Source organism: Hungatella sp. L36 (assembly GCF_014288035.1).
Genome location: NZ_JACOPC010000011.1, coordinates 115,344 through 173,014, shown reverse-complemented (window position 1 = coordinate 173,014; position 57,671 = coordinate 115,344). Strand labels below are relative to the sequence as shown.

General features: G+C 47.9%; 47 protein-coding genes (2 of these 47 cut by a window edge). 34 read left to right on the top strand and 13 right to left on the bottom strand.

Going from position 1 to position 57,671, the window contains the following annotated elements:
- The 5 genes from modA to H8S80_RS23110 all read left to right on the top strand — a co-directional run.
- Nucleotides 1-658: the 3' portion of a molybdate ABC transporter substrate-binding protein gene (gene modA / locus H8S80_RS23130; RefSeq protein ID WP_025529674.1), read on the top strand. It extends 221 nt beyond the left edge of the window; the window shows 658 of its 879 coding nt (coding positions 222-879); the start codon falls outside the window, past its left edge; it ends in the stop codon at nt 656-658.
- A gap of 39 nt (nt 659-697) precedes the next feature.
- Nucleotides 698-1,366 (top strand): molybdate ABC transporter permease subunit, encoded by a 669-nt coding sequence (modB, locus tag H8S80_RS23125; protein ID WP_025529675.1) that lies wholly within the window; start codon nt 698-700, stop codon nt 1,364-1,366.
- Between the two features lie 9 nt (nt 1,367-1,375).
- On the top strand, nt 1,376-2,422 hold the full coding sequence (locus H8S80_RS23120) for a sulfate/molybdate ABC transporter ATP-binding protein (RefSeq protein WP_117632281.1): 1,047 nt from the start codon (nt 1,376-1,378) through the stop codon (nt 2,420-2,422).
- Between the two features lie 17 nt (nt 2,423-2,439).
- On the top strand, nt 2,440-3,012 hold the full coding sequence (locus H8S80_RS23115; protein ID WP_117632282.1) for a nucleotidyltransferase family protein: 573 nt from the start codon (nt 2,440-2,442) through the stop codon (nt 3,010-3,012).
- Nucleotides 3,013-3,272: 260 nt separating this feature from the next.
- Complete coding sequence (locus tag H8S80_RS23110; protein WP_025529679.1) at nt 3,273-3,923, top strand: hypothetical protein; 651 nt, start codon at nt 3,273-3,275, stop codon at nt 3,921-3,923.
- Here H8S80_RS23110 and H8S80_RS23105 read toward each other — a convergent pair.
- Nucleotides 3,909-5,717, bottom strand: a complete 1,809-nt coding sequence (locus tag H8S80_RS23105; RefSeq protein WP_117632283.1) for a bifunctional 3'-5' exonuclease/DNA polymerase — start codon at nt 5,715-5,717, stop codon at nt 3,909-3,911. The genes H8S80_RS23110 and H8S80_RS23105 overlap by 15 nt on opposite strands.
- A gap of 352 nt (nt 5,718-6,069) precedes the next feature.
- Between H8S80_RS23105 and H8S80_RS23100 the strand changes: the two genes are divergently transcribed.
- The 9 genes from H8S80_RS23100 to H8S80_RS23060 all read left to right on the top strand — a co-directional run bounded on the left by H8S80_RS23100 (nt 6,070) and on the right by H8S80_RS23060 (nt 17,249).
- Nucleotides 6,070-6,372 carry an HPr family phosphocarrier protein gene (locus tag H8S80_RS23100; RefSeq protein WP_002602729.1) on the top strand — a complete coding sequence of 101 codons (303 nt, stop codon included), beginning with the start codon at nt 6,070-6,072 and terminating at the stop codon, nt 6,370-6,372.
- A 375-nt stretch (nt 6,373-6,747) separates the two neighbouring features.
- A complete protein-coding gene (locus tag H8S80_RS23095; RefSeq protein ID WP_002602730.1) occupies nt 6,748-8,013 on the top strand; it encodes an HlyC/CorC family transporter in 1,266 nt (421 codons plus the stop codon).
- Nucleotides 8,014-8,142: 129 nt separating this feature from the next.
- On the top strand, nt 8,143-10,389 hold the full coding sequence (locus H8S80_RS23090) for an extracellular solute-binding protein (RefSeq protein WP_117632285.1): 2,247 nt from the start codon (nt 8,143-8,145) through the stop codon (nt 10,387-10,389).
- Between the two features lie 499 nt (nt 10,390-10,888).
- On the top strand, nt 10,889-11,728 hold the full coding sequence (locus tag H8S80_RS23085; RefSeq protein ID WP_002602732.1) for a glycerophosphodiester phosphodiesterase family protein: 840 nt from the start codon (nt 10,889-10,891) through the stop codon (nt 11,726-11,728).
- A gap of 10 nt (nt 11,729-11,738) precedes the next feature.
- A complete protein-coding gene (locus H8S80_RS23080; protein ID WP_117632286.1) occupies nt 11,739-12,878 on the top strand; it encodes an extracellular solute-binding protein in 1,140 nt (379 codons plus the stop codon).
- Between the two features lie 65 nt (nt 12,879-12,943).
- Nucleotides 12,944-13,948: an ABC transporter ATP-binding protein gene (locus tag H8S80_RS23075; protein ID WP_002602734.1), complete on the top strand. Its 1,005-nt coding sequence runs from the start codon at nt 12,944-12,946 to the stop codon at nt 13,946-13,948.
- Nucleotides 13,949-13,963: 15 nt separating this feature from the next.
- Entirely contained in the window at nt 13,964-15,712 is a 1,749-nt protein-coding gene (locus tag H8S80_RS23070; protein ID WP_117502381.1) for an ABC transporter permease, read from the top strand.
- A gap of 131 nt (nt 15,713-15,843) precedes the next feature.
- Entirely contained in the window at nt 15,844-16,521 is a 678-nt protein-coding gene (locus H8S80_RS23065) for an MgtC/SapB family protein (protein ID WP_002602736.1), read from the top strand.
- A gap of 35 nt (nt 16,522-16,556) precedes the next feature.
- A complete protein-coding gene (locus H8S80_RS23060) occupies nt 16,557-17,249 on the top strand; it encodes an MgtC/SapB family protein (RefSeq protein WP_002602737.1) in 693 nt (230 codons plus the stop codon).
- Between the two features lie 139 nt (nt 17,250-17,388).
- On the opposite strand, the gene H8S80_RS23055 is transcribed toward H8S80_RS23060, so the two are convergent.
- Complete coding sequence (locus H8S80_RS23055) at nt 17,389-17,979, bottom strand: hypothetical protein (protein WP_025530695.1); 591 nt, start codon at nt 17,977-17,979, stop codon at nt 17,389-17,391.
- 32 nt (nt 17,980-18,011) lie between these two features.
- On the bottom strand, nt 18,012-20,666 hold the full coding sequence (gene mgtA, locus H8S80_RS23050; protein ID WP_117632287.1) for a magnesium-translocating P-type ATPase: 2,655 nt from the start codon (nt 20,664-20,666) through the stop codon (nt 18,012-18,014).
- A 485-nt stretch (nt 20,667-21,151) separates the two neighbouring features.
- On the opposite strand from mgtA, the gene H8S80_RS23045 reads away from it, so the two are divergent.
- From H8S80_RS23045 to H8S80_RS23035, 3 genes are read left to right on the top strand one after another with little or no spacing between them, the layout of a single operon-like run.
- Nucleotides 21,152-23,878 carry a DEAD/DEAH box helicase gene (locus tag H8S80_RS23045; protein WP_117632288.1) on the top strand — a complete coding sequence of 909 codons (2,727 nt, stop codon included), beginning with the start codon at nt 21,152-21,154 and terminating at the stop codon, nt 23,876-23,878.
- The gene (locus H8S80_RS23040) at nt 23,879-26,065 is read left to right on the top strand and encodes an ATP-dependent helicase (protein WP_117632289.1); all 2,187 of its coding nucleotides are present in this window, start codon (nt 23,879-23,881) and stop codon (nt 26,063-26,065) included.
- 13 nt (nt 26,066-26,078) lie between these two features.
- The gene (locus H8S80_RS23035; RefSeq protein ID WP_117632371.1) at nt 26,079-27,023 is read left to right on the top strand and encodes an N-acetylglucosamine kinase; all 945 of its coding nucleotides are present in this window, start codon (nt 26,079-26,081) and stop codon (nt 27,021-27,023) included.
- 427 nt (nt 27,024-27,450) lie between these two features.
- Here the strand turns inward: H8S80_RS23035 and H8S80_RS23030 are convergent, their stop codons facing one another.
- From H8S80_RS23030 to H8S80_RS23010, 5 genes are all read right to left on the bottom strand, one after another.
- The gene (locus H8S80_RS23030) at nt 27,451-28,194 is read right to left on the bottom strand and encodes a hypothetical protein (RefSeq protein WP_117632290.1); all 744 of its coding nucleotides are present in this window, start codon (nt 28,192-28,194) and stop codon (nt 27,451-27,453) included.
- Between the two features lie 61 nt (nt 28,195-28,255).
- Nucleotides 28,256-28,774 carry a hypothetical protein gene (locus H8S80_RS23025; RefSeq protein WP_147338548.1) on the bottom strand — a complete coding sequence of 173 codons (519 nt, stop codon included), beginning with the start codon at nt 28,772-28,774 and terminating at the stop codon, nt 28,256-28,258.
- Nucleotides 28,775-28,902: 128 nt separating this feature from the next.
- Nucleotides 28,903-30,315, bottom strand: a complete 1,413-nt coding sequence (locus tag H8S80_RS23020) for a M56 family metallopeptidase (protein ID WP_117632292.1) — start codon at nt 30,313-30,315, stop codon at nt 28,903-28,905.
- On the bottom strand, nt 30,302-30,715 hold the full coding sequence (locus tag H8S80_RS23015) for a BlaI/MecI/CopY family transcriptional regulator (protein WP_117623210.1): 414 nt from the start codon (nt 30,713-30,715) through the stop codon (nt 30,302-30,304). Before H8S80_RS23015 ends, H8S80_RS23020 begins: the two co-directional genes overlap by 14 nt.
- A 346-nt stretch (nt 30,716-31,061) precedes the next feature.
- The gene (locus tag H8S80_RS23010) at nt 31,062-33,425 is read right to left on the bottom strand and encodes a glycoside hydrolase (RefSeq protein WP_117632293.1); all 2,364 of its coding nucleotides are present in this window, start codon (nt 33,423-33,425) and stop codon (nt 31,062-31,064) included.
- A 328-nt stretch (nt 33,426-33,753) separates the two neighbouring features.
- On the opposite strand from H8S80_RS23010, the gene H8S80_RS23005 reads away from it, so the two are divergent.
- On the top strand, nt 33,754-34,389 hold the full coding sequence (locus tag H8S80_RS23005) for a helix-turn-helix domain-containing protein (RefSeq protein ID WP_117632294.1): 636 nt from the start codon (nt 33,754-33,756) through the stop codon (nt 34,387-34,389).
- A gap of 151 nt (nt 34,390-34,540) precedes the next feature.
- A complete protein-coding gene (locus H8S80_RS23000; RefSeq protein ID WP_002602746.1) occupies nt 34,541-35,239 on the top strand; it encodes a phosphatase PAP2 family protein in 699 nt (232 codons plus the stop codon).
- Here the strand turns inward: H8S80_RS23000 and H8S80_RS22995 are convergent.
- The 5 genes from H8S80_RS22995 to H8S80_RS22975 all read right to left on the bottom strand — a co-directional run bounded on the left by H8S80_RS22995 (nt 35,229) and on the right by H8S80_RS22975 (nt 39,743).
- A complete protein-coding gene (locus tag H8S80_RS22995) occupies nt 35,229-36,617 on the bottom strand; it encodes a sensor histidine kinase (RefSeq protein WP_117632295.1) in 1,389 nt (462 codons plus the stop codon). The genes H8S80_RS23000 and H8S80_RS22995 overlap by 11 nt on opposite strands.
- Nucleotides 36,610-37,260 (bottom strand): response regulator transcription factor, encoded by a 651-nt coding sequence (locus tag H8S80_RS22990; protein WP_055659265.1) that lies wholly within the window; start codon nt 37,258-37,260, stop codon nt 36,610-36,612. The genes H8S80_RS22995 and H8S80_RS22990 overlap by 8 nt, the downstream gene beginning before the upstream one ends.
- Nucleotides 37,261-37,333: 73 nt before the next feature.
- The gene (locus H8S80_RS22985) at nt 37,334-38,164 is read right to left on the bottom strand and encodes a class I SAM-dependent methyltransferase (protein WP_117632296.1); all 831 of its coding nucleotides are present in this window, start codon (nt 38,162-38,164) and stop codon (nt 37,334-37,336) included.
- A 12-nt stretch (nt 38,165-38,176) separates the two neighbouring features.
- The gene (locus H8S80_RS22980; RefSeq protein ID WP_117632297.1) at nt 38,177-38,761 is read right to left on the bottom strand and encodes a TetR/AcrR family transcriptional regulator; all 585 of its coding nucleotides are present in this window, start codon (nt 38,759-38,761) and stop codon (nt 38,177-38,179) included.
- 142 nt (nt 38,762-38,903) lie between these two features.
- On the bottom strand, nt 38,904-39,743 hold the full coding sequence (locus H8S80_RS22975; RefSeq protein WP_117632298.1) for an AraC family transcriptional regulator: 840 nt from the start codon (nt 39,741-39,743) through the stop codon (nt 38,904-38,906).
- A gap of 308 nt (nt 39,744-40,051) precedes the next feature.
- Between H8S80_RS22975 and H8S80_RS22970 the strand changes: the two genes are divergently transcribed.
- From H8S80_RS22970 to H8S80_RS22900, 15 genes are all read left to right on the top strand, one after another.
- Nucleotides 40,052-41,392: an ABC transporter substrate-binding protein gene (locus H8S80_RS22970; protein WP_117632299.1), complete on the top strand. Its 1,341-nt coding sequence runs from the start codon at nt 40,052-40,054 to the stop codon at nt 41,390-41,392.
- Nucleotides 41,393-41,461: 69 nt separating this feature from the next.
- Nucleotides 41,462-42,349, top strand: a complete 888-nt coding sequence (locus H8S80_RS22965; protein WP_002602754.1) for a carbohydrate ABC transporter permease — start codon at nt 41,462-41,464, stop codon at nt 42,347-42,349.
- 12 nt (nt 42,350-42,361) lie between these two features.
- Nucleotides 42,362-43,192: a carbohydrate ABC transporter permease gene (locus H8S80_RS22960; RefSeq protein WP_002602755.1), complete on the top strand. Its 831-nt coding sequence runs from the start codon at nt 42,362-42,364 to the stop codon at nt 43,190-43,192.
- Between the two features lie 15 nt (nt 43,193-43,207).
- Entirely contained in the window at nt 43,208-45,292 is a 2,085-nt protein-coding gene (locus H8S80_RS22955) for a glycoside hydrolase family 36 protein (protein ID WP_117632300.1), read from the top strand.
- A 53-nt stretch (nt 45,293-45,345) separates the two neighbouring features.
- A complete protein-coding gene (locus H8S80_RS22950; RefSeq protein ID WP_002602757.1) occupies nt 45,346-46,635 on the top strand; it encodes an MFS transporter in 1,290 nt (429 codons plus the stop codon).
- 381 nt (nt 46,636-47,016) lie between these two features.
- Nucleotides 47,017-47,898, top strand: a complete 882-nt coding sequence (locus tag H8S80_RS22945) for an RpnC/YadD family protein (protein ID WP_117632301.1) — start codon at nt 47,017-47,019, stop codon at nt 47,896-47,898.
- Nucleotides 47,899-48,203: 305 nt separating this feature from the next.
- Complete coding sequence (locus tag H8S80_RS22940) at nt 48,204-48,752, top strand: AAA family ATPase (protein ID WP_181987961.1); 549 nt, start codon at nt 48,204-48,206, stop codon at nt 48,750-48,752.
- 234 nt (nt 48,753-48,986) lie between these two features.
- Nucleotides 48,987-49,994 (top strand): LacI family DNA-binding transcriptional regulator, encoded by a 1,008-nt coding sequence (locus H8S80_RS22935; protein ID WP_117632303.1) that lies wholly within the window; start codon nt 48,987-48,989, stop codon nt 49,992-49,994.
- A 165-nt stretch (nt 49,995-50,159) separates the two neighbouring features.
- Nucleotides 50,160-51,329 (top strand): ABC transporter substrate-binding protein, encoded by a 1,170-nt coding sequence (locus H8S80_RS22930; protein WP_117632304.1) that lies wholly within the window; start codon nt 50,160-50,162, stop codon nt 51,327-51,329.
- Between the two features lie 353 nt (nt 51,330-51,682).
- Nucleotides 51,683-52,471 carry an ABC transporter permease gene (locus H8S80_RS22925; RefSeq protein ID WP_002602762.1) on the top strand — a complete coding sequence of 263 codons (789 nt, stop codon included), beginning with the start codon at nt 51,683-51,685 and terminating at the stop codon, nt 52,469-52,471.
- Nucleotides 52,468-53,253 carry an ABC transporter permease gene (locus tag H8S80_RS22920; protein ID WP_117632305.1) on the top strand — a complete coding sequence of 262 codons (786 nt, stop codon included), beginning with the start codon at nt 52,468-52,470 and terminating at the stop codon, nt 53,251-53,253. The genes H8S80_RS22925 and H8S80_RS22920 overlap by 4 nt, the downstream gene beginning before the upstream one ends.
- Nucleotides 53,232-54,005, top strand: coding sequence for an ABC transporter ATP-binding protein (locus H8S80_RS22915; protein WP_002602764.1), 774 nt, complete (start codon nt 53,232-53,234; stop codon nt 54,003-54,005). The genes H8S80_RS22920 and H8S80_RS22915 overlap by 22 nt, the downstream gene beginning before the upstream one ends.
- 2 nt (nt 54,006-54,007) lie before the next feature.
- Nucleotides 54,008-54,751, top strand: coding sequence for an ABC transporter ATP-binding protein (locus tag H8S80_RS22910; protein ID WP_055659243.1), 744 nt, complete (start codon nt 54,008-54,010; stop codon nt 54,749-54,751).
- A gap of 2 nt (nt 54,752-54,753) precedes the next feature.
- Complete coding sequence (locus H8S80_RS22905; protein ID WP_117632306.1) at nt 54,754-56,235, top strand: sulfatase family protein; 1,482 nt, start codon at nt 54,754-54,756, stop codon at nt 56,233-56,235.
- A 16-nt stretch (nt 56,236-56,251) separates the two neighbouring features.
- Nucleotides 56,252-57,671 carry the 5' portion of a sulfatase family protein gene (locus H8S80_RS22900; protein ID WP_117632307.1) on the top strand. 62 nt of this gene lie beyond the right edge of the window, so the window shows 1,420 of its 1,482 coding nt (coding positions 1-1,420); its start codon is at nt 56,252-56,254; its stop codon lies beyond the right edge, outside the window.

Here is a 57,671-nt window from a genome sequence, read left to right as displayed (position 1 = left end):
GGAAACCTGTTTGAGAGATGAACTGATTCCATTATTTGAAAAGCAGAACCCTGGTTTTACAATCGAGGGAACGTATGACAGTTCAGGAAAACTCCAGACCCAGATCGAAGAGGGGGCCGGTATCGACGTATTCTTTTCGGCGGCGACGAAACAGATGGATGCTTTAAACGACGAAGGCATGATTCAGGACGGAAGCGTCAGGAATCTTCTGGAAAACAAGATTGTTTTCATCGTACCGACCGGTGACGAAGGAAACTACTCCTCTTTCGAGGATATCGCAAAGGCCGAAAACGTAGCGCTCGGAGATCCGGACAGCGTGCCGGTAGGCCAGTATTCGAAGGAAGCGCTGACCAACCTGGGACTCTGGGATGAGGTGCTTGCAAAGGCCAGTCTGGGAACGAACGTAACCGAGGTTTTAAACTGGGTTGCAGAGGGAAGTGCAAAGGCCGGAATCGTATATGCAACAGACGCAGCGCAGACCGATAAAGTAACGATCGTGGCAGAAGCACCGGAAGGAAGCGTTAAGAAGGCGATTTATCCGGCAGGCATCATCAAAGACTGTGAAAATCCGGATGGCGCACAGAAATTTATCGATTTCCTGGCCAGCAGCGAAGCTATGGATATCTTTGTAAAGAACGGATTCGCAGCGGCAGAATAAAACGCCGGGTAATGTGCCAGAGATAAGGAGGAGAAGTAAGTGGATTTGTCACCGGTTCTCATTTCACTAAAAACATCAGTCATATCGATTATTTTCACATTTTTTCTGGGGATATGGGCGGCCAGAGCGGTGATTGCCCTGAAATCAGAACGGGCAAAGGCTATACTGGACGGAGTACTCACACTTCCTCTCGTTCTGCCTCCGACGGTGGCCGGGTTCTTTCTGCTTTACATATTTGGAGTGAAGCGCCCGATCGGAAAGCTGCTTCTTGCTGTATTCAGCTATAAAATCGTGTTTACCTGGCAGGCAACGGTGCTTGCGGCGGTGGTGATATCATTTCCGCTTATGTACCGTTCTGCAAGGGGCGCGTTCGAACTGGTCGATGAGAATGTCTTAAACGCGGCGAGAACCCTGGGGATACCGGAGCGGAAGGTTTTCTGGAAGATTCTTATGCCTATGGCCATGCCGGGAGTTCTCTCGGGCGGTGTTCTGGCCTTTGCCAGAGGACTGGGAGAATTTGGAGCGACGGCCATGATCGCCGGAAATATCGCGGGAAAGACGCGGACGCTGCCCCTTGCCATCTATTCAGAAGTGGCGGCGGGAGACATGGAGGGAGCGGGGAAATACGTGATCATTATCGTTGCCATATCCCTTCTCATCGTGGCAGGCATGAATGTGGCCGCCACAGGCAAAAAGAAATTTTCGTAGGAGTGAGCCATGAGCCTGAAGGTAGAGATCAAGAAAAAATTGAGGGATATGACTTTAAATGTCGCCTTCGACACGGAGAGAGATTCCGGAATCACAGGGATCTTAGGCGCCTCGGGATGCGGCAAGAGCATGACCTTAAAGTGCATCGCGGGAATCTTCACACCGGACGAGGGAAGAATCGAGTTAAATGGCCGTGTGCTGTTTGATTCGGCAAAAGGGATCAACGTAAAAATTCAGGACAGGGGAGTCGGTTATCTGTTTCAGAACTATGCATTGTTCCCCCACATGACCATACGGGAAAATGTGGAGATGGCCCTGTCCTGCCCCAAGTCAGAGCGGCATGAAGCCGCCATGCGGTATCTGGATATGTATCATATCGGCGAACTGGCGGACCGGTATCCTTCCAGACTATCGGGCGGCCAGCAGCAGAGAGCCGCCCTGGCCAGGATTATGGCATCAAAGCCGGAGGTGCTGATGCTGGACGAACCATTTTCCGCTCTGGATTACTATCTGAAAGAGAAGCTTCAGCTGGAACAGCTGGAGGAACTGAGAAACTATGACGGTGACGTGCTCCTTGTCACGCACAGCAGAGATGAGATCTATCGTTTCTGCAGTACAATCCACGTGATCAACGAGGGTGAAATTGTGGTGTCGGGGGCCGTAAAGGATGTCTTTAAAGAGCCTGAGACCGTGTCGGCGGCCAAGCTGACCGGATGTAAGAACATTCTGGATATTAAATATGTGGATGCCCACACATTTTACGTGCCAAATTGGGATATTCAGGTTATAATAAGAGACAGGGAAGTCCCAAAGGATACGCCGTTTATCGGAATACGCGCCCATTACTTTACCGCCGCCCATGAGTCGGAAAAGGAAAATGTGATGGAGTGCCGCCTGAAGCAGATTCTGGATGACCCCTTTGAGGTTACACTTATTCTGGAAAATGATCTCTGGTGGAAGATACCGAAAGAGCGCTGGAAGGATGATATGAAGGAGCAGGTGCCGGAGCGCCTGGTAGTTCCGGAGGAGAGCATTTTCTTTTTAAAGGACAGGTAGAATGGAGGATTTGGCAGATGAAACTGACTCTTATACTGCTGGCAGCAGGAAACAGCAGGCGGTTTGATGGAAACAAGCTGCTTACCCCGTTTCACGGGAAGCCAATGTATCAGTATATCGTGGAGGAGGTGGAAAAACTGCCGGATGGCCTTTTCGATGATAAAATCGTAGTAACACAGTATCCGGAGATCATGGAAGACCTGGAAAAAAGAGGGTATGTGGTGGTAGAGAACGTACAGAGCAGTCTGGGAATCTCTCATTCGATCCACCTGGCCCTGGAAGCCGCGGCATCACCGGACGGTGAAGAAGCCTCGTACTGCTTCGCGGTCTGTGACCAGCCGTATCTGAAGGCGGCCACCATAGAGGGCCTGATCGAAGGCTGGAGAAACAGCAAAAGAGGAATCGGCTGTCTGTGCAATATGGGTGAGTTCGGAAACCCCGCGATTTTTTCAGAAGCATACAGGAATGAGCTTCTGGCGCTGGAAGGCGATGTGGGAGGAAAACGGGTTCTGCGCAGGCATATAGACGACCTCTATCTGCATGAAGTGGATGATGGCCTGGAGCTTGTGGATATCGATGTGAGAGGCTGAGCCGTCTGTAATAAAATGGAATATGATGAAAGAGTGAGGCGTGGGATTTCAGAACTGGAAATTCCACGCCTGTTATTTTTTTGGGGGTCCGGTTCGGGCAGTACCAGCGTGCCCGGGGGGACGCGGTTACATAGATCTTCGTTCATGCGCAAGCAATTCTGCCGGCTTCCGGAACCAGAATGGTATTGACAAATGACACCTCTGTCCCTAAACTGAAATTAGAAAACAAGTGGCAGGTATAAGTAAGGGGGGCATGATTGATGGAACGGGAACAGCTTATGACGGAACTGAGAAAAAAAGAAGATTCGAAGGTGTATGCGGAGCTGGGATACCGTGACGACTCGGTGATTCCGCTTCTTATTGAGATTATGGAAACGGAGAAAACGGCCGTTAAGTATCAGGCGGAGAAGGCGGTGCGGAAAATCAGCGAAGAGCGCCCGGCCATGCTTCTTCCATATGGGGACCGCTTAATCGGGCTATTGGACAGCGAGAATAATTTTATAAAGTGGGGAATGCTTCTTACGCTTCCGGGGCTTTTGGAAGCCGGAGGCAGGGACATCTGGGGGAAAATGAGAGAGAAGTATCTCCTCTCGTTCCGGTCGCAGCAGGTTGCGGAATTCGGCAATGCGGTCTCGTGTGTCGGGAAGCTTCTGAAGGTCTGTCCGGAAGAGGAAACGACGATCATTCCCCTTCTTTTGAATATAGACGGTCATACGTTTCTCCATCACGGTGTGCCGTCTCCGGAATGCCGGAATGTTGCAAAGGGACATATTCTGGAATGCTTTCTGGAACAATTCCCAGGTTCTGCATATAGAGAGGAAATGGCAGCCTTCGCAGAATGTAACCTGGAAAATGACAGAAAACAGGTGTGTGCCAGGGCGCGGCGTCTTATGAAGCTACGGGGTTTTTGACTTGCCTGCCCAGGAATCAGCGGCCTTTGCATCTGCTTCGCAGGGAACATCAGAGAGTATCGCACGCGCGGCTTCTTCCATCGTATTTTTTAACAGAACAACCGCATCGTCCACTTCCTCCTCCGGGACTTCCATCAGGATTTCGTCGTGGACGATGCCTACGATTTTCTTGTCACTTTCCCGGATCCGGGAGGCCAGAAGGCCGAGGGCATGCTTCAGAATATCGGCGGCCGTGCCCTGAACCGGAGTGTTGGCCAGATCGGCCAGACCTGTGTCCGGGGAAAACAGGAACTTGCGTCCTGTGAGCGTTCGGCCTTCCAGGGGATGGCTCTCTCTTAAGTCATGGTGCCACCAGTTGATCCCATGGTAATTCTGAAAGAAGGCACTGCGAAACTGTTCTGCTTCTTCTAAAGTCATGTCTACGCCATAGGACTGACTCGAGTACAGTCTGAGTCCTTCCGCGCCCATACCGAATATCAGACCGAAATTCACAGCCTTTGCGGCCTGACGCTGCGCTTTTGTTACCTGACTGATCGGAACATTGGAAATCAGGGAGGCGGTGAGGGCATGGAGATCCTCGCCTTTCTGACAGGCACTTTTCATTCTGGAGTCACCGGAAATCTGTGCCGCTACGCGCAGCTCGATCTGGGAGTAATCGGCAAGAACCAGTTTTCTTCCATGGGGTGCTGTAAAGCAGCCGCGAAAATCGGCTTCCCGCGGAATCTGCTGAATATTGGGATTGTAACAGCTCATTCTTCCGCTCCAGGCGCCGATCTGCATGTATTTCGGATGGAGCCGGCCAGTCACGGGATGAATCTGGGCCGGAATGGGATGGAGGAAGGAAGAGAGGGATTTGGAGTGCCTTCTGTATTCGGTCAGCGCCTGTACCAAAGGCTGGTTATGGTAGGGAGCCAGGCTTCTTCGCGATGTGGAGTTGACCGGGATTCCGTACCGGTTCAGTAGTTTGAGCACATAGGGATTGCTCTCAAAGTTTACGTCCAGGGCTTCCTCACCGCCCCACAGGGTCAGCTGGTACGTGGGAGTGCCGCTGTAGGTGTAGAGGGTCTCCAGAGCATCGTTATACTGTTTCTCGGTCTTCCTGCGCAGCGAATCCCACTGTTCCAGATCGAGATTGATTCCGTCATATTCTGTATGGGCGATGGCGGAAGCGCAGGCAAACTCAATGGAGGCAATCCGGTCGAGACCGTGATGAGCCAGGAGCGGCTTCATCACACCGTACAGCTTCAGCAGAATCCCTGCATCCAACGCGGCATAGGCCAGCTGGGATCCGGTCAGAGAGGTGCTGTCCCAGGGCCCTGTCTGCTCTGTCTTATCCATCCTGATGCCGAGATAGTGGTCCGCCACCGCCGCCAGGCCCGCCCGCAAAGGACCGCCGCATGGCCGGAGCAATTGAGCGGCCAGCATGGTATCGAAGACTGGAAAGCATTCGATTCCAATCCCCATGAGAAACTGTAAGTCAAACTTAGCGTTGTGGAACAGCTTTTCCGAAGGGGTGTCCAGAAGCTCTCTTAAGCAGGAAATTCCATCAGGGAGAAATACCGCACAGTCAAAGACAAGCACAGGAATACCAGGAGCACTTATCTGGATCAGACGGAGCCGGTCGCGGTGCGGGTCGAGCCCGGTTGTCTCTGTGTCTATGGCGAGGAGCGGCGCTTCTTTTATTGCATTCTGGTAGGGAAGCGTGTCGGAGGGGGAAGAAATAACCAGGTAGTCAATGGATAATCCGGAATTGTCTGTCGGCGTGGCCTGGGGTGGTATGATTTTATTTTCCATTGACGGCTCCTCTCTGTTTTGTTAAAATAGAACGTACGTTCTTGCTTCTTCCAGTATACTATATTGTGGGCGGAAATGCAATTGATAATGCGGTATTTTACTATATTAGGACTGTGAACGGTAACCGATGGAAAAAAATACAAATGCAGAAAGCCTGGATATAAGGTAAAATAGACAAAGTTTAAAAAGGCAGATCAAATTCGCTTACAAAAATATAATTTTAAAGATAAAATGGAAGAAGAAAGGCAGTATTGAACGAAACAGATTTGGAGAAAATGATCAGACGTAAAAGAATCAGACAGAGTAGGACATTATATAAAATGATCATAGGGAAAGGACCGGATACAGATTAATGAAGAGCAGAGAGTACAATCTGGCGCCAGAAGAGAAAATGGCCAGGGAACAGATGATGGAACTGATTTTGATATCCAGCCGTTTTACAAGCAGCATTACGGTTGAAAATGAAGAGAAACATTTTAATGGAAAGAGCATACTGAAGGCGGGAGAGCTGAAAAAGGGAGAGCGTTTTTATGTGGTGGCAGACGGCAGTGACGCTAAGGAGGCGATCGAGGCGCTTGACCGGTTATTTCCGTGTGCAGTGAACCAGCCGGACGTGCAGTCCTGTCCATCGAAAAAGATGCAGAAACGAAGGTGATAAGAAAGCGTTAAGGAATGCGGACGCTTCTTGACAATGACGCTGGGGTTCTTTATAATTTCTTTCATATTACCGCTTTATGCAGAAAGGAATTTACTGATTTCATGGACGACGCCGACAGTGACGCTGAATCTGACACACACCGGGCAAACTCAAATACGACAGTTACATACCGGTTGATAAAAAAGAAAATGATAATTAAAATGAAATGTTGACATAGGAGCATAACCTGCGTTTCCCTCGGGAAAGGCGGGCTATGCTTTTTTGCGTAGTAGAAAAGCATTCTTTGGCTGCAAAAGCAGCCGCGCCCTGGTGTGTGAGTCCGTCAAGGCGGACTCTATGTGTCAAAAAAGAAGAAAGAGGAAGGAAAAATTTATGGAAGAACAGAGTATCTCATTGATTATTATTATTGGATGTATCATTATGTCCGCGTATTTCTCGGCGACGGAGACGGCATTTTCCTCGCTGAACCGGATTCGGATCAAGAATATGGCGGAAAAGGGAAATAAGAGGGCAGGGCTGGTGTTAAAGCTGTCCGAAAACTATGACGGGCTGCTGTCCACGATCCTGATCGGGAATAACATCGTCAACATTGCAAGTGCGTCGCTGGCTACGGTCATATTTGTGAAGCTCCTGGGCGATGAGGCAGGCGCCAGTATATCAACCGTGGTGACGACGATCGTGGTGCTGATCTTCGGTGAGGTTTCCCCGAAGAGTATTGCCAAGGAGTCCCCGGAGCAGTTTGCCATGTTCTCCGCCCCGTTTTTAAATGCGTTTATGGTGCTGCTGACACCCGCTAATTACTTATTCAAACAGTGGAAAAAGCTGCTGTCAGTCCTGATCCGGACTTCGGGAGATTCCGGCATTACGGAGGAGGAGCTGCTTGCCATCGTGGAGGAGGCGAAACAGGATGGCGGGATTGATGAACAGGAAGGAAGCCTGATCAAGAGCGCCATTGAATTTACAGAGCTGGAAGCCATGGATATCGCAACCCCGCGTGTCGATGTGACAGGAATTCCCGTCGATGCGGATAAAGAGGAGATAGCAGCGGTGTTTGGCGAGACCGGATACTCCCGTCTCCCCGTCTATAAGGATAAGATCGACGACATTATCGGGATCATTTACCAGAAGGACTTTTATAATCAGGTGTATCGCGGTGTATGTAGCGTTGAGGCCATTGTCCGACCGGCGCTGTATGTGGCGAAGAGTAAGAAAATCAACGTCCTCCTGAAGGAACTTCAGAAAAATAAGATGCATATTGCGGTGGTAATCGATGAGTTTGGAGGAACCATGGGCATTGTAACTCTGGAAGATATTCTGGAGGAGCTGGTGGGGGAAATCTGGGATGAACACGATGTGGTGGTTCAGGAAATTGAGAAGATATCTGATCAGGAATACCTGGTTTTAGGCAATACCAGCGTGGAAAAGCTGTTTGAGGAGCTGGGCGGTGAGGAAGAGTTTGAATCGTTTACCGTAAGCGGATGGGTGATGGAGCTGGCGGAGCGGATACCGGAAGAAGGGGATGTGCTCTATTATGAAAATATGACCATAACTGTCATGAAGATGAAAGACAGGAGGGTGGAGCAGGTGAGGATCGTACTGGAGGCGGAAGTCATGGAACCGTGCGCAGCCTCGTTTTAAAACCGCGTACGAAAGTCCCGCTCCAGTGTCCTGCACAAAGTCCTCGCAAAAAACAGATAGAAAACTCTCTGCCCTCGTGCTATAATGAAAATAATAAAATTTGAACGAACCAAAAACGAGGTGCAGCCTATGCCAACGATCAAAGATATTGCCGCCAAAGCAGGGGTATCCCACGGCACAGTTTCCAATGTGTTGAACAAGAGGGGAAACGTCAGCGCCGAAAAAATCCAGCTGGTGGAGCGGATTGCCAAAGAGATGGGATATAAAATGAATGTCCAGGCCCAGCAGCTGCGGGCCGGTACGGCACGGAGAGTCTGCGTCATTGTGCCTAAGATCAGCTTAAAATGCTACAACGATTTATATAACGGGCTGGAACAGTACCTGCGGGAGTACGAGATCAGCATAGAACTCATATCCACCAATAACCTGGAGTGCGACGAGGAAAAAGCGGTAAAGAAGGCTCTCTCCTTAAATCCCATGGCGGTGGTGGTGGTCAGCTCGCTTCTTAAGAACAGGGGATTATACACTTCAGATACCAGGTTTTTCTTTGCCGAAAGAAAGGTAAAGGGAATGCCGGACGCGTCTGTCTACGTATCCTTTGGATTTGAACAGGCGGGACGGGATATCGCGGTTAAGTGTATCGAGGATGGCCATCAGAATGTGGCTTTGCTCTGTGAGAACAGCATCTATTCCAATAATAAAAGCTTTATTAACGGTGTGGTGGATGTACTGGAGGACGATAATTGCTCCTGCAAAATATTTCCCAGCGACGACAGCATGTGGTTTAACAAGGCCTTTGATATCCTGGGATCGAAAGAGGATTTTGACGCGGTGATTGCCATGAGCCAGGAGGACGCCGATTATTTGAGGGTGGCCCATCAGTATAATCCGGATAAGAAAATGCCGGTTATATATGCGCTGACCAGCAAGAGCATCGGAATCGATCCGGCCGTGTGCAGATATGAGCTGAATTATAAGCTGATGGGAAGGAACATAGCGGAGCAGATCGTGAATGCCGGCGGGGAAGAGGCGGAGACGGCGCCTGCGCAGAAACAGCAGATCATCATGGAAAATGACGGATTCTACGATAATCCCCTTCCGGCCGCAGGGAAGAAAGACAGCATCTGTTTTTTGACCATTCAGAATCTGACCAGCAAGGCTATCGGCATGCTGCTTCCTTCCTTTACCAGGGAGACCGGTATCAAGGTCAATATGATCGAGGTTTCCTACGATGAGCATTACAAGATGGCGCAGGCCTGCGTGCAGAACAGCCCCTATGATCTGGTCCGCATCGATATGGCGTGGATGACGGAGCTGGGCGATAAGATTTATCAGCCCTTCGACAGCTCCAGCTCTTCGGTCAGGTGGCTGCGGCAGCAGATTCTTCCCTCACTCTCGGAAAACTATTCCATGGTTCATGGTGTCCAGTACGCGTTTCCGTTGGATGCCTGCGTGCAGATGCTGTTCTATAGGAAGGATTTATTTGAGGATGAGCTGATCAAGAGGGAATTTTTCGAAAAATACAAACGGCGTCTGGAGATTCCTAAGACGTTTGAAGAATACAATGAAGTGGCCAGATTTTTTACGAGAAAAGAGAATCCCGATTCCAGGACGAGGTATGGAGCCGTTACCGCTTATGGAAGAACATTCCTGGCGGCGTGCGATTTTCTGCCGCGTTTTAGGGAACTGAAGAAGGATATCTTCGATGCACGGGGAAATGTAAATATCCTGATCCCCGAGATGAAACAGGCGATCCGCAATTATCTGGATACCTGCAAGTATGCGGGCAGTGATATCTATCAGTGGTGGGGGGAACCCACCCGCCAGTTCTCGGAGGGGAATACGGCGATGCATATCGTGTTTTCCAACTATGCCTCCGAGATGATACACAATCCGGAATCGAAGGTGCTGGGGCGAATCGCCTGCGACACCGTTCCGGGCGGGCAGCCATTGTCGGGCGGAGGCTCGGTGGGAATCTCCAGATTCAGCAAAAAGTATGACGCGTGCATGAGCTTCTTAAAGTGGCTGTACCGGAAGGATATCGCGGAGACCATCACGTATCTTGGCGGATACGTCTGCAACCGCCAGATCAGCAGGAATATGGATATCCTGGAACGCTATCCGTGGCTCGAGAACATGGAAAAATCCTTCGAACCCGGCTGGAGGCTTTATAAACATGACAGAAATCCTGATTTCAATGAGTTCCTGTTTGAGGATATTCTGGGTAAGGCGATCCGGTCCATCGCATCGGGAATCGAAGAGATGGATGACGCGCTGGAGAAGGCGCAGGAGGAATGTGATCGGGCATTTAACGAAACAAGCGGGAATTCTCCCATCTCAATAGGCGGAGGGATGAATCGCCAAAAACAAGTTTAGCGGTAGTGGCGGGCGGAGAGAAATCGGTATCCCACATTGACATGAAGTCAAAATGCGCATCGATATAAGAGGTAGCCGCACTCTGCGAAATTACGGAGCATGGATAAAAAGAAATAACCGGCAGCAATGGAAATAAAAAGTATGGAAGGCGCCGCGCAATAAGTTTTAGGTAAGCAATAAGACACCTGAAATTTGTTGCGCGACGTTTTTTTATGCTTTTATGAGGCAAGGATAGACTTTCGTTAAAAGGTGAAAGCTAAGCAGAAATAAAAACTTTTAAAGTCGAATGTAACACAGAAAACAGATGTATTAATTTGAACGTGCCAAATAAAATGGGGTTTTTAACTGCGAAAAACAAAAGGTAACATAATAAAATGCACAAAAAAATGTAAAATCTATGTTATAACTATGTAAAATAAACAAAATAATTTGGAAATAATATTGACACGTTCCAATAAATAGTGTATAAAATAGATATAGAGACAAGGAGGTACGGAAAATGTACACAAAGAATCAGTCAATCAGAGAACTCGTCGATAAGAACCGGATTTTGATTGCGGCTCATCGCGGTACGTGCGGCGGGAACGTGGTGCAGAATACCTGTCTGGCATATAAGAACGCACTGCTTCATGGAGCGGATATGATCGAGGTGGATGCGTCCATGACTACGGACAAAGTATTTTACGCATTCCATAATGGGGAAGAGCCTCTTGAGCTGGGAATTGACCGTGATATCCGAACCATGTCATCGGAGGAAGTGGAGAAGCTCTTTACGCTGAATTCCTTACGGCAGGTATGCGGACAGAAGCTGGAACATTTAGAAGACGTGCTGGAGCATTTTCGCGGAAAGTGCCTGATCAACATTGACAGGTCCTGGTTTTACTGGAAGGAGATCATCGACCTTTTAGACCGCATGGATATGAAGGACCAGATTCTTTTAAAGTCCGGTGTGGAGGAGGAACTCTTAAAGGAACTGGAAGAGAGCGGCACCGGCATCATGTATATGCCGATCATGAAGAGCCCGGAGGAATGGGATATCATTCAGAAGTACGATATCAATGTGGCCGCGGCGGAGCTTATCTTTACCGATCTGGACAGTGAATTCTTAAGCCCGGAATTCATGGGTCGTTTGAAAAAAGCGGGGATCGCTCCCTGGGTGAATGCGATTACCTTAAATGATGAGATCATTCTCTCCGGGCTGTTAGATGATAATAATGCCATTAAGATTGGTTTTGATGAGACATGGGGAAAGCTGATAGACTTGGGATTCGAGATTATCCAAACTGATTGGCCGGCGTTGTTAAAGGGATACATATCAAATAAATCAAATGAAAAGTAGGAGGAGAATTATGAAGAACTTAAAGAAATTTGCGGCACTCGGATTATCTGCAGCTATGGTACTGTCACTGGCAGCCTGCGGATCAGGAACAAAGAATACGACGACGGACACGACAGCCGCCAAGACGGAGGAAGCTGCGAAAACAGAAGCGGCAGGAGATACTGAGGCTGCGGGAGATAAGGCAGCGGCCGGCGGAGACGTGGACAAGAGCCAGAAGCTGATTATTTACACAAACTCCGGTTCCAACGGCAGAGATGCATGGCTGAAGGAACAGGCGGGAACAGCCGGATATAATGTAGAGGTGGTACAGATTCAGGGCGGCGATCTGGCGAACAGAATTATCGCGGAGAAGAACAATCCGCAGGCAGATATGGTATTTGGACTGAACTCCATTGAGTACGAGAAACTGAAAGCGGAGAGCGTACTGGATCAATGGGAGCCTTCCTGGGCCGGCGATGTGGATATGACACTGGGCGACAAGGACGGATACTATTATCCGATCGTGATCCAGCCGCTTGTCAATATGATGAACGCCGATCTCCAGAATCCGCCAAAGGACTACACCGACCTGGTAAATCCGGAGTGGAAGGATAAATACACCATCTTAAACTTCGGCGGCGGCACCGGTAAGACCATTCTTGCCAGCCTGCTTGTTCGGTACAGAGATGATAATGGGGAGTACGGCATTTCCGATGAAGGATGGGATTTCGTGAAAAGCTGGATTCAGAACGGCCACATGGAAGTACAGGGAGAGGACTACGTAGGAAATGCGATCTCCGGTACAGTTCCGATCACAGAGATGTGGGGAAGCGGCGTTCTTCAGAATCAGACAGAGAGAGATTATAAGTTCCAGATCATGGTTCCGGAAGTTGGCGTTCCATACGTAACCGAGCAGGTGGCCATGATTACAGGTTCCAAGAAGCGCGATCTTGCCGTAGATTTCGCCAACTGGTTCGGTTCCGCTGATGTTCAGGCAGAGTGGATGAAACAGTTCGGCACCATTCCGTGCCAGCCTAAGGCAGTGGAGGAAGCACCGGCCGATATCAAGGAATTTATGGATCAGGTACATCCGCAGGATATGGATTGGGGATTTGTAGCAGCAAACATAGATCAGTGGGTTGAAAAATGTGAGCTTGAGTTCTTACAGTAGGTTACGGACGGCGGTATGGTTTATGAATATAAATGATACCGCCTCTTTGTAAGGAGAGGAAAAGGATGATTGAGTTTAAAAATATTGAGATTAAATACGGGGATTTTGTAGCCATCAAGGATTTGAATTTAACGGTTGGCGATGGGGAGTTCTTTACATTTCTGGGGCCGTCGGGCTGTGGCAAGACAACGACACTGAGGGCTCTCGTGGGCTTCCTCGAACCCAGTGCCGGACAGATCCTGATCGATGGAAAGGATGTTACCCACACTCCGGTAGAGAAAAGAAATATCGGGATGGTATTTCAGAGCTACGCCCTGTTTCCGACGATGACCGTCTATGAGAACCTGGCTTTTGGCCTGAAGGTGAAGAAGCTTTCAGCGGCGGAAATCGACCGGAAGGTCAAGGATGTGGCGAAGGTCATCGAGATCAAGTCAGAGCAGCTGGTGAGAAATGTATCCGAATTATCCGGCGGGCAGCAGCAGAGAGTGGCGTTAGCCAGGGCGATCGTTCTGGAACCGAAGATTCTGTGCCTCGACGAGCCGCTTTCCAACCTGGATGCCAAGCTGAGAGTGGGCCTTCGGAGCGAACTTAAAAAGCTGCAGAAGAACCTGGGGATCACTACCCTATACGTTACCCACGATCAGGAGGAGGCCCTTACCCTGTCCGACCGGATTGCCGTGTTTAACAATGGATTTGTGGAGCAGGTGGATAAGCCTTACAACATCTATAACCATTCCGGGTCGGAATTTGTCTGCGATTTTATCGGTGAAATTAACCGGCTGAACGCTGCCGTCTTAAGCGAGGTCGAGACCCAGACCGGCCATGCGCTGGATGGGAATAAGAGCGGCTATGTGCGTTTGGAGAGAATCAGTTTAAAGGAAATTCCAGGCTATGCGAAGATGCATGGAGTGATCCGGGATTACGATTATAACGGAGTCATGACAAAATACCGCGTTGAAGTCATGGGATGTGAGATCCGCGTGATCCACGTTAATGACGGACAGCCGTTCATGGAAATCGGCCAGGAACTGGATATCTATATGAATCCCAGGGATATCATGCAATTTTAAAAGGAGGGAGTTTGTATGAAACAGAGAAGCAAGAGTAAGTCTTTCAGTATACAGACCCTGATTTTAAAGATTGTCATTGTATGGGCCATTGTTGCATTTGTCATCTACCCGAACTTAAACCTGCTGGTCAGTGTCTTCTATAAAAATGGACAGTTTTCCACGGAAGTGTTCGGAAAGGTCTTCGGCTCCGCCAGAGCCATGAAGAGTCTTGTGAACAGCTTCATTCTGGCGTTCACCCTGGTGGTTACGGTCAACATCGTGGGGACGCTCAGCGTTCTTCTGACGGAATACTGGGATATCAAGGGCGCCAGGGTATTAAAACTTGCATATATGAGCTCGCTGATCTACGGCGGAGTCGTGCTGGTATCCGGCTATAAATACGTCTACGGGGCCAACGGACTGCTGACAAAGCTTTTGGTGTCAGTATTTCCGGGCATGAATCCGAACTGGTTTGTGGGATATGGGGCAGTCGTGTTCGTTATGACATTTTCCTGTACACAGAATCATATGATGTTTTTAAAGAATGCAATTCACGGACTGGATTACCATACCATTGAGGCGGCGAAAAATATGGGGGCGTCCGGAAGCAGAATCTTCTTCCAGATCGTCATGCCGGTGTTAAAGCCTACGTTTTTTGCCATCACCATCCTGACGTTCCTTACCGGTCTGGGAGCCATGTCGGCACCTCTGATTGTCGGCGGAGAGAATTTCCAGACCATCAACCCCATGATTATCACATTTGCAAAATCCAGCTTTTCCAGGGAGGTTGCGGCATTTCTTGCGGTTCTTTTAGGAATTGCCACGATGATTCTGCTGGCAGTGTTCAGCAGGATTGAAAAGGGCGGAAACTACATATCCGTGTCGAAGACGAAGGCAAAGCTAAAGAAGCAGAAGATCAGCAATCCGGTATTCAACGTGGCAGCCCATGTGGTCGCTTACGCCATGTTTGCCATCTATGTGATACCGATTATCCTGGTTATCGTATATTCGTTCTGTGATTCACTGACTATTAAGACGGGCAATCTGACTCTGAATTCGTTCACTCTGGCGAATTACCAGAAGCTGTTTACGAGCGCAGAGGCGATCAAGCCGTACATCGTCAGTATTGTATACTCCCTGCTGGCTGCGGTTCTGGCTGTACTGATGGCCGTGATCTGCGCCCGGTTTGTGCGCACGGCAAAGCATAAATACGACGTATTTTTCGAGTGGGGCATGCTGATTCCGTGGCTTCTTCCGGCAACCCTGATCGCGCTGGGACTGACCACGACCTACGGGGAGCGGCAGCCGATCCTGTTTAACTATGTTATGGTAGGAACGCTGGTTCTGATGCTTGTGGGCTATACGGTCGTCAAACTGCCGTTCTCTTACCGGATGGTGAAGGCGGCGTTCTTCAGCATCGACAATGATCTGGAAGAAGCGGCGAAATGTATGGGTGCGGGTACGCTCTATACGATGATAAAAGTAATTCTTCCGGTTATTTTCCCGGCGATTATGTCCATCATCATCCTGAATTTCAACGGGATGTTATCGGACTACGATCTGTCTGTATTCCTTTACCATCCGCTGTTCCAGCCTCTCGGCATCGTCGTGAAGGCCGCTTCGGATGAGTCGGCATCCATCGATGCCAGGGCCATGGGCTTTGTATACACGGTCGTTCTGATGATTCTCTCTTCTGTCGCACTGTATTTTGGCCAGGGAGATGGAATGGAACGCATCAGAAGATGGAAGCAGAGACGGTTTGAGAAGAGAGTGGCGAAGGGATGAGGAAGAGATCAATAGGGTAAGAATAAGAGCAGAAGGTAAAAAAAGAAATCAACAGGCAAAAAAAGAGATCATTACAGGGCGCCGCATGAAAGATATCATGCGGTATTCCTGTTTTTCAGGAGGCGGATTAGTTGAATGAATTTATAATGGAACAATGGATTTTTGTAGCCCGGCTCCTCGGAGCGGCTGTCTGCGGCGGGCTGATCGGTTATGAACGGCAGAGCCGGAAGAAGACGGCGGGCGTCAGAACACACGTCATCATTTCGGTTGCGGCCGCGACCATGATGATCATCTCCAAGTATGGCTTCAATGATGTTCTCGGCGAATACGTCCGCCTTGACCCGTCCCGGGTGGCGGCCGGTATCGTGACAGCCGTCGGATTTATCGGCTCGGGAATAATCTTTTTCCGCAATAACAATGTGAGCGGAATCACCACCTCCGCCGGTATCTGGGCCACGGTGGGAGTGGGTATGGCCATGGGCTGCGGCATGTATGTGCTGGGCGCTGTGTCCACGATTATTGTGATGGTTTCCGAGGTGTTTTTAGGGAGACGGGGATATTTTTCCAGAAAGGCAGGAGAAGAGCGGGAGCTGGAGATCGAGTATAAGGACAGCGACAAAGAAGATATCTTTTCCTATATTAATAAGACCATAGAGGACGCAGGCTGCAAAATGGAGAATATAAAGCTGGCCGACGAGGATTCCCTCTGCGTACTGAGTGCGGTTTTAAAAGCGCCTGATGAGCTGGATGCTGCCCTCCTGGTGGGGGAACTCAAAAAGAAAAAATCAGTGAAACGGGTATCTGTCTGAACAGGTTGTAAAGCACAGGGATGAGAGGGGAATACATGGAGACAGTGACAGCGGCAGTGGAGTATCTGGAAGGCATCAATCTGGCTTCCATCACCATGCGGATCGTGATGTCCATGGTCTGCGGCGGTGTAATCGGAATTGAGAGGGGCAAAGCACATCAGCCGGCCGGAATGCGGACGTACATGCTGGTCTGCATGGGCGCGGCCATGGTCATGCTGACCGGACAGTATATGTACTATCATTTCCAGACCGGTGATCCTGCGCGGCTGGGCGCACAGGTGGTCAGCGGAATCGGTTTCCTGGGCGCCGGGAGCATCATTATCTCGGGCAAGACAAAGATTAAGGGGCTGACAACGGCAGCAGGCCTGTGGACTGCTGCGTGTATTGGTCTGAGCATTGGGATTGGTTTCTATGAGGCCGGGATCATTGCCACCCTGGCCGTGTCGCTCATTATGACACAACTGAAGAAACTGGAGTACCATCTGATATTTGATGACGTTTGGCTCAGCGTGTATGTGGAACTGGACGACACGGTTAAAATGACGGATCTGGTCCGGGAATTTTCACCTGCCGGCCTGGTGATCGGCGAGGTGCAGATTGAAAAGAAGAGAAAAGGCTTCCAGAAGGCGGTGATCAGCTTAAAGAATACGGAACATAAGAGCCGGGAGGCAGTGCTTCAGTTTCTGGAAGAGGTGGAAGGGATTCAGTTTGTGAAGTATACGGCTTAATACGGTGCAGGAGCTTCATATGAATAAACGAAGGAAGGAGGGCGTAAGCGGTTTACCAGCTTGCCCTCCTTCTTTATTTTTGATTATATAGTTTTGATGCTGCCATTAGCCGATAGAGTTCCCGGCCGTGAATTCCGCTTTAAAATACGAATTCCTTATCAAATACCAGATTCCCAATATCTTCGCATTTCCACTTTGTAATAGAGCCAAAACATTGTTCCGCATAGTCCAGAGGCGCCTGTTTATTCGGATAGAGAGAGTTGATCAGGACGTATTTCTCCTTTGTTTCTATCAGCAGCAAATACCCTGGCGCCAATTCTACAAGATGAACTTTTACCGGATCGGGATATAGGGGCTCTTTTTCATAAAACTGCTGGTGCTTTATATCCAGCACGGCATACATGTAACGGACTATTTTTAAGGATTTGAACTGTTCATACATGACAAAAAACGCATCCAGCCCCTGGCTCTCATCGTGGTTGGTTTGGTCCAATATCATATTTCTCCAGCCGGAGGTCGATTCATAATAGCCGTATTGGCGTGCGGCGTACTCATGAAAAAACCAAAACGGCAGCGGCAGCAAGGTGTCGGTATGATCCTCGATAGACAGCCGGTTAAGAGCCATGGAATACCCGTTTAGGAAGCTGTACAGGGCTGTAATGCTGTGATCCCCGATATACATTGCAGGCCTTATTTTGATTAGATCCAGAATTTCGTAAATTTCATTCATTTGGATATCCTTTCGTGGCGGGAGGGGCCATCTTACAGCCACTCCCCAAACCTCCGAATATAAATTGCTTTAAAAAACTGCGTTGACAGACAGTAGCCTGCAAGAAGAAGTACCAGCCATGGCAGGAATCCAAGCGGCAGGGGAGCCATATCCAGGCCGGAGGCCAGAGCGGAGAATCCAACCAGAACGGCTGCCAGGGCGACGATCGTGGTTGAAAGGAGCAGCGGCTTTGCGGCCATGCTCTGTACAAATGGTACTTTCCCGCTGCGGATCATGTGAATGACCAGGACCTGGGATACGGTGCCGAAAACGAACCAGCCGCACTGAAACAGCGGGGCCATAGCCGGCGTATTTGCTTTGATGATCCACCACATGACCGCAAAACAGAGGATGTCGAAGACAGAGCTCAGCGGCCCCATAAAGGCCATGAAGGATTTGATGGACCGGGTTTCCCATTTCCGCGGCTTTTGTAAGTATTCCGGATCTACGTTGTCAAACGGAATCCCCATCTGTGAAAAATCACAAAGCAGGTTTTGGGTCAGTATTTGAACTGGCAGCATGGGAAGGAAGGGGAGGAACAGGGAGGCGACAATCACCGATATCATATTTCCGAAATTGCCGGAAGCCGCCATTTTAATGTATTTGACGATATTCCCAAAGGTCCGCCGGCCGGCCACCACGCCTTTCTCCAATACCATCAGGTCTTTCTTCAACAGGATAATATCCGCGGTTTCCTTCGCAATATCTACAGCGGTGTCCACGGAAATACCTACGTCCGCCTGGTGAAGCGGCGGGGCATCATTAATTCCGTCACCCATATAACCGACCGTGTGTCCATTGGTCTGAAGTGCTTTCACTACCCGCTCTTTTTGGGAAGGGGACAGCTTCGCAAAAATACTGCAGCGTTCCACAGACTCTGACAGTGCGGCATCATCCATGGCCTCCACTTCTTTTCCCGTGAGATAGCAGGAAGTCTCCACGCCCACCTTACTGCATACTTTGACCGCAACTCCTTCACTGTCGCCTGTCAGAACAACAGTCCTCACGCCGTGGCTATCCAGGGCGGTGACTGCCGCCTTTGCACTTTCCTTGGGCGGGTCCAGAAAACCTACGAAACCAATCAGTACCAGGTCCCGCTCATCGTCCACGCTTAATTCCCCGCCTGCCACATCATTTTTCTGCGCCACCGCAATCATCCGGAGTCCGTCCCTGTTGTGCTGTTCGTAAACAGCCCGAACCTTCTGTAAAAGTGTTTCATCCAGCTTAAGGATTTTGCCGTTCCATTCTGCGTAGGTGCAGATTGCCAGCATCTCCTCCACGGCTCCCTTGGTTACCAGCTGCTGCTTGCCGTTCTGGTCTTCCAGGAGTACGCTCATCCTGCGCCGGGAGAAATCAAAGGGGATCTCATCCAACCGGGTGTAGCTGTTTAAGATGGCTTCAATGCCGTTTTCATGAGCCCGGTTTATGATGGCCAGATCAAGCAGATTTTTAAGGCCCGTCTGGAAATAGCTGTTGAGAAATGCGTGACGCAGGGTCCGGTTATCGTCATCCCCCACTACGTTCATGTATTTTTCCAGAATAATTCTGTCTTCCGTTAAGGTGCCGGTTTTGTCGGTGCAGAGTACATCCATTTCGCCAAAGGTCTGTATAGCTCCCAGGGTTTTGACGATAACCTGATGCTTTGACATGAGAACAGCCCCTTTTGCCAGCGTGGAGGTCATGATGACCGGCAGCATCTCCGGGGTCAGGCCTACGGCGATCGTGATGGAGAACAGAAGCGCGTCGCCCCAATCCCCCTTTGTAAAGCCGTTAATGAGCAGTACGACTGGCACCATGACCAGCATGAGCCGGATTAAAAGGCTGCTGACAGAATCAACGCCCCGTTCAAAACTGTTTTTTGCCCGGTCTCCGGACAGGGATTTCGCCATGGAGCCAAAATAGGTTTCGTTGTTTGTGGCCAGGACGATGCCGGTTGCACTGCCGCTTACCATGTTGGTACCCATAAAACCGATGTTTTGAAGGTCGGTCAGCGCGTCTTCCCTGTCTGAACGGATATCCGCATATTTTTCTACCGGATTCGATTCCCCGGTAAGGGAGCCTTGAGCGACAAATGCATCTTTCGTGAAAACAAAGCGAATATCGGCCGGAATCATATCGCCGGCGGAAAGCCGTACCATATCTCCGGGAACGACGTCTTCGATGGGAATTTCCGTCTGCACGCCATCACGCAGGACGTCGGCCTTGTTGGAAATCATCTTCGAAAGCTTTTCCGCCGCCGAGTTGGAGCGTTCTCCCTGGATAAATGCGACCAGGCTGGAGACGATTACCAAAAACAGGATAATGCATACCGTAACGTAATCCGGGTGCTGGGAGTAAATGACATCTGTAAACAGTGTGATAACGGCGATGATAAGCAGCACAATATTGAAGGGATTGACAACCGCGTTTACCAGACGGTGAAGCGTGGTATTGCTCTGACCGGTTGTAATGATATTTTTTCCATACTCCTCCTGAAGCTGCTCCGCCTGCTTTGCAGTCAGCCCTGAGCCGGAGACGGAAAAATGGTCAAACAAGTCTTTTAAATCAAGAAATGCAAAGTTACGAAGAAGTTTTTCGCTTTCATTTTGTTTCTGCTGAATCTGAGAGTTTCTTTTTCTGAATCTGAAAATGTTCTGATTGAGTTTCATTGGGAATTACTCCTTTCCATAATAGAGTTCCCATAAAACAACATAGAATCCGGCCAGCCGGATTCCCGCGCCGGAACGCGGCAGTGCCAGCGGCCATATTTCCCTAACGTGGAGCGCGCACCCTGCCCGGAAGGCTTTTCCTGTTACACAAAAAAAACCACCCCGAAAGGCGGCGCAAAAGAAACGACAGTTCCATCTATTCCTATAAAAGCACAATAGACGGCCGGTCGTATCCCATGGTACCTACGCGGTTCATGTTGTAATATGAGATTTTGAAGACGTTTTTACGACTTCGAGGGTTGCCGTCCATTGTTTCACCTCCTTGTAACATAGACTGGACATTTTGAAGTGACTACGCCCATCATAGCATTCCTGGCGTGATGTGTCAACCGAGTGTCAGGATAAAATATCCGATAAGAAAAATGATGCCAAACATCCGTTCTTGCGTTATAATGGTCTTTAGGTAATGCAGGAGGAAGATAACTATGGATATCAATGATCTGATTATTTACAGAAGAACCATGCCGGAGCGGAGTGCCCGTTATGCCGGCTTCCCGGCGGAGCTTCCGGAGGAACTGCGGGAATATCTGCAGAAAAACGGGGTGAGAGGGCTTTATATCCATCAGGCGGAGATGTTTTTAAGGTCGTTGAAACGGGAGAACGTGGTGATTACCACATCTACGGCCAGCGGAAAGACGCTGGGCTTTCTGCTTCCTGTTATCGAGGAGATTTTAAGGAATCCGCTGGCGCGTGCGGTCTTCATCTATCCGACGAAGGCGCTGGCCAGTGATCAGTACCGCGCGATCCAGCCATTCATTGAATATTTCGGAAAGAGCCGGATTTCGGCGGGAGTTTACGACGGCGACACACCCGCGGGCGAGAGGAGCCGGATCCGGAAAGAGGCGAATATTATTCTGACCAACCCGGAGATGGTGAATGGGGCATTTTTGCCGAATCACAGTAAATTCGGATTCGATTTTATTTTTACAAATCTGAAGTTTGTCGTCATTGATGAGCTTCACACCTACAGAGGCGTGTTTGGGTCCCATCTGGCCAATGTATTCCGCCGGCTTCACCGGGTGTGCCGCTATTACGGTTCATCACCGGTCTTTCTGTGCAGTTCGGCCACCATTGCCAATCCCGTCGAACTGGCGGAGGAGATCTGCGGAAGAAAATTCGTGCGGATCGAGCGGGATGGCTCTCCTGCGGCAGAGCGGACCTACCTTCTGATAAAGCCTCCGAAGATTCTGGGGCACGATAAAAAGTACTATGGACAGGTGCAGGCCACGGCGGTGGCGGCGGAGCTGATCCCGGAGCTGGTGGAACAGAGAAAGAATTTTATCGCATTTGCCCGCTCCCGAAGAAATGTGGAGGTAATTCTAAAAGAGGCGAGGGACCGTCTCGAAGCGGAAAGTCCGGCCAGTGCGTCCCAGGCAGATAAAATATCCGGTTACCGGGGCGGTTACACGCCTGCGGAGCGTAAGGAGATCGAGCACAAGATGGTGACAGGAGCGCTGTGCGGGCTGGTGTCAACCAATGCGCTGGAGCTTGGTATCGATATTGGTAAGATTGATGCTACCGTGCTGGCCGGATATCCGGGAACGAGGGCTTCCTTTTGGCAGCAGACGGGCCGGGCCGGAAGAAGCGGCCGGGCGTGCACCAATTATCTGATTCTTGACAGCCAGCCTTTCGATCAGTACATCGGAACGAACCCGGGATGGCTGTTCGAAAACAGCAGTGAGAGCGCCGTCGTAGACAAGAACAACCTTTTAATCGAACTTTCCCACATCAGGGCGGCTGCGGCGGAGATTCCCCTGACGTTGGATGATGCCTCTGTCTTTCCGGATCTGGGCGAGACGATTCCGGTCCTGATGCGGGCAAAGGAGCTGACCGGACAGAACGGCAAATTCGTGTGGTCGGGCGGTTCCTTCCCGGCCGGAGATTACAGCCTGCGCAATATTGACCCCAACCGGTACAAGCTGCTCTTAAAGGACAGCGGAAAAGAGATCACGGAGATGGACGAGATGCAGGCGTTCCGCGAGATTCACCCCGGAGCCGTCTATTTACACGGCGGCGTTCAGTACCAGGTGGTGACGCTGGATCTGGAGACAAGGACAGCCCGTGCCGTGCCGTTTAATGGAAATTACTATACGACGCCCATGGGAAATACGGATATCACGATCATTCACGGCAGGAAAGAGAAGCCATGGAAACGAATAGATGCGGTGTTCGGTGATGTAAATGTCAACGCGCAGGTTTCCCTGTACCGCAAGCTGCAGTTTCATAATCATCAGAATCTGGGGTATGAACAGATTAACCCTTCGTTATCCAGAGAATTTGAAACGGAGAGCGTCTGGCTGAAGCTCCCGGGTAATGTGGTAACGGCCTACCGCCGTCTGCTGCAGGAGAGTCCAAACGGGCAGATGATCCGAAACAATCATTTTGAGGGGCTGTGCTGCGCCATTCGAAACGCAGCGCGCCTGGTAACGATGACGGAGCAGGAGGACATCGGCACGACTGTCAGCACTAACGCCGTTTATGCAGAAAAAAGCGTTGAGGAGTCCGTATATCTCTTTCTCTACGATCAGTATACGGGCGGTCTTGGATATGCTGAGAAAGCGTACGAGCTGATTCCGGAGATTATAGAAAATGGTATCGCCATGGTGAGCGGCTGTCCCTGCGAGGACGGCTGCGCCGCCTGTGTCGGTGACTACCATCTCGATAAAAGTATGGTTCTGTGGGGGCTTAGGAATATGCTGGAGGAGTCTGAAGTGCCGAAACATGTGAAAATGGCGCCGTACGGCCCATCGACATTTATACAGAAGCCATTTCGGTTTGACGAGCTGGAAGCGCAGTGGAAGGCATTTACCGCCATGCTGCTGAAAAACGGGGAACCGTTTGCGTCCTTCTTAAATACGGTGAATGCGGTCAGGACGGAGGGGAGGAGACTCGCTCTGATTACGGATCAGCCATTTTACCGGGAGTGGATCATGGAGGAGACAAACCGAAAGGCCCTTAATAATCTGATTTCCTATTATACGGACGCACCGAAAGGATTTGAACTGGAGGTGGAGGTTCGGAAAAAAGAGGAAAACAGAGAGAACAGGGACGATGGCTGTGGTGAAAACGGCGGGGACAGAAGCGGAGATAACAGCGATATGCGGAAAAAGCTTGAGCAGAGGTTTAATAAGCTTAAGAAAAAGGAGAATTAGGTGGACTGGGAAAGAGAATGGGAGAGGCTGAACCCCTATCAGAGGGAAGCGGTCACCGATGAAAATAAAGCCTGCCTCGTGAGTGCGAATGTGGGGAGCGGAAAAACGACGGTGCTGACTGCGAAGATTCTCTATCTCCATGAGGTGAAGCATGTGAGTTACCGGGATATGGTGGTGCTTACATTCACAAACAAGGCGGCTTCTGAAATACGGGAGCGGCTTGTGCGTGCGGACCCGTCAGTGACGCCGGAGGAGACGGAAAACTTTGGGACGTTTCATGGCGTGGCTCTGGGACTCCTGAAAAAAAGGCTCCCGGTGGAGACCCTGGGATATACGAAGGACTTCATGGTGATGGAGCCGGATGAGGAACTGGAGCTGGCCCATGCGCTGATAGCGGAGAAGAAGCTGAAGATAAAGTACAAGAACCGGCTGAGAAAGCGGCTGGCGGAAGCGGAGCGCGTATCGGCAGCGGGCGATGCCGGAGTGGCCGGCAGCCAGGACGATCTGGAAATCCTGGCAGGGCTTCTCACGGAGGAAAAACTCAGGCGAAATAAGATGACATTTTCGGATCTGATGAAAAATGCCTGTCTCCTGATGGCGAAAGAGGAAGGCGAGGAAGAGAGATCTGCGGATATTCAATGGGTGATTGTTGACGAAGTACAGGACTGCGATGGAAAACAGCTGGAATTTATCGATTGCTTTATGGCAGAGGGAGCGAAGCTGTTTGCGGTTGGAGATCCCAATCAGGTGATCTACAGCTGGCGCGGGAGCGCGTTTCATTTGTTTTATACTTTGAAGACGCGGTATCAGGCGGCAGAGCTTTCACTCCCGGTCAATTACCGGTCCTGCAACGAGATTCTGGAGGCAGCCCGGTGTTTTCAGCAGAATGGCGGGGCTCTGGAAGGGATAAGAGGAAGCGGGGAAAAGATTGTGGTGAAGAACCACTACGACTCCTTTCAGGAAGCGTGTTATCTGACTGACCGGATCCGTGAACTGCAGAAACAGGGGATTCCTTTTGACGAGATCGCCATATTTTACCGCTTGCAGAGCCAGTCTAAGGTGCTGGAGGATGTATTTTCAAAGAATGGAATTCCATATGAGGTGGCCGTAAAGACGGGGATCCATGAAATTCCGGTGCTGGAATGGCTCCTGCGGCTTCTGCGGTTCCTGGCGGACCCGGCCGACCGCGCTGCTGCGGTTTTCGTTCTGAGCAGCCGGGAATACGGCGTGGGAATTTCTGCGAAGAAGGCGGAAAAACTGGTAGAGGAAGGCTGTGCGGGAGTATGCGGCCGAAAGGAAGCTTCTGAGAGTGGATCAGAAAAAGCTGCGGTGCCCGGGCTTTTTGAAAGAATGGTTTCGTTTGACCGAAATGGCGCTGAGATAAAGGATACGAATGCATTTTATGAGTATTTTGATCTGGATTGTTCACTGAAACCCAATGCAGCGTCTTATGGGGACGATAAGGCAAATGTCCGGCATTTTCTGGACCGCATGTTTGCATTTATGAATGCAAAAGACCTTAAGCTTTCGGAAGGGCTTCGGGAATTCTTGAATTCAGCGGCGCTTTATGGAACTTCTCGGGAACTGCTTCCTGAGGCGGACGGCGCCGGGGAGGCCCGCGTGAAAATGATGACACTCCATGCCTCAAAGGGACTGGAGTTTTCCCATGTCTTTATCATTGGTATGAATTATGGCCTGATTCCGCTGCGGACGAAAGGGATAGACGGGGAAGATGAGGAGAGACGGCTGTTTTTCGTGGGAATTACACGGGCCAGAAATTATCTGGAGCTTTCCTGGTATACAAATCCCGACATCTTCGGTGTGATGGCCGGGGAAAGCCGTTATATCCGGATGATTCCGTCAGAACTGGTGCAGGGACAGGAGCCGGAGAGGCAGACGGGAACTGCCAACTTACAGGAGCTGCGGAGACAGGTACAGATGGCGAAGGAAAACGGGGAGAAGATGGAAGAAAAGGATGTGGAGAAAGCAGATGAGATGAAGGAAATGGAGGAGAAAACGCCAAACATTGAATCTGTATCTGCCGAAATACTGGTTCGCCACGAAACATACGGATGCGGCAAAGTTGTTGAAGAAGATGACACGATGATTACCGTAGAATTTGAAGGATACGGAAGAAAAGAATTTATCAAGGCATTTAGCTGCCTGGAAATATTGAATGGACAATAAGGGAGGAATTATTATGAACTATTATGCTGGAATGGACATAGGCGGGACGAATGGAAGATTAAAACTGAAAGACGGAGACGGGAATATCCTCGGGGAATTCACCGGGCCAGGCTGCAGTATCAATACGGATGGATACGATAAGAGCCGGAGCCGCTGCCGGGAACTGGTGCTTCCGGCACTGAAGGAGCTGGAACTGAATCCATCGGACTGTATGGGGATTTGTGTGGCGGCAAGCGGAATTGATTCACCGGGATATGAGAAGATGTGCCGGGATATCTTCGAGGAAATGGGATTTAAGTCCGACTGTATCCGGGCAGTCAATGACTGTGAGGTCTTTCTGTATTTAAAGGAGGGGCCGTCGATGGTAGTGGTATCCGGTACCGGTTCCATCTGCTATGGAATCGATGCGAAGGGCACTATATACAGGACCGGGGGCTGGAATCATATCTTAAGCGATGAGGGCAGCGCATTTTATCTGGGTATGCAGACTATGAGACTTGCAGCAGAGGATCTGGACGAGAGGACCAAATGCCCGTATCTTACCCGGATGTTTATGGAAAAGAGCGGCCTGGATACGCTGGAAAAGATTGATTTGTTCGTAAATGAGCATTTGTTTGATAAGTCGGAAATCGCCCGCTTTTCCATGATTGCCTGTGAGGCTGCCAAACAGGGAGATCCACAGGCGGAAGGAATCCTTAAGGACTGTGCGGAGAAAATATGGAAACTCATTGAAGATACTGCCCGTAAGGCCGGCTGGACCAGACAGAGCCAGGTGTCCCTTGCGAGCGGGAAGGAAAAACCTCATCTGTGGCTGTGGGGCAGTGTTCTGGTTAAAAACGAGATAATCAGAGATGAAGTGGTAAAAAGGGTGAGACAGGTCATGCCGGAAATCGATGTCGCTGTTCCGGAGACGAGTGCGCTTGATCTGGCTTTGATGCTTGCGGGAAAGATCAGATAAAAGAGCTTATCTGCTTATTTAACAAAATCAACGAGAATTCTCCCAGCCTCTACAGGTGGGAGATGAATCGTAAAAACAAACTTAGCGTCAGTGGCGGGCAGATATCCCCCACTGACATGAGGTCAAAACAATCCGGGCAACCGGATAAAATGGTAGCATAGCTACTATGTCATTCTGAGTTTTGTATTCTGGACTCAGAATGTGGATTGAAATAACAAATTAACTTGGAAAGAGATTTACATATACGGCAGACAAAATGGTTCCTGGTGCGATGACCACGAACCATTCCGTCTACTGTATGTGTTCTGACTTTCATTTGCCTGAACTATTAATAATATATAATTATGTGTAATATAATCATATTGATTATATGTTATATATTTTATTATGTATCAGCATAAAAAGTCGACAAATATAGATTGTGAATCTAATATTCTTGAATATCTGGAATTTGAAAGTCATCAGGATCACCATATTTTGTAATATTCAATATATTAATTTCTTTTATTTCATTATCTAAAGCCACTTTTTTCTGCGCCTCTTCTAAGGAATACCCGTTAACAGATATATAATTAATAGTATCGCGCATTCGATTAAGATCTGTTAGATCTGTTTCAATTTTAGTAAGAACTTTGTTATCTTTGTCCACATAATATTTTTGTGTTACTGTGGCTGATAATTTTTGAAAGGAACTATTTTTGGAAGAAAGCAAAACGGTGTATTCTCCTATATAAACATCTACATGATCCGTAGAAAAAGTTTCGTCCGGAATTTTTGAAAAAGAAATAGACTCTGCGTAACCATAAGGATAATTGCGTGTTGTAAGCTGTTTTGTCCAGCCGTCATCCGTTGAAATATACGTAGTTACTGCTTTATCAGATCCTTGAAAATAAATTTCATTAAGCTGTTTATTTGCTGTACGATTAAAGTTATCGCAAGAAATGACTTTTTTGTGCTCTTTATATGGTTTTTGGAATACTTCACCCTCGTATACCAGGCGCAGAATAAGTGAACCATCATCTGCATACTTTTCTGTGGTTTCTTCATAAGAATAGTCTGTTATATAAAAATCTGATACTATTTTTTCTATTTCACTTTTATCCCTCTTATAATTGCAGCCACAAAAAACGACGGATATCAGTAATATTACAATGATTAATTTTTTATTCATAATATAATCCGTTCTTTGCGCGGGGAAACTGTCTTAAGACAGTTCCCCCGCTATTAGTGGTTTAAACGAAAGCATTAATTAAATACCACAAAAAGGAGTCCCATCCCTTGGCGGGCTGATATATTCCTTTTGCGCGATCGTGACCAACGGCTACCCCAATATCATATAAAATACCGCTGCCATCTAAATTTATAGAATTATTTTCATAAGCTATATAAGCATTGCCTGAATCATCTTCTTTGGCTTTAAAATGCTTACAAGCGGTATTAATGTAAAAATCGCCGGTGCCAATCTCATAACTTTCAATAGCATCATATCCCAGTAGGTTGATACCATAGGTTACAGTTATATTTTGAAACCATTGACCAATTCCTACTTTAAAAGTCTTGGTTACAGAATACTGATCTTCAATACGAGCCTGATTTGTGGAAAGAGTTTCTGTAATAATAGTGATAATTTGTCTATTATTGTAGACCGTTAATTGGTATTCAAAATTTCCTCGTGTTCTTGTTTCATCAAAAACTATATACAATTGAGAGGAAGAAATATAAAAGTTGTATTTTTCCTTGTTGAAGGTCAATACTCAGTGAACAATGTTGCCGAGCCAGTTGAGCATCGTTGAATGCTGGTATGAATGAACATGAAGTATATGAACCTGTTGCGGTAATCAAACAATCATTAGCTGGAATGATCTTTTTTATTATTACATTATTCCTTAATTGTAATCATCCCTGAAACATGGACTTCAGAAGAGGATTTTCCTTCAAGATATAGTGTATAGTCTCCTGTTTCCTTAATTGTAAATGTATGATTTACAGTACCATTCGAGGAACTAACATAGGTTGATTTTAAACCTTGTGCGATGCCACAACGGAAGGAATCTGATGTGTTATCTGCCCCTATGACAAATTTGACAGTTGTGCCTTTAGACAAGGTGAGTGTATTAAAGGTAACTCTTCCAGTCTCTGGAAGCGTTAGATCGATTGGATTTGTTCCTCGGGGGGTTATACCGCTTATGGTGTTTACCGCAGCAGGAGTAACCGTCTCAGTATGTTCCATAAAACTATTGATGGGAATCTGTGCTTCTTGTTCGCTTTGGTTTATCAAAAGTTCATTGATAAATATATCCTGTGCATATGCTGTAGTTGATACAGCAGCAAAAACTGAAAATGGACAAGCAAATACAAACAGGGTGATCATAAGCAGGATTGCACTTTTTTTACTATGTGTATTTTCATGCATGATATAATAAAGCCTCCTTTTAGTAAAATTTATCTGTTTATCGGTCATACCGACGGAAACAGAGGTTTCTTTATTGGTATTTATCATATTTACAATTATTTCGGCATATCTCAATCTTTTCTCTTTCCGACAGCCATCCAAGACTATTTCATCACACGCAATCTCTGCATAATTACTAAAACTGATTGAAAAGAAATAAATAATTGGATTAAACCAATGAAGACCACTAATAAAAGCCATAACGCTTTTGTATAATACATCGCGGCTTTTATAATGCCATAATTCATGAGCGAGTATAAGATCAAGGACTTCCAAGTCAAATGTTTTGTCGGGGAGAAAAATAGTAGGTCCAAAAATTCCTACTATAAATGGTGAGGTAATAACATCGGATTGATAGATAGATACGTGATTATTAATTTTGTATCTATCAGAAATACTTTTACATAGATTATATACATCGAGACTAATACATTCATTACTTACAGACCTCAGATGATGCATAAGCAATAATTCTTGAAATAAAGCAGCCGCATAGCAAATAATAAAGCCAGCTAACCATATACATAAAAGAATAATAAAGATTGCAGAATTTTGCAGATGCCGCCCGAAAGTATCTGTGTTACTGGGAAAAAAGGCTTTGCTTAAGTCAGCACCATTTATAAAATTAGATGTCGTTGATAAAAAACGCTCCCATGCCAGTAAAGCTATTAAGATAGAGGGAAAAAGAAAAAATATCATGGCGATCTTCATCATTGAATAGAACCATCGCGACTTTATGTAATTTTTAAAAAATAGATGCATAATTAAAACCATGACATACAGAATACTTCCGGCCAAAGATAAACTAATGATAAGCAGTAGAATATCACTCGCCATCATTCTTCAGATCCTCTAAAAAATCCTCAATCTTTTTCTTTTGCTCCTCAGTAGCTTTGTTTTTACCACAAAAAGCAGCTATGAGATTTTCCAGGGAGTCAATACCTACTATATTAATTTTTTGTTTAATAAGTGCCTGGTTATACTCGATTTTGCTTACTTTTGCAGTATAAATGTGATGCCGTCCTTCTTGCCTTTGCACTACATAGCCTTTTTCAGAAATGTTAAATAGGATAGTACTTTTCGTACTTTGAGACTGAGTAAAATAGGAGTAAATTTCGTTACTGCTGATCCCTTCCGGATGCTGCCATATTACTTCCATATACTCTAGTTCTTTGGCAGATAGTTTTTTCATTCCACCTAAGTATTGTAATGTTAATTCTGCTTTGCGTGTTCGTTCCATGGAATCCTTCTTTTTATATAATATATTTATTAAAAGTATACTTATATAAATATATTATCATAATCGTAAAAAAAGTCAATACTGTAAAGGTTGTATTTTGATTTAAATTTAATTACAAAAATTATTTCCAGTATGGGCTGGTATGGGGGCGGTCTTTAATTATTGCATCTTCCCAACTGCGGAAATAAAACCTCTCATTTATAGTCGATCCCAAAATCTTTTACAGGCAGAGTTATCTAGATAAAAATCGGTTCCCTGCAGTAGTTTTGCAGGAAACCGATTTTTATGGTACTAACGAAAGACATTGAAAATGTGGTTTGCGATCATCAATATATCATTTGTATTCTCATACGTGCTCCGGATCCAGAGAAGGCGTGTAGACCTCCCGGCTCCCATTCATCTCTATAAGCACAGAGTGAGCCGGGATTTCAATATTCTCATACTGATAAGAGGAATCACCGAAATTAGCAACCGCAACCGCGGCCGCATCCCCGCCGCCTCCGAATACGGTTTTCTGCACGCTGCCGTCCTCGCTCTTATATTCAAAACCGGTCATTTCCCGGGTGACAGCCGTTTGGCTGAAGTCCGACCAGACGGTTTGGTGGCGGAGAATGTCTTCTTTGTACTTTGACCATTCCACCGCGTCGAGGTGATAGAGGGGAGGGACGTTGTAGAGGATTTCCCGTATCATACGGTCTGCAGTCGCGCCCTTGATTTTGAAGGTCGACCAGTCCCAGTGGTAGCTTGTGATGACAGAATCATTGTAGACGAGCTTGAACAGCGGAATATCGTATTTCGGGTCCACAAAGGTGGTATGGTACTGTTCTTTTACCGGAATCCGTTTGGAGAAATGTTCCGCGACGCCACCGTTAGGATTGTAGTACTTTCCGATATAATAGTCACTGTCCTGATTCTTTTTCATGTCCTCATCCATCCAGGCAAATGTCTTCAGTTCTATTCCATGGGCGTATGCGATATCAGAGGCTGCGAAATCATTGCCGCCCTCCGAGCCGATGACGAGATGGTACTGGTCTCTGATGTAAGACATACGTTCCAGTCTGGCGGAAAGATCTTCCTCCTGTGTGGTGATGTGAGAAGGTGTGTAATCGTCATAGATCTCTCCGGTTGCGTCACAGTCGATAAACCAGGAGTTAAACGGGAGCTGGCTGGACATAATGCCTTCCATACGATTTTTGACGGCAGGAAGCGACAGGGCGGGATTTAATTTGCGGCCAACGTTCTGAAAGCCGCTTTCCGGTTTGCCGTTCTGATCCGTTATGACTGCGTTTTCATACAGGGCTGGATCGTCAAACTGAGCGGTAATCCACTGCTCTCTGCCGGGCTCGTGAATCGAATGGTAGGAGTCGTAGCTGGCGATGAGATAATCCTGGCTGACCGCAGTTTCGACCAGCTCCGGTTTTCCATACGCCTGTTCCCAGCTGTTAAGGCCGATCCATGCGTGTTCGATTCCGCCTTCCTTCATTTCCTGAAGCAGAGTAAACGTCTGGGAATCCATCCACTGTCCGGCATCGGCAAATACTTCCGGTAAATTTGATGCGACAGCATATTTGTGAACCTGAATCCGGTCCGTTTCACTTAAGTTACCATATCCTTTTGCCAGGAGAACCTCTAACTCTGAAGAGCGCTGCGTAAAGACAGATGGTTCCCAGAAATCATCCCGTTTCAAAAGCTGGCTGATGTAGCTGCAGATTACATTTTTCTGATACTCTGCCACGTAGTCCTGGCCCTGTATTTCTTTCAGGACAGATGTAAATTCCTGACCATTTTCCAGGCGTCCGGCAAATGACAGAAAATATTCCATAACCGGCGAGGAAAGAGACGTTCGAAATGCCTGCCAGTTGATATCATCCGCTGATACGGCGAAATCACCCCAAAGATAGATGAAAGGAGCTCCGTACAGCTTACGGATATTGGGATTTGCCTCCGCTTTCTGTTCCAGGGTGGTAAACTGTCCCTGCTCGATTACGTAATTGCGATACAGCTTGGCCGCGCTGACAGGATCTTTGTCGGTGATGTAAATTCGAAATTTATTTGTCCGGTTATCGTCGATCGCCGGATACTGATGGGAGACAGAGAACGCGATGGGGGAATCTGAAGTAAAATTCATCTCTGTCCGGTAAGGATCTTCCATAACGAACAGGAGGTTGTAGCTTCCGGCAGATGAGATCCAGAACGGCATGGAAAGCTGCTCCATCACCTGGAATTCCTGGCCATTTAAATAATCGAACCAGGCCGGATCGTCCGCAGGTACCCGCTTGCCTTCGCCAAAGGGAAAATAGTAGGTATCTGCGGAGATAACGGGCCATGTAAAGGAATTGTCGTTCTCATTTTCCGAGGTAATCTCCACACTTAAATAGTCCTTTTCGGGAGACAGGGATACTGATATCTGCTCATCGGGATAGCGCCAGCTGACGGTATCGCCGACTTTTCCATAGTCCAGTACGGTTCTCCGTTCCCCCTTAGCAGCTGCCGTTATAAGCGTCTGTTCCACCTCGAAGGACAGGGTGAATTCTTCCGGCTCTACCTCAAAATCAAAGGGAAGTCCGGTATCATGAGATTCAGAGACCTCCATTTCCTCCGGGACGGCTGCAGATGACGGTTCCGGATTCTGGCTGTTGGACACACAGCCGGTTAAAGCCAGGGTCAATGGCAGAAGCAGGCCCAGCTTTTTAGATAGTAAATTTTTCATTATATACTCCTTTTCTGATTTTTCATTTTGCGCGCAGGGAATCGAGCGGACAGGAATGCGTATCCGGCCGATGAATGCTGTATATCGGGCATTTGATTCATACAAAAGGGATTATAAGGCTCGATTGTTACATTCATGTGACAAAATAGACATGGATTGACAATTTACATGACTGGAATGATATGGAAAAAGGAAAGCAGGATGGCCGGTTGCTTTTCTTCCAGAGTCCGCTTATAATAAATCAGCAGGCCGTAAAGGCAAATTCCAACAGATACAGAAAGATTACGATACCAGACTAACAGACCAATTACCATATCAGGAGACCACAATGGAGTTTAACGAAAAGCTGCAGCAGCTCAGAAAAAAGAATAATCTCACCCAGGAACAGCTTGCAGAGCAGCTGTTCGTATCGAGGACGGCTGTATCGAAATGGGAGAGCGGCAAAGGATATCCCAACATAGAATCGCTGAAGAGCATTTCAAAACTATTTTCCGTTTCCATAGATGATCTGTTATCCGGTGACGAACTGATCAGTCTGGCGGAATGTGAAAATCGTTCCAATATAAAAAAGGTATACGGACTGATGGGCGGAATTATCGATGTAATGGCGGCCGCCTTCATTTTTTTACCGCTGTACGGAAAGCCGGAGGGCGGACATATCTACCATGTGAATCTATTGTCCTTTACGGATACAACAAAAATAAATCTCTGGATATACTGGGGTATTTTTTGTTTTTTGATAGTTTTAGGAATCATGAGGCTGATTTTGACTCATTATGATAAAGAGGCGTGGCTGAGCAGGGTCACCAACGGTTCGGTCGTATTGAGCGCGGCGGCAATCTGTTTTTTTGCCGCGGCGAGGGAACCATATGTGACAGTTCTGATGTTTCTGTTTTTTGTATGGAAGATTACGTTGCTGTATTACATAATGAATCGTAAACAGCATCAGGTGAAAACTTCGTAAAAACGTGATAAAAAGGCCTCTGACACGATACGTGTCGGGGCCTTTTTACCATTGTGAGAGTAAGTTTCTTGTCTTTTCTCAGTGGAAAGCAGATAATCTCAATACAGCCTGCAGGCAGCAATCTCGTAATGAAAAGAAAGGATACATGATAATGCTTAAGAAATCAAAACAATCTCTCATCATGGCAGCAAGTCTGTTTTTACTCTTTATAATTTTTACGGTTATGGTTAAAACAATTGATGTAAGACCGATCGGACCGGAACAGTCGTCCGTCGGTTTCGCGTCAGTCAACAAATTCGTATTTGAACTGTTCGGTGTGAATCCGCTGTGGTATAACGTAAGCGAATGGATGGGCGCCGCCGCCATGGCGACTGCGTTCGGGTTTGCCATGGCGGGGCTGTTCCAGCTTGTAACACGCAGAAGCATCCGGAAGGTCGATGTCCCGATTCTGGTGCTGGGTGCATTTTACGGTATCCTTGCGGCCTGTTATGTGTTCTTCGAGGTCGTTGTCATCAATTACAGACCCGTTATTCTCACACAGGGGTCAGTACTGGAGGCGTCTTTCCCATCTTCCCATACGATGGCCTCCATCTGCATTATGGCTACGGCGATGATCGAATTTCACGATTATCTGCGAAAGCGGCGAGGGTGGCTGATGGCAGCGGATACTGCGGCTGTTCTGATCCTTGTATTAACGGTAGTCGGGAGAATGCTCTCTGGCGTACACTGGTTTACTGATATTGTGGCCGGTGTGATCCTTTCGGCGGCGCTGATCGCTCTGTTCTGTCTGGCTCTGCAATATACAGAGGAACGATACGGCAGAGCAGGAACGGCAGATTCTAGAAAATGACTTCAAATGTAATAACATGGCCTTCCCGTATACAGCGGACCTGATATCCGAACGTATCAGCGATTTTTTTGACGATCGGCAGACCGAGTCCGGTACCGGACAGTGCCTTGTTGCGGGAGGGCTCTCCGACATAGAACGGTTCCCAGATCCGTTCCGTGTCCAGATCGTCATTTCCAAGTTCGTTTGTGATCCGAAAACAGCACTGCCCATCGTTTTTGCCGAGTTCTGCATGTACGGTGCCGGAGGCGGCGTATTTTACCGCGTTGGAGAGCAGGTTGGAAAACAGTTCCGTGACCAGCTCTGCATTTCCCGTGATTTCCAGATTCGGTGTGACGGCTGTGTTTAGGCTAAGCCCCTGCTTGGAAAGAAAGAGCTTCTGCTCCCCGATGCATTCAGAAAGCAGCAGATCCAGCCTGATGGTGGTCAGCGGATGTTCTTTCCGCTCGATTCCAGACAGGTTCAGAAGCCGTTCTGTCATCTGCGACATCCGGTTGTTCTGCTGGATGATGGTTTCTAAAAAGGTGCCGTCGTCCAGCCCATCCTGGATTCCGGAGGAATACATGCCGATCAGGGAGATGGGAGTCTTTAAGTCGTGGGCCACGTCATTTAAAAGCTGTTCCATCTGCTGATTTTTGGCCTGAAGCATTTTCTGATACTGCTGTATGGAAATGCTCATCTGGTACATGCTGTCCGCAACGTGCTCCAGCTCATCGCGGGTGCTGATATGCAGGGAACCGTACTCCTGACGGGCGATCTCCTGCGAGAAACGCTCCATGCGGCGCAGCGGATTGGTGATATGTTTTACCAGTAAATACAGCAGTACCACGGCGATAACCAGGGAAATGACATGAAGCAGGATGCTGAAACGGTTGATAATCCCGATGAAGTCCGCCGTATTGGGAATAATGGCGGCGACCGCATACAAATTGGAGCCTACCGGGATATACTCGACTAAAATACCGTAGTTTAACTTGTCCTGCTGGTAAAGGCGGAACTGGGAACCCTTCTGGACGGCGGACAGATAATCCTGATCCCATAGCCAGAATTTTTGAAAACCGAGACCCTTCTCGCGGAATTTGTCCCGCAGACTGCTGCTTAACGCATCGTAATCGGAAGTATTGGCGGCGTACGTAATCAGCACATTATCAGAGCTTTCCAGGCTGGCGACGGCTTCGTCCGGTGACATTCCAGCGTCTAAATATTCCCTGATGCGGCTGCCGGCCTGGCTGACATACGCTGTCTGCTGACGCAGATAGTACCGCGCCGCCACCTTCGAGTTGACGAAAAGTGTGGCGGCCAGGATCAGGGCCAGAATCGCTGCCGTACCGCAGATGAACTTGGTGGACAGCCGGTGGAAACGTCGATTTCCTTTAGTCATGGCCGCCTCCCATCACGTAGCCCATGCCGATACGCGTCCGGATGAGGTCCTCGCCGATCTTTTTTCGAAGACGGCGGATATTCGTATCGACGGTGCGGGGGTCTCCCTCAAAATCCATCCCCCACACGTGGTTCAAAAGCTGTTCCCGTGATAATACGATGTTTGGATTGGAGAGAAAATATTTTAAAAGTTCAAACTCTGTTTTGGTGAGGACCATCTTCTGATGGTCTTTTGTCACTTCCATTGTGACCGGATTCAGGCGGATATCATGGAACTGCAGGACATCAGCCGCGTTGCACAGTTTTTTTATGCGAAGTAAAAGAACCTGTATGTCAAACGGTTTTCGCAGGTAATCATCGGCGCCGCAGGAAAGTCCGGCTATCTCGCTTTCACTTTCTCCCTTTGCAGTCAGCATGAGAACCTTTACGGGGATGTTTAAAAGACGGATCTCTTTTAAGGTCTGAATTCCATCCTGAACCGGCATCATCCAGTCCAGCAGTACCAGATCAACCGGGTGCTCCGTCAGGAAATCAACGGCGGCACGGCCGTCGGAAACCACGTTTACCAGATAGCCTTCACGCTGGAGATAAAGCTTTAGGATTTTCTGCATTTCAGGATCGTCTTCTGCGATTAATAATTTCATGGCGGCCTCCTTTGCCGGTAATTGGCAGGCGTATCCGGAACGGAAGCCTGCCATGGCCATGATGGCTGTTATATTAGGATAATATAGATTGAGATTTTGTGCAAGGAGTGTCTGACTTTTTTACTATGTCAATGGCATGACTCGTAATGCCCGCTAAATCCTCGCGTTCACAGACCGCAAAATGGTATTTTAAATACAGTTCAAACGCGTCACGGTCCATGGCATCTACGGCCTCGCGCATAAATAAGGCACAGCCATCCGCTGCGACGTAATGCAGACGGGTTACAGGAAGGGCAGAGATCAGATCATCGATGTCCTCTTTTCTGACAAGCTCAAATAAATCCTTTGGCTCTGACTTAGCAGCGAATGTCCGGGAATCAAGCAGGCCCTTTTCTATATATTCGGCGACATTAATGCTGCCGCGGTGGAAGCCCTCATCAAGGAGGCAGCCGTCGGATATTACATACGCAGCAAAGATCACGCCGCCCGGTTTTGTAACGCGAATCGCCTCGCGCAGAGCCTGCAGCTTATCCTCTTTGGTGTAAAGGTGATACAGCGGCCCCAACAGCAGCGTGATATCATATCCGTTGTCCGGAAATGCGGACAGGTCCATGGCGTTGCCCTGGGTGATCGTTATGTTTTCTCCTGCCTGGGTATTTTTACGGAAAACATCTATGTTATGGCCGACCAGCTCCACCGCGTCCACGGCACAGCCCTGACGGGCCAGAGCGTGAGAATACCGGCCGGTTCCGGCTCCGATTTCAAGCACCCGGTCCCCTGGCTTTCTATATTTTTCAATGTAGCGCATCGTAGTGAGAAATTCAACCGATCCATGCTTTAAGGCCAGCCGGCTGTCTTCGTCATATTGATTGTAAAAATCGATTAAGTATTGGTTTTCTGTCATAGGGGACTCCTTCTACCGCTGGGGTGCGTCTGGTTTTTCCTGATGAATCAGGGCGGTTAACAGGTTCATCAACATCTTTTCCGCATGGTTCCTGTCAAATGAGATCTTTTTGGCCGCTGTCAGAACCGCTATGCCGTGAGTATAAAGAAACAGATCCAAAAAGATTACTTTTGCACGTTCTAACTCTACGCCGATGGTTTCGGAAAAGAGTGCAGCCCTTTTTTCATTATCGGCTTCGTGATAAAAATCCTTTGCCTCAGTCATATTCAAATCCATATCGCTGATAAATAACAGTTTAAATAAGTTCGATTCTTCCTCTGCAAATGCAAGGTACGAAAGAGGCAGTACTAAGCAGGGATTTACATCTTCAGTATGACTGAAATCGATCACATACCGGTTATAGTATTCGTATGCAAAATCAAGAAATTCCTTTTTTAATTCCTCCATATTCTCGTAGCAGGTGAAGATCGGACGGGTAGAACACTGCAGTCTGCCGGCGATGCTCCTTGCGTTTACTGTTTCGAAGCCTGTTTCTTTCGTGATCTCGAGGACCGTGTTTAATATCATTTCTTTTGTGATCTTTGCTTTTGGCGGCATAAGCGTCTGCCTTTCTGTTTTAGAATTGATGTATCACAAGTGTTGTGTAACTATTGTTGCATATTGAGAAGACAATGTCAAGAGAGAAAATTATTTGTATCTTGCAACAGTTCAGGGCGGCGGGAAAAACTGCTGCCGTATTTTATTTAAATCTTTTTCGATACTCCGAAGGCGACATTCCATACTGCTTCTTAAACAACAGATAAAAGTTCTGCCTGGAGTTTATCCCCACAAGCTCATCGATATCGCTGATCGGAGTATCGGAGTGGAGAAGAAAGTACACGGCCTTTTCCATGCGGTACTTAGTCAGATAATTCCAGATCGTAAGCCCCGTCTTTTCGCGAAAGATTTTTTGAAGATAGACCTTGTTAAGCGCTACATACGCTGCGATCTCATCGATATTCTCAATGGAAAAAAAGTGATAATTGATATAGTTTTTGATCTGCTCCACATAAGTATCTGTGGGGCTTTTTTCGGCGGAAAGAAGGCGGACGACTTCGATCAAGGCCTTATTGACCAGAATATTTAAGTAGTAAGGGTCTTTTTTGTTATTGGTCTCATTGCAGATCTCCTCAAGCAGGTGAAAGATATTTCGCGCATTCTGAATCACCAGGCCGGTATTCAAGTGCTGAAAAAATGTGCCGAGGCAGGGATAGGCTTTGACAAGGGCGGAGAGCGTGCCGATGGAAGGCATAAGCTCAGACTGATAGTAATTAATACTCATATTGATGCAGGAATCAGGGGAAATCAGCTTGTGCGGCGTATTTCCGTTGACGATCATCAGGTTTCGTTTCTTCAGATTATAAATTTCACCTGCAATATCGTAATAGCAGGTTCCCTCTACAATGTAATTAAACTCGATGGATCCGGCCGGATGCTGATGGTAGTCCATATAGTATTTCTGCCAGTTCATATAGCAGATCTCTTCGGGCAGAAGGACGCAGTCCGGATTCGTAATTTGATAAGCGTTTTCGTATGCCATAGCAGTTTCTCCTTTTCATCTCGATTGTCCGTATAACCGTCTCTTCCTATCCTACCGCATAAAATCCCCACTGTCAAAAAAATGTAATAAATAATAGCTTCTTAATAAAAAAAGACCTTATTTTAAACGGTAGAAACATCTATGAAATCCGTGTATATTAATACATGTAAAGCAGTGAACCAAAGTAGTCAAGCACCCGTATGAAGCGGGGATTCTGACTCTCGCGGCCGCCGTCGGATGGACATGTGGGCATGTCTGCCTGGCTCGTTGACCGCGGTAATAAATAAAAAAATTGGAGGGCAGTTACTATGAAGAAAAATTTGGCAGGACTTTTTGTTGCAGCGGCAATGGTGGTATCCTTATGCGCATGCGGGTCAGGGGGAAGCGGCAGTACAACTGCAGACAAGACCAGCGAGGCAGCGGCGGGGGCAGCGACAGAGGCAGCGGCGGGAGCAGCGGCCGGCGGGGGAGATGCAGTTACACTCACCTATGTGACATGGAATGAGAATCAGCGGGGGCAGATTCAGGATACCATCGACGGATTTCAGAAGCTTTACCCGAACATCAAAGTAGATTTACAGATCACCCCATGGGGGGAGTACTGGACGAAACTGGAGGCCGCGGCAACCAGCGGAAATATGGCCGATATCGTGACCATGCATACCAACGTAGTAGCAAAGTATGTAAACGGCGGCAAGCTGGCGCAGCTCGATGATTTAACTCAGTACGATGATACCTTCAGCTACGATAATTATCCGGAGGGAGTAACGAAGCTGTATACATTTGGCGATGCCCATTACGGAGTGCCGAAGGACAAGGACTGTGTCGTGCTCGTATACAATAAAGCGCTGTTTGATAAAGCGGGCGTAGAGTATCCGAACGCGGACTGGAGCTGGAACGATGTGGAGGAAGCCGCCAAAAAGCTGACCGATAAGGAAAACGGCGTCTATGGATTTGCCGCATACAACCACGATCAGGAAGGCTGGGGAAACTTCCTGTATGAAAACGGCGGAAGTATCATCGACGAGACAACACACCAGTCCGGGCTGGACAAGCCGGAATCCATTGAGGCGATGGAGTGGTATATGAATATGAACGCCAACTATTCACCTTCCAATGAAATGATGGCGGAAGTCAACTATATTGAGTTATTTGCAACGGGAACGGTTGCCATGCAGACCTTTGGCAACTGGGAACTGAGCTATTTCACGGAAAATGAGCTTGTAAAAGATAAGTTTGCCATCACAGAGCTTCCGGCAGGGCCTACCGGCATCAAGGCCACACAGATGAACGGCCTGGCGCTGTCTGTTCCCAGCGACTGCAGGAATATGGAAGCAGCCAAGAAGTTTGTCGCTTATGCAGGCTCCAAACAGGGGATGTCAGATTCCATTAACGGACCGGCCATTCCGGCATTTACGGGGGTAGAGACCGACTGGGCAAAGGCACATGAGGATTTATATGATACCGGCGCTATTTTGAAGAGCATGGATTACGGGGTACAGTTTGTAGGAACGGAGAGCAAGACAAAATGGTCCGAGGTCATGAATACTTACGTGGCGAAAATATTTAACGGGGAAGCGAGCGTAGAAGAGGCATTTACCCAGGCTGCGAAAGAGATCAATGAAATTCTGGCAACGGAGAAGAAATAACAGGAATCCGTGAACCAGGGGGCTGCTGCGAGCTTTTAGCAGCCCTTTCTTTCCCAGGGGGGAGATAAGATGAACAAACGAAAATATAAAAACTATCTATGGGGCTACTTCTTTGTTGCGCCGACAATCATAGGACTGCTGATTCTCAACATCTATCCGATCTTCAAGACACTTCTGCTGAGCTTTTCGGCCAGCACAGGCTTTGAAGAGTATGTGTTCAGCGGCCTGAATAATTTCACACGGGTCCTAAAGGACCGGGAGGTCTGGATCGGACTTAGAAATACGCTTATTTTTTCTGCTGTTTCCGTACCGGGCGGTATCTTTATCAGCCTGCTTCTGGCATGGCTCATGAGCAAGGAGATCAGGGGAAGAAGCGTTTACCGTGTTATTTATTTTACGCCCATGGTGGCTGCGCCTGCGGCCGTCACCATGGTATGGGCCTGGCTTTACAACTCGGAATTCGGCTTTTTAAATTATGTGATCAAGAGTCTGGGCGGCGCGACGCATTCCTGGCTGCACGATCCGAAATACGCGCTGATGTCGGTGATTATCATCGCCATATGGGGCGGTCTGGGGCAGCAGATTATCATACTGATTGTGGCCATCACCAATGTGCCGAGAGTCTACTATGAGGCAGCGGAGATCGACGGGGCGGGTGGCTTTGTGAAGCTGTTTAAGATTACCGTCCCGCTCATTTCTCCCAGCGTATTCTTCCTGACGATAACGGGCTTTATCGGCTCTCTGACGCAGTTTGACTTGATTTATATGCTTTATAATGCCAATACGTCAAAGGCCATGGACTCGGTCCGCACAATCATGTACCAGTACTACAGGCAGGCGTTTGTCGTACAGGATAAGCCGTATGCCTCGGCAATTTCAATTGTAGCACTGTGTCTGATTCTGATTTTCACCGGACTTCAGTTTGTGGCGCAGAAGAAAATCGTACATTACGAATAGGAGGGGAGTAAAGTGGAAGCAAACAATAGTAAAAAACACGTGGTAACCCATCTCCTTCTGATTCTGGGCAGTATTGTGATGCTGTTTCCGTTCCTGTGGATGATTTTATCTTCCTTCAAAACGGTTGGAGAGCAGATGTCCATTCCCATGAAGATTCTTCCCGGGAGCTTTGGATATCTGGAAAATTATAAGCAGGCACTGGAGGCAGTTCCGTTTCTGCGCCTGTATCTGAATACGATTCTGATGATTTTGGGGCGCGTGATCTGCGCGGTCATATTTTCCAGTATGGCCGGATATGGATTTGCCAGGATGGAATTTCCGTTTAAGAGGCTGCTGTTCACACTGGTATTGATGCAGATGATGGTACCGGGACAGATTTTTATTGTACCTCAGTATATGATGTTATCGAAGATCAAGCTGTTAAATACGGTATTTGCACTGATATTCCCGGCACTGGTCAGCGCGTTTGGCACGTTCCTTCTGCGCCAGCAGTATATGGCGCTGCCGAAGGAGCTGGAGGAGGCTGCCGTGATTGACGGGTGTAATCCGTGGCAGGTGTTTACTAAGATCATGGTGCCGGTGACCCGGTCCAGCCTGGCTTCGCTGGCGATTTTTACCGCCCTGTTTGCATGGAAGGACCTGATGTGGCCGCTTATCGCCAACAATGATTTAAACCGGATGCCTCTGGCGCCCGGACTGACCGTCCTGCAGGGAATCTGCAACAACAATAAGGGCGCACTGATGGCAGGCAGTGTGATCGCTACGGTTCCCATGCTGCTGTTATATATTGCGTGCCAGAAGCAGTTTATTGAAGGCATTGCGCAGACCGGTATTAAAGGGTAAAGGAGAAAATTGGATATGAACATTGCTGAAAATGGAATTTACTTAAATCTGGGGTTGAAAAAGGGAGAAGCGGTCAGGCTGCTGCATTTTTCCTCTCATCCTCAGGAAATGGAGATTGGAGATGACGACGTCTCTGTGTACACTCTGGCGGAGCTTCAGGCCAGCGGTTTCAATCAGAATGACCACCATGGTCTGAAGCATACAGGCAGCAGCCCATCCCTGCTCATGACGTATGAGGGCCACCGGGATTACCGGAATGATTACGGAAGAAAACTGGAAGTAATTCAAAAATACAAAGGACTGGAGCTGATTACGCATATCCAGTTCTACGACGGAATTTCTGCAGTCAATTTTGTGGGTGAGGTCGTAAATCATTCTGAGGAGGAGTATGCGCTGGAGTATGTATCTTCGTTTGCCTTAACCGGGCTCACGGAACAGGCCAAGGGGCCGAGAGATAAAACAGGAATTCTCTATATTCCGCACAATACCTGGTTTGGCGAGGCCCAGTGGAAAAAGTACACCTTAAATGAGCTGGGATATGACGCGGTAAATTCCTTTTCCATGAAACGGATCGCTGTCTCCAATACGGGAAGCTGGGCGTGTGTGGAACATCTGCCCATGGGCTGCTACTATAATACAGAGCTGGATCAGTCCCTGATGTGGCAGATCGAGACGAGCGGATCGTGGCACTGGGAGGTCAGCGATATCCGCGGAACTCTTTATGTCCAGGCCGGGGGACCGACTTACCAGGAAAATGGATTTTTGAAGCTTTTAAAACCGGATGAGCACTTTTTCTCAGTACCGTGTACGGTATCGGCGGCAGAGGGAGAATTTCAGAAGGCAGTCGCAGAGCTGACGAAGTACAGGCGCAGAATCCGCAGGAAAAATGAGGACAACGAGAAGCTGCCGGTCATCTTTAACGATTATATGAACTGTCTGATGGGTGATCCGACCACAGAGGTCTTAAAGCCGCTGATCGATTCGGCCGCGGAATCTGGCTGCGAATATTTCTGTGTGGACTGCGGCTGGTATTCCGACGGACACTGGTGGGATGGAGTCGGAGAGTGGCTGCCCAGCGACAGGCGTTTTCCGGGAGGAATCGAGGAAGTGATCCGTTATATCCGGGATAAAGGTATGGTTCCGGGACTATGGCTGGAGCTGGAGGTGATGGGGATCAACTGTCCTATGGCCTCCAGAGTCAGCAAGGACTGGTTCTTCCAGAGAAATGGCAGGCCCATAATTGACCACTGCAGGTATCAGCTGGACTTCAGAAATAAAGAGGTGCGGGACTATGCCACCGGAGTCATCAAACGGCTGGTAGAGGAATACGGCGTTGGCTATATCAAGATGGATTACAATATTGATACCGGTGTTGGAACCGATTACCATGCGGATTCAGCGGGGGAGGGACTGCTTTCTCATACCAGGGCGTATTTGGGATGGCTGGATGAGATTTTCGAGGCGTATCCCGACCTAATTATTGAAAACTGCAGCAGCGGCGGTATGAGAATGGAGTATTCCATGCTGGCACGCCAGAGCATCCAGTCTGTAACCGACCAGACGGATTACATCAAAATGGCGGCGATCGCGGCAAACTGTGCGACGGCATGCGCGCCGGAGCAGGCGGCGATCTGGTCCTATCCGCTGGTGGAAGGAACCGAGGAGGAGACGATCTTTAACATGGTAAATGCCATGCTGTTCCGCATTCACCAGAGCGGTTATTTAGGGCAGATCGGAGAGCAGCGCATGCAGTATGTGCGGGAAGGAATCGCCTGCTATAAAAAGATCCGGGAAGATATCCGGGAAGGAATTCCCTGCTGGCCGACCGGTCTTGCCTCCATGTCTGACGAATACATAAGCTACGGCCTGATAAATGGCGGAAAACAGTATCTGGCAGTCTGGAGAACCGGCGGTGAAGGGGAGAAATCATTTGAGATCCCCCTGGTAGGAAAATCCGGTGCGGCAGCCGAAGTCTCCTGTATCTATCCGGAAAATAAAGAGACCTCATTTACCGTCAGTGGAAACTGTTTAACGGTCAGCCTGGCTCCAAAAAGCGCACGCCTGTTTTTGGCTGTCACGGAAACTCGTGAACAAAGTTAGTATAGAGCTGCGTAAGTGGTCAATAACCGGAAAGTTTAAGTGAGGTTGAAGATGTGACTGAACAGACGGTAAAAAGGAAAAGCGGTATCAAATGGAAAGTAAAGTGCATTCTCGGGGGAACGATGCTCAGCCATAATTACTATCTGTTTTTGCTGGTACATACGCTTTTCCTGGTATTTACGAGGATTCCTGCTATTTTTATCAATACCCTTCTGATGAACCAGACCGGAGATGTAAACTCCACCCTGTTTTATAATGGGGCGATCTTCGCGGCATGTGCGCTGACGATGTCCGTCTCGGCGCAGATCATGCACAAGACGGGATGCCGTGTGACGGCCACTGTCGGAATCATTGGTTATAATATCCTTTATCTCTGCTATATCCTGTTTCAGCCTTATGTGGGAACCTGCTATATGCTTTTCGGGCTGTTTAATGGAATGGCAGATGGCTTTTATTATATCAGCTATGGGCATATGATTCTGGACTATACGGATGTCACCAACCGCGACAGCGGAATGGGAATCATCAGCACACTGAGCGCGGGAGTGAACTTAACCGTACCGTTTCTGGCAGGCAGCATCCTGTCTGCGATCGGCGGCGTGAAGGGGTATGTGGCAATCTTTGTACTGGCTTTTGCCATTGCGTTTCTTGCCATGGCCGCTGTATTTAAACTGCCGGGGGAGGTAAAAAAGGAAAAGAGAAATGTGCGGTATGGGGCATTTATCCGGCTGATGGGAAAGAACCGTCAGATTCTCTATGGACTGCTGGGGGAGACCTTAAAGGGGATCCGGGAAGGAACCTTTATGTTCATTCTGAACATTATTCTGTATCAGCTCATTAAGAGCGAGTTTCTGATCGGGTGTAATTCTCTGCTGACGGGGCTTGTGTCGATCCTGTCCTTCTGGTTCATGAGCCATACCTTCCGGCCGGATAACCGGCGCAGGTTTATGCTTCTGGCCGTTACCGGACTGACTGGAATTACCATTGTCTGCTACTGGTTTTTGAATCCGGTTATGGTGATTCTGTTTGCGGCGGTAAATGCATTTCTGGCCGGTATGATTGAAATATCCTGCTATACCACATTTTTCGATGTCTCACAGAGTGTGAAGGAGATCGAAGATTTTTCACCGGAGCTTCTGGCGTTTCACGAGATATTCGTGGTGACCGGGCGGTGTATCGGCCTTGGAGCGTTCGCGTTTATCAATACGGTGTCGGGGGCAACCTTAAAAGCCCAGATATTCAGTCTGCTGCTGCTGACGCTGGTGCAGTTTGGAACGGTGTTTATGTGCAGGACAGCGGTAAGGGCGGCTGCAAGGTTCAAAATGAGTGTGAAAATAGATTGATTTAAATGAGCGAAAAAGGACTGATCGGTGTTTGGGTGAATGGCATTCAAATACAGTCGGTCCTTTTTGGTATGGAGTAAAACTTTTGTTTGAGTGTGTGGCGTAACAGTTCTGCTTTTCGTTTCTGACTGCTGAACTGTTACTGTGTAGCCGATAAATACGGTTTTATTATTGTCTTTTTGTAATAACCATGTTATACTCTTGTTACGCATTTTCTTATGCGTCACGATATCTTATGCCATATTAATGGCATCACGGCAAGTCTGCCAAAGCATTCACAATTGTTTGGAAATAGAAAGCGGGAGGAGTGGTCTGTCTATGGAATGAATGTAAAAATCTATTGTAAAGTACCAGCTATTTGAGTATAATGGAGGTAGAAACGTGGTAAAAGTTAATAAAAAGTATAAAGACAGATTATTTCGCATGGTATTTAACCGGAAAGAGGAGCTAATTTCGCTGTATAATGCTGTCAGCCATTCCGAGTATACGGATCCAGAAGAATTGGAGATTTATACGCTCGAAGATGTGATTTATATGAAAATGAAGAATGATCTCGCATTTTTAATTGACGACGTTCTGAATCTGTGGGAGCACCAGTCTACATGGAACCCAAACATGCCGGTCCGGGGAGCCTTTTATATCGTAGAGGAATACAGAAAGTATATTGAGCAGAAGGGGCTGAACCTGTATGGAAGCCGTCTGATTACGCTTCCCGTTCCTCAATTCTATGTATTTTACAATGGCTTGAAGGAAGAGCCGGACAATGTAGAGCTGAAGTTATCCAATGCATTTTCCACGCTTCATCCGGAACTGGAACCGTGTATGGAATTTAAAGCGGTCATGGTGAACATTAACCGGGGACATAATAAAAGCCTGATGGAGCAGTGCTCTGCATTAAGGGAGTATGCAGAATTCGTGGCGCGAATCAGAGAATGGATGGAAGCAGGGGCAGATCTTTTGGAGGCAATCGGAGAAGTGATCGATTCCTGCATCCGGGATGGAATACTGGCGGAATTTTTGTCATCACACAGAGCGGAGGTGTTCGAGGTGCTGCTGACAGAGTATGATGAGCAGAGGCATATAGCGAGTGAGAAGGAATTGAGCAGGGAAGAGGGGATGAAGGCTGGTCTTCATAAAGCGGCTATCAATCTATTCAAGCGAGATATGTGTATAGAGGAAGCCGCAATTATTTGCGAGGAAGATGCCCGTCTCGTAGCAGAATGGTATGAGGAATGGGAAATTTCCAAAGGCGTTAGCCGTTAGGATCGAAGCAGAATGCTGCAGCCGCGCAGAAAATCACTTATTTCTAATTGAAAGTCAGAAATAGGTGATTTTTTGCTATAATCCTAAACCGATAGCCGGCAAAGTATTTTGTTGAGTCCTTGCGGTTCCTTATAAGGAAAAGTATTATAACCAGAAAAAATATGGAGATGCTGCTGAATTATAATGAATTGAATAAGAATAGGGTTTATGATACACTTGATTTATGCAACGGTATTCATTTTAACGCAATTGGACAAGGAGACCGAGTACGTATATGCAGATATATTTTTGATTCGGAGGATAAAATGGCAGCGAGAATTGTGATTATTTCAGGGGCGTGTGGAACAGGCAAGTCCAGCAGCTCCAGGTTGCTGGCTGAAAAATCACCGTACGATTGTGCGGTTCATATTCACAGTGACGATTTCTATCAGTACATACGTAAGGGATATATTGCCCCCTGGCTGGAGGGCAGCGGGAAACAGAATGAAGTCATGATTGAAGCGGTCGCGGCAAGTGCAGAGCGATTTTCGGCTGGCGGTTACGAGGTATTTGTTGACGGAACGATCGGAACATGGTTTCTTGAACCGTGGGAAAAAATTGCTGCGAAGGGAGTTGATGTGAGATATGTAATCCTGCGTCCCGATGAACAGGCAACGATTTTGCGTGCGACAGAGCGGGAGCAAAAGGCAGATTTCCCTTTAAGCTATGAAGTCATAAAAAATATCTGGCGTTCATTTTCTGATCTGGGGCAATATGAAGCTAATGTGGTGGATACCACGGATCAGACGGTTGAGGAGAGCATTGCGATGATTCAGGAGCGGCTGCAGGCTGGAGAGTTTCGTCTGGGAGAATAATGTTATTTTCCTTTTGAGTTCACTCATACGTATGCATAAAGGGCTATGAAAAATAGTAAAACAGTGATATAATTCTATCAAAAGAATTAAATGGCTCCTGCAAAAGTAGATAATTGAGAAGAAGCCGGGAAATAAAGCAGCAAACCAACAATAAAGAACCGAACAGACAATCAAATTAAACAGATCACATGCGTCAGTCATCATCAGTATTATTATCATTAGGAGGTCAATCACGTGACATCAAAAGAATTCGCTGAAATTATAGGGGTATCACAGTCCACCATATCGAGAGCGTTAAACAACAGCAGCCAGATTTCTGTGGAGCGGCGCGAGTTTATTCAGAAGAAAGCGGAGGAGTACGGTTTCGTTTTGAACAGTCAGGCGAGAAGCCTAAAGACAAACCGCACAGGCACGGTGGGGATCCTGTTTCCGAAGCATTTTATCGGCATGAGCTCCAATCTTGGACTTGCGCATTTATATGATCTGGTACAGGCGGAGCTGAGTAAATATGATTATGATGTGATGGTCGTCTATGATGGGGAAAAACAGAATGGCCTCTCCACCTTTGAAAGAATGATTAAGATCGGGAAAGTGGACGGATTTATCATTTTTCGAATGGAATCCAGCAAAAAAGACCTGGAACTGATAAAGAAGTATAAGGTTCCCTGTGTTTATCTGCTTCATGCAGAAAAGGCCGGCTCCTATGGCAGCTGCCTCTCAGACTGTGAATACAGCGGATATCTGATCGGAAAACTGTTCGGAAAATATAAGGAATATAAAAGCTTTTACATCAATGTAAAAACCTCCGCGGAATCGAAAACGAGACTGGCCGGATTTAGACGCGGTCTGAAAGAACGCGGCGTTGTTATGGATAAGGATGCCGTATGGCAGAGCGAGTTGTCAGTAAAATCCGCATACGAATGCATTACCAATAATCAGGAGACGATTAAAGCGAGAAAATGTGCGATCCTGGCATTCAATGATACGGTTGCCCTCGGCGTTTTAAATGCATGCAGGGATCTGGGGCTAAAAGTGCCGGAAGACGTGCAGATATCAGGCGTTGGAGGTCTGCCGATCATCGCTGAAATTGCGCCGGATCTTACCACTGTGAATGTGTTCCATGAGAGAATCGCCTCCATGGGATGCGAGATGCTTCGCTCTGCGATTGTTCATGGTGCCCAGGAGCCGATTCATACCGTGATCAGGCCGGAACTCGTACTGAGGGGAACGACTCTTCGGTAATTCTTTGTGCTATTCGCATAAAAAATCACGATAAAATGTATCAACTATGACAAAATTGAATAAAGGTGTTGACAATGACTTTACCGGGAGCTATAATTTAACCATGCAACGAACGCATACGTATGCGTAAACTCACACAAAACCCAAAGGAGAGGGAGGATTACAATGGTTAGATTCGGAAAGAAAGTATTGGCAGCAACATTATCGGCTTCTATGGTTCTGGCGATGACAGCTTGCGGTTCCGGCAGTTCAAGTAAGACCACAGAGAAGGCGGCGGAGACCACAGCCGCAGCTGAGAGTGCAAAGGAAATCACAGCAGAGGCTAAGGAAGAGACTGCGGAGGAGACTGCGGGGGCGGTCATGCCGAAAGCGTCAGGCGAGAAGCTGGTGATCGGCACTCTGGCAAACTGGGTGGGACTTCCGGCATGGTATGCCTATGCGGAAGGGTATTATGAAGAGGTAGGACTTGATGTTGAAATCGTAAACTTTGGTTCTCAGGGAACCCTCGTCAATGAAGCGATGGCAGCCGATGAATGTGATATTGCCGTATCCGGTATGGCTTCTGTATATGCTCTTTCTACCGGTATGTATAAGTATATCGGGGACGGATGTCTGACGATCAGCGGTGAGACGCTTTACGGCCGTCCGGATGATGCGATCTACAAGGCCGGCGCAGATGCGAACGGTGTCTATGGCAGTGCAGATGCATTAAAAGATGCGGTTATCCTTGGGCCGATGAATACAACTGCTCAGATGAACGCCATTGCATATATGCAGTATTTCGGCATTGATGCAAATTCCTTTACTTTTACGAACCTGGATTACTCCTCTGCGCTGGCTGCATTTGAATCCGGTCAGGGCAATTTAATAGCAGTGAATCCTACTTATGCCGCTATCCTTGCAGCAGATGGTTATGTACAGGTTTCTGATTTTACACAGGTGTCGCCCCAGGATATTATTGACGCGGTCTATTGCCAGAATGAGGTGGCCGAGAAACGCCCGGAGGATGTGGAGCTTTTCCTGTACTGCTACTATAAAGCATGTCAGGATATGTTAAACAATCAGGATAACAGAGTTGCGGTAGCCTATAAATGGTATGTAGATGAGGGACTTGATTATAAAGAGCAGGATGTCATCGACGAGTGCAGTCTTAAGAGCTATTTTACTCTGGATACGGTGGACAGCGGCGACTATCTGCTGGGAAGCTTTATGAATTACGCTGCAGAATTCCTTCTTACCAATGAAAAGGTAACAGAAGATGATGTGACCAATGTGAAGGCAAGTATTGATAACAGCTTCATTACTTCCATAAAAAAGTGGGCGTCAGCTGAGTAGTCAGGCGCTAGTACAGCGTTGCATAAGTTCCAGTGAATTCTGCACTCGCTATTCACGCCAGGACCACGCCCGCGAAGCTAACCGTAGGGTCCACTCGCCGTCGCTTCGCGGACACGCCCCTGACGCAAATATCAAGCACACAATTCACCGAAACTTACGCAATGCTGTACTAGTGGAAATAAAACTTTGAGAATCCCGGTCCTTTTATTTTGTAATATTTTTGCGATAACTAAATCTTACAGGAAGGGGACCGGGATTCCTTTGTAATATCGGCAGAGCCGATGGAGTACTGACGGGATAAAACCGCAGAAACTTGAGGAGTAATACGATTGATTTAAAATGGAGAAAGTTCAATGAAAACGAAGAAGAAAATCAGCAAATATACAATTATTTCCTGCTGCACGGTTCTGTTCGTGCTGGCAGCCTGGTATGTCTGCATTAATGTTCTGCATTTAAAACAGGAAACTGTCTTTCCAGGACCGCTCACTGTTGCCAAAACATTTGTGCAGAAAATGACTTCGAAAGTACCGGATGGGGCGACGCTTCCGACCCACCTGATGGGAAGCCTGAAAGTAGCGCTGTTCGGATACTCTCTGGGAGTGCTGTTCGGGGTTCCGATGGGGATCATGATGGCCTGGTTTAAGTGGGTAGACCGTCTTGCAAGACCGCTGTTTGACTTAATCCGGCCGGTTCCGGGCCTTGCCTGGATTCCGATGTTTATTCTACTTTTCGGTATCGGCATTTTACCAAAGGCCGCTGTTATTTTTCTCAGCACCTCGGTCGCATGCATCGTAAACAGCTACACCGGAATTAAACAGACGAAACAGGAACATCTCTGGGTTGGAGATGTCTTCGGATTTTCAAATTTGCAAAAACTATTTAAAATAGCGATTCCCACTGCACTGCCGATGATCTTTACCGGGCTGAGAGTGGCGATGGGAGCGGCCTGGATGGCTCTCGTTGCGGCTGAACTCCTTGCCTCCTCCGTAGGCCTCGGATATATGATTCAGCAGGGCAGGTACGCTTCAAAACCGGCGCTTGTATTTGTCGGTATGATCATGATCGGAATTGTCGGATTGCTATTCGATACAATTCTGCACTGGCTTGAAGTAAAAGTTGCGAAAGGAATGAATGCAGAATGAATGAAAATACAAAAGAAAAATTATTGTCAGTCATATGTGCGGTTATTTCGATTGGAGCATTTTTGCTTCTCTGGTGGTTCGTGACGCATTACACATACTTGTCGAAGCTTTTGCCGGACCCCGTTGTGGTGCTGAAGGCGACCTTCGAGTACTGTATCGGCGTAGTGGGCAAATACAGTCTTATCATTCACATGCTGAGCAGTCTGAGGCGAGTACTGATCGGCTTCTGCCTGGGATCCCTGGCCGGTGTTATACTTGGCTTGCTGATGGGAAGATATCTCCTTGCCAGGGCAATTTTTAATCCGATTTTCAGATTTATACGTCCGATTCCTCCGATTGCCTGGATTCCGATTTCTATTATATGGTTTGGCCTTGGAGAGGAAGCGAAAATATTCCTGATTTTCTTGGCGGCATTTGCCAATACCACATTGAATGCGATGACCGGGGCCATGAATGTCGATCCCGAAGTGATTCATGCAGCCAGGATGCTTGGGGCAAAGGAACGTCAGATTTTTACCACTGTTGTAATTCCCGCATCGGTTCCGGCTATTTTTGCAGGACTCCAGGTCGGAATATCGTCTGCGTGGGCAAGTGTGGTGGCAGCCGAGATGATCAAGGCAGAGAACGGCCTGGGATGGATTATTCAGGCCGGTATGGATAACAACAATATGACCCAGATTCTGGCCGGAATCATTATGATTGGCGTTGTTGGTTTTTTGCTGGCTTATATTATGCGTAAAGCTGAAGAGGTGATGTGTCGATGGAACAAGAGCGGAAGATAAATACAGTAATAGAATGCAAAGGCGTCTGTAAGACATTTGATACGCCGGAGGGGAAACACGAAGTCGTGCGCGGGCTGAATTTTGCCGCCAGAGAAAATGAATTCCTGGTCCTTTTTGGCCCCGGCCAGTGCGGAAAAACAACCATTATCAATATGATTGCCGGCTTTGAACCGGCCACAGAGGGAAGTATAACCGCTTCCGGCAAGAAGGTTGAACGGCCGGATGTCTCCAGAGGCGTAGTATTTCAGTCCATTTCACTCTTTCCCTGGATGACAACCATGGGCAATGTCGAATATGGACCTAAAATAGCCGGAGTAAATAAGGAAGAACGGAAAAAACGGGCGCAGAAATATATCGACCTGGTAGGACTTCAGGGCTTTGAAAATTCCTATCCCGTTCAGCTCTCCGGAGGTATGAGGCAGCGTGTCGGCATCGCGAGGGCATACTGCAACGAGCCTGATGTAATGCTGATGGATGAGCCGTTTGGCGCGCTGGATGCGCAAACCAGATATTTAATGCAGGAGGAACTGCAGAGAATATGGAGCGCAGAGAAACGTACGGTTATTTTCGTAACCAATAATATTGAAGAAGCACTGTATCTTGCAGATCGAATTATTGTTCTTACCAATTGCCCTGCAACAGTAAAGAAGGAATATGTCATCGATCTTCCCAGACCCAGAAATTTGGTTTCGGAACAATTCCTGGCGCTTCGTAAGGAAATAACCGGCATCCTGGACAGATGGGAGGATTAGGTATGAGTGATCAGATAAAAGTACAGGTCAGACACCTGACGAAGAAATTTGGGGATCTGCTGGTTCTGAGCGATGTGTCTTTTGACGTAATGGATGGCGATTTACTTTGCGTTGTAGGTCCCACGGGCTGCGGAAAAACAACCTTTCTCAACAGCCTGGTAAATATTTACGATACTACCTCCGGCGAAATCCTGTTGGATGGACAGAAGGTGGATACGAAAAAGCAGAATATAGCGTATATCTTTCAGGGAAATTCAACCATGCCCTGGCTGACTGTAGAAGAAAATGTGGGCTTTGGACTGCTGTATAAGCCGCTTTCCGATGCAGAAAAGAAGGAGCGGACAGAGAAGTATCTGGAAATCGTGGGATTAACCAAATACAGAAAATACTATCCCAAACAGCTCTCTGCCAGCATGCTGCAGAGGGTGAGCATCGCCCGAGCATTCGCCACGGAGCCGGAACTGCTGCTGATGGATGAGCCGTATGGACAGCTGGATATTGAGCTTCGCTTCCGGCTGGAGGATGAGCTGGTGAAGCTGTGGCAGATGACGAAGACGACGGTATTATTTATCACACATAATATCGAAGAGGCGGTCTACCTGGGCAATAAAATTATGATTCTGACGAACAAGCCGACAACAGTTAAAACAACATTGATCAATGAGCTTCCGCGTCCGCGTGATATTGCTGATCCGCAGTTTATTGAGCTTCGGAATAAAGTGACTGAACTTATTAAATGGTGGTAAATATGGAAAAGAAGAGAAAGAATATTGTCTGGTTCTGTACGGACCAGCAGAGGTGGGATACCATTCACAGCCTTGGCAATCCCTATATACATACGCCGAATATTGACCGGCTGGTGGAGGAAGGCGTTGCATTTACCAGGGCCTATACGCAGGCGCCGATCTGCACGCCCAGCCGCGCCTGCTTTTTAACGGGACGTTATCCCAGAACGACGAAGACGATCTTTAATGGAAATGAAAACTTCTCGAAAGATGAAAAACTGGTGACAAAGCTGCTGGCTGATGAAGGGTATACGTGCGGCCTGGCGGGCAAGCTTCATCTGACATCTGCGGAAGGCAGAGTGGAGAAGCGGTGCGATGACGGGTATTCCTATTTCCAGTACAGTCACCACCCTCATAATGACTGGAAGGATGGAGGAAATGATTATCAAAACTGGCTGAATGAAAAAGGCGTCCACTGGGAAGAAATCTACGGCGGTAAGTTTATGACTATGGCTACGTGGCCGCCGCAGGCAAATCCCGCATTTTCGGGGAAGCAGGTGGGCGTTCCCGCACAGTACCACCAGACTACATGGTGTGTGGAGAAGACGATCGATTTTATTGAGAGCAGGAGAAATACCGGAGAACCGTGGCTGATCAGCGTGAATCCCTTCGATCCCCATCCGCCCCTGGATCCGCCGCAGGAATACAAAGACCGGCTGAGCATAGAAGATATGCCGCTGCCTCTCTGGGAAGACGGTGAGATGGAGGGGAAGCCCCCCCATCAGCAGAAGGATGTGATTCAAGGTGGACAGGATGGCCAGGCGGAGCCCATAGGCTCGCTTACAGATGAAGAAAAACGGGAGCATTTCAGAGATTACTATGCGGAGATAGAGCTGATCGATGACCAGTTTGGGAGACTGCTTGAGTACCTTGACCGAACCGGGCAGCGTGAGGATACGATTGTTATTTTCATGAGTGATCACGGTGAAATGAGCGGCGATCATGGGTTGTATTGGAAGGGCGCCTATTTCTATGAGGGCCTCGTGCACGTACCCTTAATCATTTCCTGCCCGTCCGTTTTCAAACAGGGATTACGGTGCGACGCGCTGGTGGAACTCGTAGATATCGCCCCGACACTGATGGAAGCTGCCGGACTGGAAGTCCCTTATTTTATGCAGGGAAAGAGTTTTTATGGTATACTGACAGGAGAGGCGGATCCCCATCATTTCAAAGACGCAGTTTACAGTGAGTTTTATCACTGCCTGAGAGGAACTCATGAAGACATTGATGCGACAATGTATTATAATGGGAGATATAAGCTGGTAATTTACCATGGAAAAGAGTTCGGAGAGTTGTATGACCATGAGACGGATCCGAATGAATTCCATAATCTGTGGGATAAACCGGAATATGAGACGTTTAAAACAGAACTGGTGAGGAAGAGTTTCGATCATACTATACTCTGCAATATGGATAATTCCATGCACCGAGTCTATGGTTTCTGATAAAGGAGATGGAGAGATGAGTCAGAAACCGGTAAATATTGTTTGGTTTTGTACGGATCAGCAGCGCTATGATACGATTCATGCGCTGGGAAATCCATATATCCATACACCGAACATCGATCGATTGATAGAAGAAGGGGTTGCATTTACCCGGGCCTATACACAGGCGCCGGTTTGTACACCCAGCCGTTCCTGTTTTTTAACCGGAAGATATCCCCGAACAACGAAAGCATTTTATAATGGCAATGACAATTATTCAAAAGATGAAAAGCTGGTGACAAAGCTTCTGGCCGATTCCGGATACGTTTGCGGCTTATCCGGAAAGCTTCATTTGACTTCTGCACAGGGGCGGATGGAAAAGCGCACAGACGATGGCTACAGCTATGTCCAATGGAGTGAACATCCTAACGACGACTGGCCGGGCGGCGAAAATGATTATCAAAACTGGCTGAAAGAGAAAGGCCTTCGCTGGGAAGATATCTACGGGGGAAAATATGCCAGTATGGCAACGTGGCCGCCGAAACCGAATCCTCATTTTACAGGTAAAACGGTTGGCGTGCCGGCCGAGTACCATCAAACAACCTGGTGTGTCCAAAAAGCGATTGAGTTTATCGAACAGAACCGCAGCAGCGGGAAACCGTGGCTGATCAGCATGAACCCTTACGATCCGCATCCGCCCCTGGATCCGCCGCAGGCCTACAAGGACAGATTAAACATTGAGGATATGCCGCTGCCTTTATGGAAGGATGGGGAGCTGGACAGCAAACCTCCGCACCAGCAGAAGGATTATATGCAGGGCGGCCAGGATGGGCAGGCGGAACCGTACCCGACGCTGACGGAGGATGACAGGAGAGAACGTTTTCGTGATTATTATGCGGAGATAGAGCTGATTGACGATCAGTTTGGCCGTCTGATGAATTACCTGGAGGAGACGGGGCAAAGGGAGCAGACGCTCGTGATTTTTATGAGTGATCACGGCGAGATGAATGGGGACCATGGCCTTTATTGGAAAGGCGCCTATTTCTATGAGGCGCTGGTTCATATTCCGCTTATTATGTCGTGTCCGTCCCTGTTTAAAAGCGGCTTAAAAAGTGATGCGCTGGTTGAACTTGTGGATCTGGCTCCGACCCTGATGGAGCTTACCGGACAGGAGGTTCCTTATTATATGCAGGGGAAGAGTCTTCTTCCTATTCTGACCGGACAGGCGGAACCCCATCATCATAAAGATTCGGTTTATTCAGAATTCTATCACTGTCTCCTGGGATCGCATGATAATATTTATGCGACCATGTATTATGACGGCAGATATAAGATTGTAAATTACCATGGAATGGAGTATGGAGAACTTTACGACCATGAAACGGATCCGGAGGAGTTCTGCAATCTGTGGGATAAGCCGGAGTACGCCTTGAAAAAAGCTGAGTTGATCAAAAAGA

Coding starts and splice junctions, on each gene's coding strand:
- H8S80_RS22985 (WP_117632296.1), bottom strand. CDS start 38,164: ATGACAGAAAACCAATACTTAATCGATTTTTACAATCAATATGACGAA.
- H8S80_RS22910 (WP_055659243.1), top strand. CDS start 54,008: ATGAGTGATCAGATAAAAGTACAGGTCAGACACCTGACGAAGAAATTT.
- H8S80_RS23035 (WP_117632371.1), top strand. CDS start 26,079: ATGAACTATTATGCTGGAATGGACATAGGCGGGACGAATGGAAGATTA.
- H8S80_RS22995 (WP_117632295.1), bottom strand. CDS start 36,617: ATGACTAAAGGAAATCGACGTTTCCACCGGCTGTCCACCAAGTTCATC.
- H8S80_RS23080 (WP_117632286.1), top strand. CDS start 11,739: ATGAAGAACTTAAAGAAATTTGCGGCACTCGGATTATCTGCAGCTATG.
- H8S80_RS23105 (WP_117632283.1), bottom strand. CDS start 5,717: ATGGAAAATAAAATCATACCACCCCAGGCCACGCCGACAGACAATTCC.
- H8S80_RS22940 (WP_181987961.1), top strand. CDS start 48,204: ATGGCAGCGAGAATTGTGATTATTTCAGGGGCGTGTGGAACAGGCAAG.
- H8S80_RS22925 (WP_002602762.1), top strand. CDS start 51,683: ATGAAAACGAAGAAGAAAATCAGCAAATATACAATTATTTCCTGCTGC.
- H8S80_RS22990 (WP_055659265.1), bottom strand. CDS start 37,260: ATGAAATTATTAATCGCAGAAGACGATCCTGAAATGCAGAAAATCCTA.
- H8S80_RS23090 (WP_117632285.1), top strand. CDS start 8,143: ATGCCAACGATCAAAGATATTGCCGCCAAAGCAGGGGTATCCCACGGC.
- H8S80_RS23060 (WP_002602737.1), top strand. CDS start 16,557: ATGGAGACAGTGACAGCGGCAGTGGAGTATCTGGAAGGCATCAATCTG.
- mgtA (WP_117632287.1), bottom strand. CDS start 20,666: ATGAAACTCAATCAGAACATTTTCAGATTCAGAAAAAGAAACTCTCAG.
- H8S80_RS22920 (WP_117632305.1), top strand. CDS start 52,468: ATGAATGAAAATACAAAAGAAAAATTATTGTCAGTCATATGTGCGGTT.
- H8S80_RS23000 (WP_002602746.1), top strand. CDS start 34,541: ATGCTTAAGAAATCAAAACAATCTCTCATCATGGCAGCAAGTCTGTTT.
- H8S80_RS23120 (WP_117632281.1), top strand. CDS start 1,376: ATGAGCCTGAAGGTAGAGATCAAGAAAAAATTGAGGGATATGACTTTA.
- H8S80_RS23095 (WP_002602730.1), top strand. CDS start 6,748: ATGGAAGAACAGAGTATCTCATTGATTATTATTATTGGATGTATCATT.
- H8S80_RS22975 (WP_117632298.1), bottom strand. CDS start 39,743: ATGGCATACGAAAACGCTTATCAAATTACGAATCCGGACTGCGTCCTT.
- H8S80_RS23110 (WP_025529679.1), top strand. CDS start 3,273: ATGGAACGGGAACAGCTTATGACGGAACTGAGAAAAAAAGAAGATTCG.
- H8S80_RS23005 (WP_117632294.1), top strand. CDS start 33,754: ATGGAGTTTAACGAAAAGCTGCAGCAGCTCAGAAAAAAGAATAATCTC.
- H8S80_RS23045 (WP_117632288.1), top strand. CDS start 21,152: ATGGATATCAATGATCTGATTATTTACAGAAGAACCATGCCGGAGCGG.
- H8S80_RS22955 (WP_117632300.1), top strand. CDS start 43,208: ATGAACATTGCTGAAAATGGAATTTACTTAAATCTGGGGTTGAAAAAG.
- H8S80_RS23010 (WP_117632293.1), bottom strand. CDS start 33,425: ATGAAAAATTTACTATCTAAAAAGCTGGGCCTGCTTCTGCCATTGACC.
- H8S80_RS23015 (WP_117623210.1), bottom strand. CDS start 30,715: ATGGAACGAACACGCAAAGCAGAATTAACATTACAATACTTAGGTGGA.
- H8S80_RS22930 (WP_117632304.1), top strand. CDS start 50,160: ATGGTTAGATTCGGAAAGAAAGTATTGGCAGCAACATTATCGGCTTCT.
- H8S80_RS22915 (WP_002602764.1), top strand. CDS start 53,232: ATGGAACAAGAGCGGAAGATAAATACAGTAATAGAATGCAAAGGCGTC.
- H8S80_RS23115 (WP_117632282.1), top strand. CDS start 2,440: ATGAAACTGACTCTTATACTGCTGGCAGCAGGAAACAGCAGGCGGTTT.
- H8S80_RS23055 (WP_025530695.1), bottom strand. CDS start 17,979: ATGAATGAAATTTACGAAATTCTGGATCTAATCAAAATAAGGCCTGCA.
- H8S80_RS23085 (WP_002602732.1), top strand. CDS start 10,889: ATGTACACAAAGAATCAGTCAATCAGAGAACTCGTCGATAAGAACCGG.
- H8S80_RS23030 (WP_117632290.1), bottom strand. CDS start 28,194: ATGAATAAAAAATTAATCATTGTAATATTACTGATATCCGTCGTTTTT.
- H8S80_RS22905 (WP_117632306.1), top strand. CDS start 54,754: ATGGAAAAGAAGAGAAAGAATATTGTCTGGTTCTGTACGGACCAGCAG.
- H8S80_RS23020 (WP_117632292.1), bottom strand. CDS start 30,315: ATGATGGCGAGTGATATTCTACTGCTTATCATTAGTTTATCTTTGGCC.
- H8S80_RS23075 (WP_002602734.1), top strand. CDS start 12,944: ATGATTGAGTTTAAAAATATTGAGATTAAATACGGGGATTTTGTAGCC.
- H8S80_RS22980 (WP_117632297.1), bottom strand. CDS start 38,761: ATGCCGCCAAAAGCAAAGATCACAAAAGAAATGATATTAAACACGGTC.
- H8S80_RS22970 (WP_117632299.1), top strand. CDS start 40,052: ATGAAGAAAAATTTGGCAGGACTTTTTGTTGCAGCGGCAATGGTGGTA.
- H8S80_RS23070 (WP_117502381.1), top strand. CDS start 13,964: ATGAAACAGAGAAGCAAGAGTAAGTCTTTCAGTATACAGACCCTGATT.
- H8S80_RS23100 (WP_002602729.1), top strand. CDS start 6,070: ATGAAGAGCAGAGAGTACAATCTGGCGCCAGAAGAGAAAATGGCCAGG.
- H8S80_RS22965 (WP_002602754.1), top strand. CDS start 41,462: ATGAACAAACGAAAATATAAAAACTATCTATGGGGCTACTTCTTTGTT.